The organism is Flavobacterium sp. Sd200 (assembly GCF_009826935.1).
In the GTDB taxonomy this organism is placed as follows: domain Bacteria; phylum Bacteroidota; class Bacteroidia; order Flavobacteriales; family Flavobacteriaceae; genus Flavobacterium.
Genome location: NZ_WUMN01000003.1, coordinates 288,358 through 346,028, shown reverse-complemented (window position 1 = coordinate 346,028; position 57,671 = coordinate 288,358). Strand labels below are relative to the sequence as shown.

At 43.5% G+C, this 57,671-nt stretch carries 44 protein-coding genes (1 of these 44 running past the window's edge); 24 read left to right on the top strand and 20 right to left on the bottom strand.

Annotated elements, in window-relative coordinates; all coding sequences use genetic code 11:
* The 5 genes from GR160_RS10730 to GR160_RS10710 form a co-directional block, all read left to right on the top strand.
* Window positions 1-314, top strand: the end of a protein-coding gene (locus GR160_RS10730; protein WP_160749867.1) for a protein NO VEIN domain-containing protein. The gene continues 2,857 nt to the left of window position 1, outside the view; 314 of the gene's 3,171 nt are visible here — the last part of the coding sequence; its start codon lies beyond the left edge, outside the window; the stop codon is at window positions 312-314.
* Window positions 315-462: 148 nt separating this feature from the next.
* Window positions 463-888 (top strand): SufE family protein, encoded by a 426-nt coding sequence (locus GR160_RS10725; protein ID WP_160749866.1) that lies wholly within the window; start codon window positions 463-465, stop codon window positions 886-888.
* Window positions 889-1,098: 210 nt separating this feature from the next.
* Entirely contained in the window at window positions 1,099-2,472 is a 1,374-nt protein-coding gene (gene dndC / locus GR160_RS10720) for a DNA phosphorothioation system sulfurtransferase DndC (RefSeq protein ID WP_202390764.1), read from the top strand.
* Complete coding sequence (locus GR160_RS10715) at window positions 2,459-4,555, top strand: AAA family ATPase (protein WP_160749865.1); 2,097 nt, start codon at window positions 2,459-2,461, stop codon at window positions 4,553-4,555. Before dndC ends, GR160_RS10715 begins: the two co-directional genes overlap by 14 nt.
* Window positions 4,539-4,931: a DndE family protein gene (locus GR160_RS10710; protein WP_160749864.1), complete on the top strand. Its 393-nt coding sequence runs from the start codon at window positions 4,539-4,541 to the stop codon at window positions 4,929-4,931. Before GR160_RS10715 ends, GR160_RS10710 begins: the two co-directional genes overlap by 17 nt.
* 14 nt (window positions 4,932-4,945) lie before the next feature.
* Here GR160_RS10710 and GR160_RS10705 read toward each other — a convergent pair whose 3' ends face one another.
* The 4 genes from GR160_RS10705 to GR160_RS10690 all read right to left on the bottom strand — a co-directional run bounded on the left by GR160_RS10705 (window position 4,946) and on the right by GR160_RS10690 (window position 10,305).
* Entirely contained in the window at window positions 4,946-5,152 is a 207-nt protein-coding gene (locus GR160_RS10705; protein ID WP_160749863.1) for a hypothetical protein, read from the bottom strand.
* 272 nt (window positions 5,153-5,424) lie between these two features.
* A complete protein-coding gene (locus GR160_RS10700; protein ID WP_160749862.1) occupies window positions 5,425-7,608 on the bottom strand; it encodes an AAA family ATPase in 2,184 nt (727 codons plus the stop codon).
* 211 nt (window positions 7,609-7,819) lie between these two features.
* Window positions 7,820-10,054 carry a DEAD/DEAH box helicase family protein gene (locus GR160_RS10695; protein WP_160749861.1) on the bottom strand — a complete coding sequence of 745 codons (2,235 nt, stop codon included), beginning with the start codon at window positions 10,052-10,054 and terminating at the stop codon, window positions 7,820-7,822.
* A gap of 11 nt (window positions 10,055-10,065) precedes the next feature.
* Window positions 10,066-10,305 carry a helix-turn-helix domain-containing protein gene (locus GR160_RS10690; protein WP_237421209.1) on the bottom strand — a complete coding sequence of 80 codons (240 nt, stop codon included), beginning with the start codon at window positions 10,303-10,305 and terminating at the stop codon, window positions 10,066-10,068.
* Between the two features lie 100 nt (window positions 10,306-10,405).
* Here GR160_RS10690 and GR160_RS10685 point away from each other — a divergent pair, with 100 nt between their 5' ends.
* On the top strand, window positions 10,406-11,293 hold the full coding sequence (locus GR160_RS10685) for a hypothetical protein (protein ID WP_160749860.1): 888 nt from the start codon (window positions 10,406-10,408) through the stop codon (window positions 11,291-11,293).
* A 2-nt stretch (window positions 11,294-11,295) separates the two neighbouring features.
* On the opposite strand, the gene GR160_RS10680 is transcribed toward GR160_RS10685, so the two are convergent.
* Genes GR160_RS10680 through GR160_RS10670 form a run of 3 tightly spaced genes read right to left on the bottom strand, consistent with a single transcriptional unit; the run spans window position 11,296 to window position 14,227 of the window.
* Complete coding sequence (locus GR160_RS10680; protein WP_160749859.1) at window positions 11,296-13,317, bottom strand: DNA sulfur modification protein DndB; 2,022 nt, start codon at window positions 13,315-13,317, stop codon at window positions 11,296-11,298.
* Complete coding sequence (locus tag GR160_RS10675) at window positions 13,304-13,966, bottom strand: hypothetical protein (protein ID WP_160749858.1); 663 nt, start codon at window positions 13,964-13,966, stop codon at window positions 13,304-13,306. Before GR160_RS10675 ends, GR160_RS10680 begins: the two co-directional genes overlap by 14 nt.
* A gap of 27 nt (window positions 13,967-13,993) precedes the next feature.
* Window positions 13,994-14,227, bottom strand: a complete 234-nt coding sequence (locus tag GR160_RS10670) for a transcriptional regulator (protein ID WP_160749857.1) — start codon at window positions 14,225-14,227, stop codon at window positions 13,994-13,996.
* Between the two features lie 648 nt (window positions 14,228-14,875).
* Here GR160_RS10670 and GR160_RS10665 point away from each other — a divergent pair.
* Genes GR160_RS10665 through GR160_RS10655 form a run of 3 tightly spaced genes read left to right on the top strand, consistent with a single transcriptional unit; the run spans window position 14,876 to window position 21,867 of the window.
* Entirely contained in the window at window positions 14,876-17,848 is a 2,973-nt protein-coding gene (locus tag GR160_RS10665) for a SusC/RagA family TonB-linked outer membrane protein (protein ID WP_237421208.1), read from the top strand.
* Window positions 17,849-17,858: 10 nt separating this feature from the next.
* A complete protein-coding gene (locus GR160_RS10660; RefSeq protein ID WP_160749855.1) occupies window positions 17,859-19,253 on the top strand; it encodes a RagB/SusD family nutrient uptake outer membrane protein in 1,395 nt (464 codons plus the stop codon).
* Between the two features lies 1 nt (window position 19,254).
* Window positions 19,255-21,867, top strand: a complete 2,613-nt coding sequence (locus GR160_RS10655) for a S9 family peptidase (protein ID WP_160749854.1) — start codon at window positions 19,255-19,257, stop codon at window positions 21,865-21,867.
* A 45-nt stretch (window positions 21,868-21,912) separates the two neighbouring features.
* On the opposite strand, the gene GR160_RS10650 is transcribed toward GR160_RS10655, so the two are convergent.
* From GR160_RS10650 to GR160_RS10635, 4 genes are all read right to left on the bottom strand, one after another.
* Window positions 21,913-22,200: a hypothetical protein gene (locus GR160_RS10650; RefSeq protein WP_160749853.1), complete on the bottom strand. Its 288-nt coding sequence runs from the start codon at window positions 22,198-22,200 to the stop codon at window positions 21,913-21,915.
* A 75-nt stretch (window positions 22,201-22,275) separates the two neighbouring features.
* Window positions 22,276-23,781 (bottom strand): MauE/DoxX family redox-associated membrane protein, encoded by a 1,506-nt coding sequence (locus tag GR160_RS10645; RefSeq protein WP_160749852.1) that lies wholly within the window; start codon window positions 23,779-23,781, stop codon window positions 22,276-22,278.
* Window positions 23,782-23,876: 95 nt separating this feature from the next.
* The gene (locus GR160_RS10640; RefSeq protein WP_160749851.1) at window positions 23,877-24,779 is read right to left on the bottom strand and encodes a helix-turn-helix transcriptional regulator; all 903 of its coding nucleotides are present in this window, start codon (window positions 24,777-24,779) and stop codon (window positions 23,877-23,879) included.
* 176 nt (window positions 24,780-24,955) lie between these two features.
* On the bottom strand, window positions 24,956-25,243 hold the full coding sequence (locus GR160_RS10635) for a hypothetical protein (RefSeq protein ID WP_160749850.1): 288 nt from the start codon (window positions 25,241-25,243) through the stop codon (window positions 24,956-24,958).
* Between the two features lie 502 nt (window positions 25,244-25,745).
* On the opposite strand from GR160_RS10635, the gene GR160_RS10630 reads away from it, so the two are divergent.
* From GR160_RS10630 to GR160_RS10610, 5 genes are all read left to right on the top strand, one after another.
* Window positions 25,746-26,147 carry a plasmid mobilization relaxosome protein MobC gene (locus tag GR160_RS10630; RefSeq protein ID WP_160749849.1) on the top strand — a complete coding sequence of 134 codons (402 nt, stop codon included), beginning with the start codon at window positions 25,746-25,748 and terminating at the stop codon, window positions 26,145-26,147.
* Window positions 26,132-27,394: a relaxase/mobilization nuclease domain-containing protein gene (locus tag GR160_RS10625; RefSeq protein WP_160749848.1), complete on the top strand. Its 1,263-nt coding sequence runs from the start codon at window positions 26,132-26,134 to the stop codon at window positions 27,392-27,394. The genes GR160_RS10630 and GR160_RS10625 overlap by 16 nt, the downstream gene beginning before the upstream one ends.
* 29 nt (window positions 27,395-27,423) lie before the next feature.
* Window positions 27,424-29,406: a conjugal transfer protein MobC gene (gene mobC / locus GR160_RS10620; protein ID WP_160749847.1), complete on the top strand. Its 1,983-nt coding sequence runs from the start codon at window positions 27,424-27,426 to the stop codon at window positions 29,404-29,406.
* A gap of 228 nt (window positions 29,407-29,634) precedes the next feature.
* Complete coding sequence (locus GR160_RS10615) at window positions 29,635-31,344, top strand: caspase family protein (protein WP_160749846.1); 1,710 nt, start codon at window positions 29,635-29,637, stop codon at window positions 31,342-31,344.
* Complete coding sequence (locus GR160_RS10610; RefSeq protein ID WP_160749845.1) at window positions 31,341-32,204, top strand: alpha/beta hydrolase; 864 nt, start codon at window positions 31,341-31,343, stop codon at window positions 32,202-32,204. The genes GR160_RS10615 and GR160_RS10610 overlap by 4 nt, the downstream gene beginning before the upstream one ends.
* 154 nt (window positions 32,205-32,358) lie before the next feature.
* Here GR160_RS10610 and GR160_RS10605 read toward each other — a convergent pair whose 3' ends face one another.
* Both GR160_RS10605 and GR160_RS10600 read right to left on the bottom strand, forming a co-directional pair.
* The gene (locus GR160_RS10605; protein WP_160749844.1) at window positions 32,359-32,544 is read right to left on the bottom strand and encodes a hypothetical protein; all 186 of its coding nucleotides are present in this window, start codon (window positions 32,542-32,544) and stop codon (window positions 32,359-32,361) included.
* 6 nt (window positions 32,545-32,550) lie between these two features.
* Entirely contained in the window at window positions 32,551-34,017 is a 1,467-nt protein-coding gene (locus GR160_RS10600) for a hypothetical protein (protein ID WP_237421207.1), read from the bottom strand.
* Window positions 34,018-34,564: 547 nt separating this feature from the next.
* On the opposite strand from GR160_RS10600, the gene GR160_RS10595 reads away from it, so the two are divergent.
* The 9 genes from GR160_RS10595 (at window position 34,565) to GR160_RS10555 (ending at window position 40,275) form a co-directional block, all read left to right on the top strand.
* Complete coding sequence (locus GR160_RS10595; protein WP_160749842.1) at window positions 34,565-34,750, top strand: hypothetical protein; 186 nt, start codon at window positions 34,565-34,567, stop codon at window positions 34,748-34,750.
* Window positions 34,734-35,777, top strand: coding sequence for a DUF932 domain-containing protein (locus tag GR160_RS10590; protein ID WP_160749841.1), 1,044 nt, complete (start codon window positions 34,734-34,736; stop codon window positions 35,775-35,777). The genes GR160_RS10595 and GR160_RS10590 overlap by 17 nt, the downstream gene beginning before the upstream one ends.
* A 61-nt stretch (window positions 35,778-35,838) precedes the next feature.
* A complete protein-coding gene (locus GR160_RS10585) occupies window positions 35,839-36,303 on the top strand; it encodes a hypothetical protein (protein WP_160749840.1) in 465 nt (154 codons plus the stop codon).
* A 15-nt stretch (window positions 36,304-36,318) separates the two neighbouring features.
* Complete coding sequence (locus GR160_RS10580) at window positions 36,319-36,687, top strand: hypothetical protein (RefSeq protein ID WP_160749839.1); 369 nt, start codon at window positions 36,319-36,321, stop codon at window positions 36,685-36,687.
* Window positions 36,688-36,744: 57 nt separating this feature from the next.
* On the top strand, window positions 36,745-37,362 hold the full coding sequence (locus tag GR160_RS10575; protein ID WP_160749838.1) for a PRTRC system protein E: 618 nt from the start codon (window positions 36,745-36,747) through the stop codon (window positions 37,360-37,362).
* Window positions 37,363-37,374: 12 nt separating this feature from the next.
* Entirely contained in the window at window positions 37,375-37,593 is a 219-nt protein-coding gene (locus GR160_RS10570) for a PRTRC system protein C (RefSeq protein ID WP_160749837.1), read from the top strand.
* An 18-nt stretch (window positions 37,594-37,611) separates the two neighbouring features.
* Entirely contained in the window at window positions 37,612-38,790 is a 1,179-nt protein-coding gene (locus GR160_RS10565; protein WP_160749836.1) for a hypothetical protein, read from the top strand.
* A complete protein-coding gene (locus tag GR160_RS10560; RefSeq protein ID WP_202390763.1) occupies window positions 38,777-39,484 on the top strand; it encodes a PRTRC system protein B in 708 nt (235 codons plus the stop codon). Before GR160_RS10565 ends, GR160_RS10560 begins: the two co-directional genes overlap by 14 nt.
* A complete protein-coding gene (locus GR160_RS10555) occupies window positions 39,481-40,275 on the top strand; it encodes a PRTRC system ThiF family protein (protein ID WP_160749834.1) in 795 nt (264 codons plus the stop codon). Before GR160_RS10560 ends, GR160_RS10555 begins: the two co-directional genes overlap by 4 nt.
* Window positions 40,276-40,446: 171 nt before the next feature.
* On the opposite strand, the gene GR160_RS10550 is transcribed toward GR160_RS10555, so the two are convergent.
* From GR160_RS10550 to GR160_RS10520, 7 genes are all read right to left on the bottom strand, one after another.
* Window positions 40,447-42,420: a glycoside hydrolase family 32 protein gene (locus tag GR160_RS10550; protein ID WP_160749833.1), complete on the bottom strand. Its 1,974-nt coding sequence runs from the start codon at window positions 42,418-42,420 to the stop codon at window positions 40,447-40,449.
* A 168-nt stretch (window positions 42,421-42,588) separates the two neighbouring features.
* Window positions 42,589-43,743 carry a DUF4960 domain-containing protein gene (locus GR160_RS10545; protein WP_160749832.1) on the bottom strand — a complete coding sequence of 385 codons (1,155 nt, stop codon included), beginning with the start codon at window positions 43,741-43,743 and terminating at the stop codon, window positions 42,589-42,591.
* Window positions 43,744-43,752: 9 nt separating this feature from the next.
* On the bottom strand, window positions 43,753-45,459 hold the full coding sequence (locus GR160_RS10540; RefSeq protein ID WP_160749831.1) for a DUF4960 domain-containing protein: 1,707 nt from the start codon (window positions 45,457-45,459) through the stop codon (window positions 43,753-43,755).
* A gap of 18 nt (window positions 45,460-45,477) precedes the next feature.
* Window positions 45,478-47,181: a RagB/SusD family nutrient uptake outer membrane protein gene (locus GR160_RS10535; protein WP_160749830.1), complete on the bottom strand. Its 1,704-nt coding sequence runs from the start codon at window positions 47,179-47,181 to the stop codon at window positions 45,478-45,480.
* Window positions 47,182-47,185: 4 nt separating this feature from the next.
* Window positions 47,186-50,260 (bottom strand): TonB-dependent receptor, encoded by a 3,075-nt coding sequence (locus GR160_RS10530; RefSeq protein ID WP_160749829.1) that lies wholly within the window; start codon window positions 50,258-50,260, stop codon window positions 47,186-47,188.
* A gap of 23 nt (window positions 50,261-50,283) precedes the next feature.
* Window positions 50,284-51,600: a sugar porter family MFS transporter gene (locus tag GR160_RS10525; RefSeq protein ID WP_160749828.1), complete on the bottom strand. Its 1,317-nt coding sequence runs from the start codon at window positions 51,598-51,600 to the stop codon at window positions 50,284-50,286.
* Between the two features lie 244 nt (window positions 51,601-51,844).
* Window positions 51,845-54,367, bottom strand: a complete 2,523-nt coding sequence (locus GR160_RS10520) for a GH32 C-terminal domain-containing protein (protein WP_160749827.1) — start codon at window positions 54,365-54,367, stop codon at window positions 51,845-51,847.
* 377 nt (window positions 54,368-54,744) lie between these two features.
* On the opposite strand from GR160_RS10520, the gene GR160_RS10515 reads away from it, so the two are divergent.
* Window positions 54,745-57,477, top strand: a complete 2,733-nt coding sequence (locus tag GR160_RS10515) for a substrate-binding domain-containing protein (RefSeq protein WP_160749826.1) — start codon at window positions 54,745-54,747, stop codon at window positions 57,475-57,477.
* The last annotated feature ends 194 nt before the right edge of the window (window positions 57,478-57,671 follow it).

Below are 57,671 nucleotides of genomic sequence, written 5' to 3'. Positions count from 1 at the left end.
ACAATTATGCTTTGTGCTCTGTAGATATGACAAAGTATAAAGGTGAGAAAAAATATGCAGTGGATAACATTGAAGATATTGATCATTGTATAAAATTCAACACTAGTATTGGCTACGAAGTTAGTCACCTTATAGAGGTATTAAATCAAACTAATGATTTCGATACCATCCATCTGGACGGGGATTACAAAACATTAGTCCCTATGAAATTCATTGACAATGGAATGACTATTAAAGATTTTGAGGTATTTATGATTAACTTTTTAAATACTAAATTCGAGAAATTGTCCAACGATTCTAAGATAATAAAATAGGTCTATAATGATTCCAAAATGAAAGATCGTATACTGATGGCAGGATATATAGAGTTCATGGATATTTTTATCTAAGGAGCTATCAGGCTTTTCTAAGAATATTAAGCTTATCTTCGCCTTAATATTAAATCATACGTCCTTATTACCGATGTCTATCCCCGAAAAACAACAAAAAATTATTAATGATTTTTCTCTCTTTGAGGACTGGAATGACACTTATGAACATATTATCAATGTGGGCCGCTTATTGAACAACTATCCAGATTCGCATAAGATTGAGAATAATTTGATTCGTGGCTGTCAGTCTAAAGTATGGCTGCGAGCTGAATTTGTGGATGGAAAAATATTATATAGTGCGGATAGCGATACCGCAATTATTAAGGGAATTATCGCCATTTTGCTGGAGGTATTCTCGGATAACTTACCTGAAGATATAATCGCCGCGGATACCCACTTCATTAAAGAAATTGGCTTAAAAGATTTTCTAGCACCAACAAGGGCAAATGGGCTGGTAGCAATGATAAATCAAATAAAAGAATATGCGTCAATGTATAAAGACAATAATGTGGTATAGCAATCTGCCTTTCTATTTAGAACTGCAATACAAGCGATTATATACTTTTTAACATTGGTAACCCATCAAAGAAACAATAGGACTTGTGATTACGGATAAAATTTTAAAATAAAGGTTTATCCCAAATTGTAAAAATTGTTTATAATAAGCCTAAATTTGCATGAATTATTTTTAAAAATATTTTATTTTTAAAATAGTAAATTTTCCCGAATGGCTCCTATTAGAAATAAAAAAGTTGAAGGTATCATAGCTGAAATAACAGATCAGTACATGTATGCCGATAAATCAGATAGACCCTGGATTATTGGGTTTAGTGGAGGAAAAGATTCTACAGTACTTCTCACATTAGTTTGGATTGCACTTTTAAGGATAAGGGAAACGACACCTTATCCATTTCAATTACGCAGAAGGGTCTACGTGGTGTGCAATGACACAATGGTAGAGAATCCGATAATTGCCAATTATGTTGAAGACGTACTCGCTAAGATAACAGAAGAAGCTAGAAATCAAGACTTACCTATTTTCGTTAAGAAGACAACTCCCAAGCTTGAGGAAACATTTTGGATCAATGTAATTGGAAAAGGATATCCAGTACCTAATAACTCTTTTAGGTGGTGTACAGATAAGTTAAAAATTCGCCCCACCTCAAACTTCTTGGTAGAGCAGATAGACGAGATGGGAGAGGCAATCGTATTATTGGGTACCCGCTATGATGAAAGTGCTACAAGAGAGCGTTCAATCCGAAGACACGAAGTAACTGGGAAAAGGCTTTCTAAACATCAGACTTCAATAAATACCTATACATATGCACCGATTAAGGAGATGCTGCTTGATGAAGTGTGGTACATCATTAATACGGTTGCATCACCCTGGAAGTTTGACAATTCTATTCTTTTCCAGATATACGCAGATGCAAGCTCTGACGACTATGAATGTCCTACTGTCGTCGTCGATAAAGAGCATAGCTCTTGCGGACAAAGCAGGTTCGGTTGCTGGACCTGTACAGTTGTCAAAAACGATAAATCAATGACATCTTTGGTTAATAACGGTCGAAATTGGATGCAACCTTTATTAGATTTCCGTAATCGCCTGATCGAAGGCCGTAATCTATCTGAAAACAGAAAAGATAAAAGGCGTAATGGCCAAGCAGCTGTGAGGGAAGACGGGTCCAATAATGGCACTTACGAAGAAGTGTACCGCTATGAAATATTAAAGGATCTCCTTACAGTCCAAAAGGAGATTCAAAATGAGCGTCCATTTATCACCCTTATCAACAACCAGGAATTGATTGCCATCCAGGTGATTTGGAATAGGGATGGTTTTTTTGACTTTACCGTAGGTGACCTTTATAAAAAGATATACAATAAAGATATCACTACAAATAATATAAAAACACTGGATGATACTGAACGCAGGATCGTTCGTGAGGTTTGTCAAGATGATATATCGTACTTTAACCTTATTGATAATCTGATAGCCTTACAGGAAACCAAAACGCTGATGATTTCTAAGTATGGGCTTCATAATGACGTAGAAAAAAGGATTGAATCCTTTGTAAATGAAATGATAAATGAAAATAAATAAGATACATTTTAAAAATTTCAGGATTTATAAAGGAGATAATGAAATTATCTTCTCTCCTGACGGTTCGAAAAATATCAGCATTGTAGCAGGTAAGAATGGATTTGGAAAAACTACCTTCCTGACGTCATTAATTTGGGTATTTTACGGCAAAATGATGGGCGAAGTTGAGGAAAAGTATAAAAAAGACATCAAGAGTGCAGGAGGATATGAAAAGTTTATTAAATCACTGCTAAACCGCGATGTAAAATCCCAATATGAAGCGGAAAAAAATGTTGTACCGGTGGTTGCCGTTGAAATTGAGCTTAAAGACATTCTTATTCCGTCAATTCCATGTAAATCGGTTGTACTTCGAAGATCGTACGATTTGCGTTCAGATGTTGAAGAACTACATATATTCATTGATGGGCTCGAAAATGAGCTTACAAGGGAAGTAGGTTTTGAAGTATTTATAAATGACTTTATTTTACCACGCGAAATAGCTAAATTTTTCTTCTTCGATGCTGAAAAGATTGTATCGTTAGCAGAAGCAAAAACCCGCCCTGAACTTAAAAATTTAAGCAAGGCATATTCTGAAGTTTTAGGAATCAAAAAATACGAAGACCTGAAAAGGAACTTGGAGACACTTCTAACTAAGTTAAAAAGAAATGGGGCTTCACCATTGGAGCAAAAAAAACTTGAGCTTCTTACAGAAGAGGAAAGCGATTTACAAAAACTTATTGATTTCAATCTTGAGAAACAAACAAGTTACGATAAAGAGATAGCCAACCATAAAGCGTTAAGTGACAATATCCAGGAAAAATTGATTCGTGAAGGTAATGGCATCACCCTTGAAGAGCTGCAATCAATGAAGGCAGAAAGGGATATACTGAAAAAAGAATCTGATGAAATCAAAAGCAAACTTAAAAAGCTTATGGACATAGCGCCATTGGTTGTTTCAGGAAGGAAGATAAAAGACCTCTACAATCAATTGGTTTTTGAACAAAAATTTCATACCGATACAGTAGACAAGTTTATATTAAGTGAGCAACTGTCGTCATTTTCTGTTGATCTTATTAAGAATCTAAGCAACCTGGGATTAGAGCTTTCCGACAAGGCGAAAGTTGTTGAAGCGCTGAAAACGACTATAAATAACAGGCAAAAGAGTATGGCCGGCTCAACGGAGAAAATTTTATTAGATTACACAGCAGAACAATTCCGGAATTTTGAAGCCATCTACAATAATATAAGGACAACATTTTCTAACCAGTTCAATGCTGTTGTACAGGAAGAGAAAAATAATAGGATGTATTTGTCAAAGGTTTATCATAAGATAAAACAGGCCGAAGCAAGGAAAGATAATCACCTTGCACAAAAGCTAAGAGAGGAGAAAATCGAGGCGGATGGAAAAATTGCCACCGCAACATCTGAAAAAAATAAACTAATTGAAACACTGGGTGGGCTGAAAAACAAACAAACGACAAATGCCCGATTACTCGCTGAACTGGAAAAGAAGTTCAAAATTATTAAAGTTGACCAGAAAAAGCACGAAGTAACAAAGGTATTATTGGAGAAGATAAATACTATAATTATAAATATCAAGGAAGATAAAAAATATTCCCTGCAAAAATCCCTTTTACTTGGTCTCAGAAAAATAATGCACAAAAACGACTTCATTTATAATGTCCGCGTAAATGTAATGGATGATGTAATGGATATTGATCTACTGGACAAAAGTGAAAATATTATCGACAAAGATTCTTTGTCAAAAGGCGAGCAGCAATTATATGCTACAGCGTTGCTTAAAGCACTGGTAGATGAATCAGGAATCAAATTTCCGGTGTTTATTGATAGTCCTTTACAAAAATTTGATAAGTATCATTCAAAAAATATAATTAAAGAGTTCTATCCCGCAATATCTGATCAGGTAGTATTGTTCCCGCTACTCGAAAAGGAACTATCCGAATTGGAATATGATTATTTAAAACCTAATGTAAACAAAGTATTTGTAATCGAAAATACAAGTAACGGCAGCGGTTTTAAGTCCTATGACGTAGACAAGTTATTTAACCATATTAAAGAAGAAGCCAATGTTTACGCAAATTAAGACCAGTAAGGTAAATAAAGACGTTGTTACTCAACTGACTAGAAAATTAGGACTCGGTACAGAAAATGTCGTAGCGAGGATTGCATTCAATTACTCTTTGTCGAAGGAACGTAAACTAGATCTTACTGAAATCGCTGACTCGCATGGTAAAGAATATTCAAAAGCTGTATTATTCGGCGATCATGACGATATTTACATAGGTTTAATCTGCGTACATTATGGAATTTATAAAACGGATAAAGATATATCACGATATATAAAAATGCACATAGACGATGGCCTTACCTTACTTAACGATGAGGTAAACAATCTTAATAACATGGATGGATTTGACTTTCTAGTAGAAAAGATTGAGGCGGGGCTGGCTATGCTTTAATAAAGCTAGCCTACTTATTTGTACATATCTATAAACATATAGTGCGAATTTTCAAGTTGCCCTTTCTCTAGCAAATCATGTAAATATTCTAAACCTCCATTAGCGTACTCTTCGATAAAATTGATGATTCGCGACACTGTATTAGTAATTTCAGTCTCGTCCATATCTTCTAACTCGTTCCAGTCAAAACCAATTTCTTCATTGCGTGTAAAAATTATCATCAGCAAGAAATCCGTTAGCCTGGATTCTCTCTTCCACCTTCCAATCTCTAAGCCAAAATCGGAGGTTAATTCTCGCGGAGGTAATGGCAGTCTCCTTCCTTTTTTTAGGCCCAAGAGAAATGCATAAATGTAAAGCTCATAAATAGGTCCAAATTGACTATACTCTGACTTTCTGCTTCCCTTATTCGCTAAAATTTCAATTACCGGTATCCTCGAATTGGCATATCGCGGTCGTTTGATCAGTATCTGTGCTTTAAATTCCTGACTCGTCATTACTTCAATTTAATTTTATCCGTTGTACGTTCAATTTGTTCTTTATCCTTATCAACTTTATTTACGTAAACCCTTTTTATAAAATCTTTTTTGATAATTTTCTTACCGAGTTCATTTAATTTCATTTCATCATCGTTTTCAAAAAGGTCATTAACAAGGATAATGCTTTGTGGAAAAACTTCGCCAACAGCTTCAAAAAAGCCTTCAGTAAAAGCGGATCCGAAAGCTGACAGTGGCGCATCAGCAAGGAGTGGGTAATTATATTGAGTTGTATTGGCAGAAATCACTGCCATTACAACTGAAAACTTTTTCATTCTTTGGAAACCTTCAGAGCTTCCATGAACAATATTTCCATTGCTATCTATATAGTTAAAAAGTATCGATCCAGACGGAGACTTTTCAAATTTTAAAATCCCACCGGCTAAGTCATTATATTTTATTAAGTTTTGGAAATGTTTGTTAGCATATTTTTCCAATAAGTTAACCATACTGTCAAACACTCTGTTTTTGGCATTTTCTGTCGCTATTGCAAGGTCTGCTCCAATTTGATAATTTAATAAATATCCTTCTGGTATATTTGATGGTCTCAAAGACTGAATTTCCTTATCAGTATTTAAAATGCTTGCTTTCGTCTTTTTAATGTTTTCCCGAAGCTTCTCAATTTGAAATGATGCATCAGATAGGCGTCTAATCGCGCCTTTGTAGCGATTTATTATAGTTAGTGCATCTTCTTCGTCACTACCGGCAATTAAAATATCTTTCCGATGATCCTTTAGCGATTTAAGCTCTTTCTTTAATTTCGTTAACTTGTCATTAAGAACTATTTCCTTCTCTCTGGTTTTTAGTATACTGTCACCTATTGAAGAGATTTTATTGTAGAAAGGCTGCGCATTTATCTGTAAGTCGCTAAAAAAGTTGTTGAAATTATTCTTAACATACTCAGCATCGTTTTTCGCATCTATAGGCCTATTTTTCAACGCTACAAGATGCTCATATTCTTTACTCCCTGCAATTGCTGGACGGTCGCATACATAACAATGCTCATGATCTATCATGTTTTTTAACGACACCGTATCAGGAGAATCAATTGGCAAGAACTGAAAATGTTTACTTGTACCACTGCTTAAAGTTTTAAGTGCCTTTTTTTCATAATGAACTTCTCTATACTGCTGAATCTTTGACTGAAAATCTTCGACTATGTTGTCAAAGCCAAGAGATATCCATGAAAAATTGCCGTCAAAAAACCTGTTATTGATGGTTTCCAAAAAAATGCTATACTCATCGGCAACTTCATTGGTTCTTTTACTTTTTTCTTTTATTTTATTATCAAGTTCATTACGCTTTTCTGCATTAGAAAAATTCTGTTCCAGATTGTTCTTTTCTTGCTCGGCATCATCATATAACTTTTCATATTCAGCCAGTTTAATTTCCTCACTAGTTAAAGATTGTTCCAAATCTTCCTTTACACTAATTGCTCTTTCAAGCCTTTCATTGTGCTCGGAATTAGCCTTTGTCTGTCGATTAAGATCCTTTTCTGCCTTCTCCTTGAATTCCTTTGTAAGCGCTACAAGCTCTTCGTACTTGCTTATATCTGTCAAAGTACGGACGGCTTCCTCAATGCTTGACTTCTTTCCAAAATCAATTATACTGTCAACTTCTTCACCTTGAAAAAATGAATACTGTCTTAAAGTTGGAAGTATCAGCTGCTTAATAATATTAAGCTTCTCATCCGCATCATAAACAGGAGTATATCGAGGCAAAACGTGGTCGTTTCGATTTACTTCTACATCATTTATAATAATTTGCCAGCTTTCAGCACTAGTAATATTTTGACTGAGTCTGGTAGCTTTGAATGATTTTGTTATTTGATACTTATACCTGACTGTAGAATATTCTATCTGAATACCTGTTTCCACACTGTCGCCAATAGCGGTTTCGATTTTTGCTTTATCCGAGATAATCTTAACGGCTATGTCCTTTATGCCTTTTTTTATTTTATCATCTGAGTCAAGAACTTGATCGTAGAATAACCACAAAAACGCGTTGAAAAATTTGGATTTACCAGCACCATTATCCGCGACCACCAAATTTATACCTTCCTCAAAATCATAGCGCGTCTGATAATAGTCACCGTAATAGTTGAAGAAGTTCTTAAATGATATGCTATTAATTATTGAAGCCATTACCCTATGTTGTGAATGTTCTTAATCTTTTTATATATCTGTGATTCACTTAAATTATTATCGTTCTCATTAATGATGACCGACATGACTTCTACAACCTTATTATGGTAAGGTGCATTGGCAGTAAGCTTCTCAACGTCTTTAATGTTGTACTTTCGACACAATTCTTCATCAGAAAGTATTTCTCGCAAAACTTGGTTTCTATCCATCTCTACAGTTCGTTTATAATCGTATCCAAATCTAAGTCATACTTTGCGCAAACTTGATCTAAAGCATCTTTAGAGTCATAAAAATTCATTGCCAGGCTTGCGAAATAGCCTACCCTTCGCAACTCATTATTCACCATACTGCGCTCCATATTAAATAACTCTACATTATTGTCATTGACGCGGGGAACAACTACCATATCAAATATTGTAGCATAGGTTTTATCTTTGTGCTTTCTTAATAACCGGCCTCTCCGTTGGATAAATTGACGTGGATTTCCAGTCGAACTAGCAAAAATTCCGACTTCAGCCCGTGGTACGTCAACGCCTTCATCAAGCATTTTCATAGCAAGTAACATATCAATCCGCCCTTCCGAAAAGCCGCGCAAAATATCCTTTAAATTTTGTCCATCTGCAATGTATGAATTCATTTTCATCGTCGGCATGACTTCATTCCCAGCAAGTAAAAACTTGTCGAGCATGCGTTCAGAGGCCCCATCCTCTTCATAAATAAACCCTTCCGGTACATATGTAAAAACATATTTTAATTTTTTCAGCCGTTGCAGTTCGAGCAGAATTTCTTTAAATCTATTGAGTTTGTTGCTAGCTTTATGTATTATATTTTTTCTCTTAAGTAGTAATCGTTCAACTGTGGGGTCTTTTTTAAACTCGTTCTTTTCAAAATCGAAGTAACGTAAAAGCTTTTTTGAAATTTCAATATATTCTTCGAGTTCGTCGTCATTTAGCTCTACTAGTACCGGATAATATTTATAATCGCACAAAAATCCTTCCCTCATTGCCTCTTTCATAGAAAAGTTATAAGTGTAGGGCTCTTTATCATTAAAATATGAATCTATAAAATCGGTTCCTTCCGGATCATAAACGCGCTTGGGTGTAGCTGATAAGCCTATTTTCTTTTTAATTCGTGACTTAATCATCGTTTTTTTTAAGTCATTCGCTCCCATATTATGCGCTTCGTCAGCAATAAGTAAAAAGTCTTCCTCAATTTTGGCAAAATACTTCTGAAAGCGGTGGGATGAAAAGCTTGCATAGGTCGATACGATGATTAAATCCCGTTTAATTCCACCCCCATAGTTACTAACGTAATTCGAAAAATCCTTTTCCCAATTGTTTCCTCCTCCAGCTATAATGATATTAGTAAAGTTAAATAGTAATACTTCTTCCTCCCATTGCTCCAGTAATGCTATAGAGGGCACGAGGATAATGGCACGATAGTTTCCTGACATCTGATATTCGTTTAGAAGGCAATTTAATGAGGTTTTAGTTTTGCCGGTCCCTGTTGCCATACCAAAAATTCCGGAGTGGTTATTTTTGACCCAATTGTAATACGCCTGAATCTGGTACGGCCTTGGGCTAAATGGTTTTGGAAAGGTTGGACTTGAAACAATACGCTCTATTGTCTGTTCAAATTGCTCTTTAAGCAGCTGATTTACTTTTTCTATTCGTATCCTTTCATCGTCTCTACCGCTGTTCAGGTTTTCGACTAGCCCAAGCTCTTCCTCTAATAGTTGCTGCTCACTCAGTGACTGCGAGTTTTCTTTAATGATATTTATGAGTCTTGATGGGTCCAAATAAATAAATTCACTAGACTCCTTGGCAAATATCTTCCGATAATCCAGCAGTTCGCTAGCTATATTTGCCCTTTCAGAATTTTCTCCCCATGATCTGCTGACCCTTAGGCTTTCACCATTACATACGATTCCTTTGTAAGTAAAGTTACAGCTGCCGACTATGTTGAGGACATGTCCATCCTTATCCCAGAAAAGCGCCTCCTTGTAATGTGATATTTGACCAGTCTTAGTGGTTACCGGTGTAATCGATATTCTTCCATTATCCAGTAAATACCTAAGACAATTGTAAAAATGATTTACTTGCCTTTTGCTAAAGACATCACTTAACTTCTGAAGGTCATGGATAATTTCATCTTCGATAGTTTGATAAAAATTGGGTGATGCTGCTACCTCATTGTTTATCAACTTATAATCATCATCACTAACAAAATGGTTAATTAAGAAATCTATGGAGCCACCTTGAAAGATAAATTGAGCGAAGCCATAAGCAAGTGTGGATATGGAGTTAGAACTGAAATATCCCAACTTAAATTGTATCTTTTTGGAAAGAGGAATAACCCTGCCAAAAAATTCCAATGGTATCATTTCACTTGACGTGGACACCTTTAATGTTTCAGGGAATTGAATAGAACTAAAGTTATCTTTCACTTGTAGCGGAATTAGATGTCCATGAATAGCTTGGATATCGAAATGTTAAATGCAGCAGCAATTTTTTCAACTACTACAATGGAAACATTTCGCTTACCGGCCTCTATGCCGGGAATATAAGTACGGTCTAAATCAGCTAATTCAGCAAGCTTTTCCTGTGAAATACCCTTTTCAAGACGAAGTACTTTTACCTTATTTCCAAATTTAATTTTAACATCATCCATATTGCCAAAGTGCAATATTGTAGACAATTGTACAATAGACGACTGTCGACTATGATCTCAAACTAAAAAAGAATTGTAATTTAGAGCAGGATAGTCTCTTTAGTAAATCATTTATTATATATGGGGTATGATTGATCAGAAAATTTACAACGACATAATTGAAGAAGTGAAAAATATAAATGGCAGTCTAATTGATCTTGGCATGCATTCAAAAGCCATTTCTGACTACTTACAAGATGCAAAAATCTCGTCTTGGTTCCATATTGCATGGAGTATCAAAGACATTGACTACGATGGCATAAATTACGACGCAAGCTTCTACTACTGCAGACCATCTTATGAATATGAAAGTGCAAAACAAGATCTTTTTAAATCTCTAGTTTCTGAAATCACTTTCTTTACTTATTTGTACAGCGGGCTCGAAAGTTACATTACATCCTTAAAACTTAAGAACTGTCCAATTAGAAAAGGCAAAATCAATGCTGCAACATACTTTATTAAAAGTAAATTAGATAAACAATTCTTTAGCTTTGAATACGGTAGGCTCATAAATCTGGTAAAAACAGCTTATTGCTACTCCACAGGAAGCGAGCTCCAAAAGGATACTCTGCACGATTGTATTGATCGAAATGGACTTGGTCTGTATATCCTATATAAGGTTAGAAATGACATTATGCATGGGGACTTTTTTTTTCCGGAACCTTTAGATTATGATTTAAATAGATTACCTCTGCAACCAGTTTTAATTAATATTTGTAGTAGATTAATTTTAATGACGATGCAAATGCTCATTTACGCAGCAGAAGATGTTAATTCTAAAGATTGTAAATCTTTTGCATCGAGTACATTCTTTAGCACATTAGTAGGTAAAAAATACTATTGTGCTGAAGATTGTAATAAAGGTGAATGTGAAGCAGATTGTATTTTTATTTCATGCAATAAGGCAGCATTTTTGAAACAAATACATTTCAAAAATGCCGACTATAATGCTATACAGTTAGATTTAGATCTGTAACGCTACTTTAAGCTTAAACTTTTTTTAAGACTCAAAATATGTACTTTTATATTCTTTTCAACATATTTATCTCTATCTAAATTTAATGCGCTTGTATCAGTCTTGGCTTTAATTTTATTTGTTTCCGCGGTAACTTTAATTTCCTGCCTTTTCAATTTTGTAGATGCAATTCCCTCAAACTCTTTTTCTAGTAGCTCTTGAATTCTCTTTTCCAAAATTTCAAGTTTTGAAGATGTTATTGTATCAATCTGTTCATCTTTTACATCAATACCTCCTAACAAAGGATTAGTTTTTGATTTGTATTTTAATAAGATGAGCACAATTAGAGCACTCACAAATTTTGAAGCTTCTGGCGAAGCTTTACTACCCACTATTAAACCATAGACTGCTGACTTATTATCAAAGAATGATCCACTTGGAGTATCTTTAATAAAAATGTTCATTTGTGCAATCATGTTTTGTAATTCCTCTTCCGTAGCATAATGATCATTTTCAAAAAAATTATTACTAATTAAATCTGATATTGCTTCAAAAATAGCTTTTTGGAACATCAATGTGTAGAAAATAGTATGATGCTCGACCTTATCTTTTATGCCTTTTTCAATATCCTTAAGTAACTTCAGTGACAACTTACTTGAAGAGTTAGTCAAAACTTTAGCATTATTTTCCAAGACAAACCGCTCTTCACTGCCGCCAAATAATACTTTATAAGCCTCATCTTCATTTATATTGTAATCATCTTTTTCCTGCCTTTTTTTATAATGTGCGTAAACTTCCGAAACAAGTTCAATCATTCTACTGTAGGGCAATAGAGATGTGTATAAAATTTTAAAAGATGGCAACCATTTTAGCTCAAATAATTCTTCGCACTTGCTACGCTGTAGTAGTGAAAATTCAGTTGGTTTTAGTTGTTCAACGGGAAACTCTTCAGAGGTTGGAACATTTAATTCTTGATCTAGGCCTAATCTAATCCTAAAATTCGATCCAAAATCATTAGGCTGATCCTTAAATAAATATTCACAAATATTATTAACTATACCTATAGTTGTAAATAGCGACCTGTTTTTTTCAATTTGAGTTTCTTTACCATTTAATGAGTTATATTCTAACACCGCGGTATAGATATCAGGAAGGTCGTTCTTTATTGATGAAAAAACCTTTCTTGTAAAAACCGAAGTCAAGTCCTTTTCATCTAACAGAATCGTTCTAGATTTACTAGGTTGCTTAGCAGTTTTGTTTACATCTACAAATATATTTCTCAGGACCTGCTTGACATCTGCTTTCTGCTCAATATCCCATTGGATTTTTGGAAAAAACTTTTCTAAATGTTCTATACTTTCTGGGCTAACTTTGTCAATAGAATTAGGAAAAAATAATATTGTGACTGGAACCGTTAGATTATTAAGCTTATCCTTGTCCCTAGAAATGTCCTTATAAAAGCTCTTAAGTCTATCATTACCAATCAAACCTCTAATAGCTTGAAGTGCTACCAATCGATGTTGCCCATCTACAGCCATTAAGTGAGTTTGCTCACTTTTCCATCTGATTTCCGTCGGCAGCGACAACAAACTATCTGAATCATCTAAAAACCAACGTACACAAAAGGAATCCTCGAATTCTAATTCAAATTGAGGATTCTCACCATTTATTAATCTTGTTTTTATACTTGGATAAAATCTTTTTATTGCCCTTCTTGTATCGTCCGGCTGTGTCATTGCAACCACAATTGGAGGGAAGAATTTATACCCCATGCCATCCGTTAAATAATTCGCAATATCTCTACGAATACGAAAATCATCCAAATCTCTCTGTACAAGCTCCTCAAAGTCTACCTGAGACACATCTAAAATTTCCCTAACAGGTTTTAAATTACCAATATCATTTATGTTGAATGACGTGTTTATGTAGAAAACCGGAGATTTTCTGTCTGTGTAAAAAGTTCCAAAATCTCCTGCAATCGACATTGGGAACTTTTCTGGTTTAAATGGCTTAGCAAAAGTTGTACTCATATCACTTTCTCCCAAATAAAGGATTATATAATCTATTTATTAAAAATTCTGTTTCGTTGATTAACTTTCTATCAATATCTTTCTCTACACACGCAAAAATCAAATATTCCCAGTTAAAGCCCTTATAAGCAACTCTTCCTCCAAAACTCTTCTGTGCTAAAGCTTTCAAATATCCTTCATCCTCATTATTACCTTGAAGCTCCTTGATAGTTGTGAACGCTTTGTGATGTTGTTCCCACCTTGTCCGTAATGACGACGAAATTCCAACATACAAAGGATTAACTAAGATACTAAAATTAGCAAGTAACTCCATTATTTTACGACAGTCATCAACACTTAAATTTTTCAATTTATCACCGAAGATAATTTCCTCTTCAGTATCATCAATTAAAAATTTATCAATAAATAATCTGCTCTCGCTCAAGCTTACACTATAGTTACGAAAAAATGACTTGACATTTCCAGTTATAGCATCTAGGCTTATAAGGTTATTGATTAATTCTATTTTTTTAGAAAATTCTTCAACGGTATTAAAGTTTTTAAACTTTGAAAAATCTATATACCAAGCGTATAATCCTCTTCCTTTAGGAATATTATCGCCTTTACCTAACGTTCGTTCGTGTGGAAATAATTCGAATTTTTCAATATCCAAATGTTTGGCCATAATTAATTACTAGTTGGATAATACGTGTTATAAATCAACTTCTTTGAAGAAATCTGAAAGCTTAATATTTTTAGCTTCACATATTTTAGCTAAAGTTTTGACCGGAATATTATAATCTTTGATCTTCAGAGCTGAAGCTTTTATTTTACGAACAATATTTTCTTCAATATTATGATCAACAGCGAATGACCGTTGGGATTTATAAGATTTAATCCAATGGTTATACAAAAATTTGCATATTTCACTATTTACATTATTCATGAAACAAAGAAAACTTAATCGCAAAAAAATAATGCGCACCATGGTGCGCATTAAGCTTTATTTGTTATTTTTGTCTGAATAACATAATTTTGCGAAACTTCAAAAAATTAAAAGAAGCATTCGCTTAGAGTCCCGACTTAGAAACTGGTAATTTTTGCACACGGGGTGATAAGATTGATGCTCACGTCATACATGGCGTGGGCTCACTTATTCGTGTGCGGGTATACCAGTACCTTAAGTCGATATAAGTTGAGGATTACCCACGCCTCCTTTTTAGGAGAATACTTCACTCGCTGGTTCTAAGCAATGTATTAAGTTTCGCAATCCATTTTGGTTTATTGGCCATTTATCGGCTTTAAAATAGTCCTGCGCCGGACCCCGTTTTGAATTCACAGTTGGGTTAGTACCTGGAAGGGAAAGGTGCAGGATGTTTATATTTTTTGATTGGGAACTAATACCGTATGCCTATGGGAAAGGGATAATAATATAATACACAGACTTTATTATACAGGAAAAGCCTTCTGATTCTACTTGGCGGTATCTCAGAAGGCCTTAGGCGACTAACAAAACTACTGTTTTACTAACCTTTACCAATATATGAAAATTTCCATATTGGGCAAAGGCGGGGCATCTATTTTTTTATTTTTGATGTTTTTACTTCCCGCTGATCTTACTGCCCACACTACTAATGCAATGGTTTTGGCAGCATTGCCACAACAAAACACCGAAGGTACCATATCGGATGCTACCGGCCCATTGGAAGGGGTATCCGTTTCTATTAAAGGCACTACCGTATCAACGGTGACTGCCGCCGATGGCAGCTTTTCGATAGCGGCTGCTCCAGGGGATATACTAATATTAGAATATCTGGGATATGTATCAATTGAAGTTACCGTTGCCGGTAACCAGCTCGGCACAATACAATTAAATGAGGACACTACGACCTTGCAGGAAGTGGTGGTCAATGCGGGGTACTATAATGTAAGCCAGCGGCAAAGTACCGGTAGCATATCCCGCGTTACAGCCAAAGATATAGAGAAACAGCCGGTAACAAATGTACTGGGCGCGCTGCAGGGACGCATGGCTGGTGTCGACATTGTGCAGAATACGGGCGTGGCAGGCGGCGGGTTTAACATACAAATACGGGGTCTGAACAGCCTGCGTGCCGAAGGCAATGCGCCGTTGTACATTGTGGACGGGGTGCCCTACAGCTCCCAGAGCCTGGGGAACAGCAATACTTCAACTATTATCCAGGGGACGCTAAATCCCTTAAACAGTATTAACCCGGGCGATATCGAAAGTATCGAAGTGCTCAAAGATGCAGACGCTACCGCCATTTACGGCTCTCGGGGTGCTAACGGGGTGGTACTGATTACCACCAAAAAAGGCCGTGCCGGTAAAACGCAATACAATGTGGGGATAAATACGGGATACAGCAGTGTCGCACACTTTATCAATATGATGGATACACCGCAGTACCTTGCCATGCGCAGGGGCGCGTTTGCCAATGATGCTGTTAGCGAATATCCGGGTTCCGCATACGATATTAATGACACATGGGACCAAACCCGTTACACCGACTGGCAGAAGGAGCTCCTCGGGGGCACTGCCGCCTATCAAGACCTTACAGCTGCCGCCTCCGGGGGCAGTGGGCAAACACAATTTCTAACATCGGCAGCGTATCACAACGAAACTACCGTGTTTCCCGGGGACTTCAAGTACCGCAAGGGTACTTTCAGGGCATCGGTTAACCATGCGTCAGAAGACCATAAATTTACCCTCGCCTTTACCGCCGGATATACTGCTCAGAAAAACAACCAGCCCGGTACCGACTTTACCCGTACAGCCTTGCTACTGGCACCCAATGCGCCGGCCTTGTATAATCCTGACGGGACACTGAATTGGGAAGGCAGTACGTGGACCAATCCCCTAAGCAACCTGGAGAGTAAATATATTTCAAACACCCAGGACCTGATTTCCAACCTGACACTGGGTTACGAATTGTTGAAAGGGCTGTCGCTCAAATCAAGTTTTGGCTACAGTGACACCCGCTCTAAAGAGACAAGGACACTACCCTCTACAATGTATGACCCGGCATGGGAAGCCACCAGTGAGTTTTCCACACTATACCTCAACGACACCAGGCGCAGCTCGTGGATCATTGAACCGCAGCTCAACTGGGCACAGGCGCTGGGCAGCGGCGCGCTAAAAGTCCTGGTGGGAAGTACATTCCAAAGACAGGTGGATAATCAACTCGTTCATGAAGCCGATGGCTTTACATCCAATGCCCTGATCTATAACCTCTCGGCAGCGGCGTTGCTTTTTGCACTGCGCGATACCGAAGCCCAATACAACTACAATGCGGCCTTTGCCCGTATCAACTACGACTGGAAACAAAAATATTTCCTGAACCTGACCGGCCGCAGGGATGCTTCCAGCCGCTTTGGGCCGCAAAGGCGGTTTGCAAATTTTGGTGCGGTCGGCGCGGCATGGATTTTCAGCGAAGAGGCGCCGGTAAAAGACAAAATGACGTTTTTGAGCTTTGGTAAGCTACGTGCCAGCTATGGCAGCAGCGGCAACGACCAGATTGGGGACTACCAGTACCTGGACACCTACGGGATCGGCAGCAGCAATTACTCAGGCGTTGTCGGGCTTAACCCTACAAGGCTGTACAACCCCAACTTTGGTTGGGAGAAGAATACTAAATTTGAAGCCGCCCTGGAGCTCGGTTTCTTGAAAGACCGGATTTTTACCACTCTGGGCTGGTTCCAAAACCGCTCATCCAGCCAGTTGGTAGGCATACCGCTTCCGGCCACAACAGGCTTCAGCTCCCTACAGGCCAACCTGGATGCAACCGTTGAGAACAGCGGGCTTGAGGTAACATTGCGCACTGTTAATTTTGATACGGCTTCTTTCCGCTGGGTTACCGATATAAACCTTACGGCAACAAACAACAAGCTCCTGGACTTCCCGGGCCTTGAGGCATCAACCTATGCCAGCCAGTACGTTATCGGGCAGCCCCTGAATATAGTCAGGCTGTACAAATACACTGGCATTGACCCTGACACAGGCTTATATACGGTTGAGGATGTAAACGGTGACGGGGTTATTACACCAACCGAAGACCGGCAGACCATCCGCAACCTGAATCCGCGGTTTTTCGGGGGGTTGCATAACCAGCTTACGTACCGTAACTGGCAATTTGACTTTCTTTTTCAGTTCGTAAAAAAGCAAGCTTACAGGGCCGAGACCCAACTCGGTGCACCGGGCAGCTTTTCCAACCAGCCTGCCGCTATGGCAAACAGTTGGCAATCCCCCGGCGATACTGCCCCTTATCAGTTGTTCACTGCGGGGTACAACGGGCCTGCCGCGATGGCCTACAGCAATTATATGACCAGCGACGGGGCCATCACCGATGCCTCGTTCATACGTCTAAAGAACATTTCATTATCCTACAAGGTTCCTGAAAAATGGCTCGGTGGGTTGCAATGCACCGCAACACTAAGGGGCCAAAACCTTTTGACAATAACGCCCTACAAAGGTGCCGACCCCGAATTTGCAATTATTGGGTACCTGCCACCCTTACGTACGGTGACCGGCGGGCTTCAATTCACTTTTTAAACACTCGACCATGAAAAAAAATAAGATAGGCAACTACCTCATAACCATCCTGCTTTTAGCAGTATGCCTCCTACACACAGGCTGTGAAAGTTTTACCGAAGTAGACCTTCCATCCAACCAGCTTACCGCGCCGGCGGTCTTTCAGGACCGCGCCACGGCCAATGCGGCGCTCGCGGGCGTGTACGCTAAAATCCGTGATACGGGCTTCCTGCGTGGGGGAGCCAACGGCATCGGAAGTAAAATGGGGTGTTATGCCGATGAACTCGACTCGTACGCCGATGCTACGGACAACACCAGTTTCTTTTATACCAACAGCGTGCTGCCCACCAACCCAGACATTACCGGATGGTGGGCCGATGCGTACCAGATCATCTACAGCGCGAACGCTATAATGGAAGGTACGGACGCTTCCCAGGCGCTTTCACAACAGGACAGGGACATGTTACAAGGTGAGGCGCTTTTTATAAGGGCATTGGTACATTTCTACCTTGTAAATATTTACGGGCCAATCCCTTACATAACCACAACAGACTACAGGCAAAACAGTCAGGCCGGGCGTGTAGCGAAAAGCCAGTTATATAGCTACATCATAGCCGACCTTACAGAATCCATCGAAAAACTGCCCGGGCAATACAACAACCCCGAAAGGATACGCGCCAGTAAAGCGGTAGCCAGGGCATTGCTCGCAAGGGTTTATCTTTTTAACCACAACTGGGCTGAGGCTGCCCAAACAGCTGAAGCGGTTATTAATGACCCTGTAGGCTTTATGCTTCCTGATGACCTTGACACAACTTTTTTGAAAGAAAGCGGCAGTACCATCTGGCAGCTGTCTGCTGCCGGACAGGGCCAGAATACGGAAGACGGTGCCCATTACATTTTTACAACGACCCCACCGCCAACAGTGGCACTAAGCGAAGCGCTGATGGTGGCCTTTGAAGCGGGCGACCTCAGGAAAGAACATTGGACAGGCGCACTCAGCGATGGTGGGACAACCTATTATTACGCCAATAAATACAAGCATAGGGGGCTTACAGACGCTTCCATGGAATACCAGGTGGTATTACGCCTGGCCGAACAATACCTGATCCGCGCCGAGGCGAACCTGATGCTCGGTAACCTTTCACAAGCAAAGCAGGATATTGACCTTGTACGGCAAAAAGCAGGTCTTGCCCCCACGCCAGCGCAATCACAGCAGCAGCTTCTTGCGGCAATCCTGCAGGAGCGCAGGGTAGAATTTTTTACAGAAGGCGGTTTCAGGTTCCTTGACCTCAGCCGTTTAGGTTTACTGGATGCAACCTTAAGCACCGTTAAACCGGGCTGGGACACCACTGATGCACTATTGCCGCTACCACAAACCGAATTACTATTAAACGCGCATTTAGCGCCGCAGAATCCCGGATATTAAAATGAAAACCAAGTTTGTAGCAGGCCCCTTGCCGCACATTATCCTTGCCTGCTGCCTGCTGCTGGGCACAGCGTCGGGCTTTGGGCAGGGCAAAGAACATCTTACAGAGAAGGAGTATTCACTTTGGGGGACTACCCAGCTCTACGCGGCCTCCGGCGATGCCCGCTGGGTCGCCTACACTACGCGGTACGAAAATGGGATGGACACCCTTACACTACAGCATACCCTGAGCGCAAAGCAATACCGCTACCCGGGAGGGTCCTCGGTGCTTTTTGGGAAAGGCGGGTTCGCCCTGGTAGGCGATGCGGCGGCAACACTACACCTGAGGTATCTGGACAGCGGCAAGCAGGTAGCCTATAAGAACGTAACCTCGTATGGCCTCAGTGCTGATGCCTCCAGCCTTTTTATGCTACAGGAGGACACCTTATCGGTCGTTGGGTTAAAGACTAACATAAGGCGCGTAATCCCCGCTGTCAGCGCCTACAGCTATAATGCGGCGGCGGATGCCCTAGCATACACGCTACGAACCCCGGATCGAAGTCAGGTCGTAGTACTGCATCTTTCACCCAGTACACGCATGGAAGCCACCACTGTGGCCGAAAGTGGTACGCACGCATACAGCAACCTGGTGTGGTCCAAGGGTGGCGGGGAAATAGCTTTTGAGCAACATCCCTTTACTCCTTCCTCCGTGGAGGCCAAAGGCCGGATTGGTTTTTATCACTTAAAAAGCAAGGCACTTTTTGAGTTTAACCCGGCAAGGCAGGAAGGTTTTCCCCAGAGGGACATAATATCCTGTACCTTTCTGAAACCCTTATCAATTTCCGATGATGGCTCCAAGGTGTTTTTTGGGATAGCAGCCGGTGCCCTTGAAGCCGGTAACCCAACCGTTGAAATATGGAATACAGGAGACAAATTTCTCTATCCCGCCAAGGAAGAAATACAAAATTGGGACGCGGTGGCAAAAGTAGCAGTATGGTGGCCTCATTCCGGCCGGTTTTACACCCCGGTACACAACCATCCTACGGGTATGCTGACCGGTGACCAACGGGTATTGTTGAGCTTTGACCCCGGGCAATATGAACCCCAAAACAATTTCAGGGCACCGGTGGATATTACCCTTACGTACCTGGAAACAGGAGAAAAGAAAACAATCCTGGAGCAATGGGCTTATAGCCCTCCGTATTTGCAGGTTTCACCTGCGGGAGGGTTTATACTGTATTGGAAAGAAAACAATTGGTGGGTATACGATCTCAATAATGAAAGGCACCACAACCTTACCGGCGGGTTACCCGCTTTCTTCTACAACCCGGATTTTCAGCACCCCTCGCCGGAGCCTCCTTTCGGTTTTGCGGGCTGGAGCAGCGATGATGCAGCCGTTTTTCTATATGACCGTCACAACATTTGGAAAATAGCTACCGATGGCAGCAATCCCCTACGTATCACAAACAGCAATGGGGCTACTACGTTCAGGTTGGTTTTGGAGCCTGCCGGCAAGGGTAACCTCGATGGTTATGCGCCTGTGGTTATAGATACACGCGCTCCTTTGGCAATTAAAGAATATGCGGCGGCCTACACGTGTTTGCATACGTGGCAGCAAGGCAGGGGGTTGGTCAAAATTGCTACGGAAGCCGGGGAAATCACAAGTGTGATACCCGACAGCACTTATAAAAATTGGTTGTATGTTTTTCAGAACTATCAGGTAGCCCCGACAGTGCGGTTAAAGAATGCCAAACAACCCATCAAAACGATTTATAAGAGCAACCCACAACAGGAGCGTTTCCAATGGGGACGTGCGGAATTAATAGAGTACAAAGATCCTCAGGAAAATGAACTCAAAGCTATCCTTTATTATCCAGCAGATTATGACCCAAATCGGCGCTATCCGATGATTGTCCATATTTATGAAACACAATCCAGGGATTTATTTGCCTACATAAATCCTTCGTTGTACAACCATACCGGTTTCAATATAACAAACCTTTTGGTACAGGGATATTTTGTGTTGCTTCCCGACATTACCTACCAGATAGGCAGGCCCGGGCAGAGTGCCCAGGAATGCACACTGGCAGCGCTGAGAAGAACCCTTGAAATAGTGCCGGTTGATCCTGGGCGGATCGGGCTTATCGGGCACTCGTGGGGAGGTTATGAAACGGACTACATTATCTCCAAAACACCAATGTTTAAGGCAGCTGTAGCCGGCGCCGCGATTACCGATTTTACCTCTGATTATTTCAGCGTAGTCTGGAACCTTTTTATGCCAAGTTACTACAAGGCCGAAGTCGACCAGCACCGTCTCGGAAAGGCGTATTTTGAAGATCCGCAAATGTATCAGCTGAATTCACCACTGTCCCATGCGGACCAAATTACCACGCCGTTATTATCGTGGGCAGGTAAACAGGACAAACAGGTGGATATCGGGCAGACCATCGAATTGCACATGGCCCTGCGACGGCTGGGAAAGAAAAACATTATGCTTTTGTATCCGGGCGAGCGGCATGTACTCATGCAAAGGGAACATCAGGCGGACCTTACACGTCGCACTGAATCCTGGTTCGGGCATTATCTTAAGGGGGAAGCCGAACCCTTATGGTGCAAAGTAGATGTGATTAAATAAGTACAATGCAGTTCCCTGGCAGGAACTGCATTGTTTTTTAATCCCTTACGGGATTTTGTGCAGCTCAACGGTACAGCGGCCGGCAGCCGTCTTGCCCCAAAGCTGTTGCCCAAAATTAGGGCCGCTTGCGGTAACAGTACATATAGGGCCGTCGTCGACCATGCAGCGCGTACTGTTGTTGCACACAGTGCCAAGATCATTGCCTTTTACAAACCCATCTGCGTAGGTGATAAAGGCTGTAGGGCTTTCTGAAGTATGTTGTGTTGCATACGCCCCGATGGTCGCGATAGCCATAGCCGCAATCGGTACCAGATTTTTGATAGAAAATTTCATAAGGATAACAATTTAAATTACGGCCTACTCTTTCAACAGGTTTTCAGCCTTCCCCTGATACTGCGCAGTATATTTTTAACGTGTGGTAGCTGGCTGGCTGTGTGGCGTACCAATCCCGGCCGGCAGTGTATACTTCACGGCATGGGTACCGATAAATCCAAATAAAAAACCTTGGTAAACGTGAAAATTGGTAAGCTTCTTACCACCGATATCATAAACATAAAAGCTTTGCAGATAGGCGCCGCTATAAAGGTCGTAAACATCTATAATACTGGCCTGCCGCCACATTTCTTCAGGCTCAAACTTGCCCATCACACCCGAGTTAACGTATAAGCGGTAGCCATCTACCGCGCACGACTTGTTTACCACCATGGGCGGTGCTGCAAACTTTCTTTCATTGCGGCTCTTTACATAGGCAAGCTTTAAGGTTGCAATGTTAAAGGTATCAATCGTGCTGAACCGCTTTTTCAGTTTCAGGTCCGGCCCGGTAACTATAATCCCGTTGCGGTAGCGGTACACATATGCGAAATTACCCGAGCGGGGGTCAAAGCTGAAGGTACCGTCCACATCAAAATTTCCGTCTGCCTGCTTGTGTAGTAAACCCGGTAATAACCGCTCTTCAGGGGGCGTACCCATTGATACGCTGCCTAAGCAGCCCGAACCATCTTTCTCGTTGAGTGTCTTGGTCACAAGGGTTAAGGAATCCATAAATTCAAAAGAGGAAAAAGGGCGGTTACCCTGCCAATACAACCCGGCAGAACGCCCCTGTAGATCTCCCCGGAATACTGCCGGGATGATACCGTCGGCCACATACAGTGTTCCATTCAGAACCTTGATCCGTACAGATTGGAACGGCAGGTCATAACGGTCCAGTCTTATTTTAAAACGCTCTTTAGCAGACAGGCCTGTATCCAGTATGGTCAGCAAAAGCGGGTTGGTCGTATTACCCAGGTAGAGGTTGGCGCTATCGGATCCCGCCCAATAATAGGAGTTATAACCCAGGTCGGTATCTGCAATTTTACGCGCATCATACGGAAACCGGCGGGTAAAATTATTATGGTAGCTGGTAAGCTGCTCCGAAGCGCTATGCAAGCCCCACATGACCACCACAGCGGCGCAGCTGATTACCGTAATACCGCCAATGGCCTTCACCTTGCTTGCCTGCGGTCTGGCATTCAGTATCCCAAGTATTGCCAGGGCAATAAAAATGAGGTTGAAGGCCAGGTGCTGGTTCCAGCTCAGGTGCTCCAGGATTCCCCCACACGAACAAGGGACAAATGAGCCATAATGCAGGATGATATAAATGTAGGCAGAAAAAAGTGCCATCAGGCCCAGCGAAAGATATAGCCCAACCAAACGCAGCCTGGGGAGCGATAATGAAACGGCAAGGGCCAATTCCGCAACCGGTACCCCAACCGAGGTCCATCCGGCAAAGTGCGCCAAAAGCGGGGACTGGCCGAGCTGTACCCTAAAGTTTTCGAAATCCAGTAATTTGGCGGCTGACGCGTAAGCGAAAAGGAGTATGTAAAGAAGGCAAACTGTTTTTAGGGTAGCTTCCCGTAAGGCTGGTAAACGGCTCATTGAATGTTAGTTTTGATTGTAGTGAAATTTGCAATTAATTCACGCTATCGGTTTGACATTCAGGAATAAAAAAAGGTCGATCAGGAATTATACCCTTATGATGTTTCCCTTGCTTTGGCAGGGCTCATCCCATAGCGTTTACGAAACGCTTTAGCAAAACCGGAGTAATCGTCAAACCCACACTGATTTGCGATTTCGGGCAACGGTGTAGTGGTCTGTTTTAATAGTGAAAAAGCCCGCTCAAGGCGGACCTGGGAATAGTGCTGGTAGATGCTGGTACCAAAACACGTTTTAAATTCTTTTTTGAGTTCGTATTCGTTGGTACCGAAGCGCCTGGCAAATTCGCGCGTTGTAGGCAGTACACCTTCCCTGTGTGCCAAAATATAATCGTACACCTGTTGTACGGCCATTAGGCTTTTTCGTGCGTGTTTGTCCTTATCCATGCTGCTGGTTGGCACAACAGGCTTCAGGCTGAAGAGGCTGACGATAAAATCGTAGTCACTGTACAGCAGCCTGTCAATAAAACATGTTGCAGTGAGGAGCCTGCCATCGCGTGCCTCAAAGGTCAGTGTAAGTAATTGCGGGTAGATGTTTTCACCCTGCTGCAGCGCGGTAACTGCTGTAAAAAAATCCTTCCGTGAAGAAGGCACAATATACCTGCTGAAATCAGTGCGGTACATAAAGACCCCGGAGTACCCAAAATACCCCGCCGTTGTGCTCCCTGTTCCCCGGACTATAAAATCAGCATCCAACAATACCAGCCCATACTGGATAAGGCCATATCTTTTACGGGGGTGTACAAAGGCCTTATGCAGCAACAGTGTCCGCAATTCTTCAGAAAGTAATTGCGAGAGATCCCGGATACCAAGGGAGCTATTTGGCGTAGCGGTTGCTTCAGGCGCATGTAGATCAGGGACAACAGCATTCCACTGGCCCAGTACCAAATCCAAAAGGAATCGTAATAAAAGTTCATTTTCATCCGGCCTTTCCGTTTCCATACCGTTTCCTTTAAGTCACAGCCCTGCAGTAAGGGCAGCGCGGCAGCAAAGTGTTTGATAAATGATACTACGCCGCCGGTGCGCCCCAACCCCAAGCTGCATGGGATTATACAATCCGCAAGGGTATAGATAAGGTGATTACTATAGCAGGTGATTACGGAGAAAAATCAGGATGATCAGGATTTATTGTTCTCCTGATGGACGGTAATAAATTTAGCATTAAATTCTACCAGTGAGGATTTTTCTAAAAACGCATTCCCAAGTTCCCTCAGTTCAGTGAACAGCTTGCCGCTCTCCAGGTGCCGTAGCAGCTCTGAAGCCTTTGAAAGATCAGGCAGGTTTAAAATGTGGTTCAGCACCAGCAGTTGTTTTCTCGGGATCTTCATGTCTATCCGTACCGCATCATCCATTCCCGGGGCACTCAAAAGCGTGTCGTACACTCGGGCTACTTCATTTGTTGTCATAACGATCATTTTTAAGTTAATAGCTTCCCTACAAAGTTACAAAGCCTCACGGAAACGATCCTCATCGAAATTCAGCGGGGATTGCAAATGCGCTAGGCACCGCTGTAAATTTGTAATAAGCTTCGGCAGCCGTATGGATAAGCAGTGTTTTTATACGCGTGATGGGTTTGTAGTGTCGCGCAACATTTTTGTAAGGCAAAATCATGTGGTACTCTTGTAATTGGAGATGGCGATATCCCGCTTATTGGCTGCTGTTTGCCTTACTGCCTGCGAAACCTTTTAAGCGGCCGCCAACCCTGACAGCTTCCGGTAAGGTAGAACATACGATATAAGACTGTTGCTATTACGCTTGCAGATATGCCGGGTTGAGGGATTGCAGTCTTTTTCGCAATCGGCCAGATGTACGTTTGTGATACAAACGGATCTGGCTGCCCTTACTCGAAACTCGTGGGCAGGGACTGCTGAAGGAGCCTGGTGAGCCTGTTGTACAAATGAAAATGATATGATGATGGAACCAAAAGACAACGCCCAGCGCAGCCACTGGCTGCACCTGCGCCTGCGTGCTGAGGAGCATGAAAAACTGATGCGCAAATTTAAGGCAACGACTTGCCGTAAGGTAAGTGAATATGTAAGAAACTGCCTGTTCGAAAAACCCATTACCATGCTGCACCGCAATGCCTCACTAGACCAGGGGCTGCAGGAACTCAGCCTGCTGCGCGAGGAACTGCGCGCCATAGGCCAAAACCTCAACCAGGTTACCTACCGCGTCAATGCTAATCCAGCCGTTACACAGGATAAAGGATGGCAGAGCGCATTCCTCTCGGCACGCAGTAGCCTGGTAATACAGATGGAAGCGCTATCCGGTGCAATAACTAAACTCTCCACACTATGGTTGCAGTCATAAAAGCCTCGCACGCACTCTCCCGTATCCTGCGCTACAACGAAGAGAAAATAAGCAGTGGTGCTGCCCGCTTTCTTGGGGAAGGCAATTGTCCCTTTGAGGGGGCTTCGGCAGGGCTTATGCCAAAGCTTAACTACCTTGAAGGCATGGCAACGCTGAATGCGCGCATCCGGCATCCGGGGGTTCATATTTCACTGAACTTCCCGCCTGAGGAACAAAGCCTTTCCGATAGCCGCCTCTTGGAGATAGCACGCACATATATGCAAGAGGTGGGTTTTGCCACGCAACCCTGGCTGGCATACCGCCACATGGATGCAGGCCATCCGCACCTCCACATTGTATCGCTGAAGGTACGTCCCGATGGCAGCCGCATCGACATGCACAACATCGGTCGCAACCAATCGGAGACGGCACGTAAAGCCATAGAAAAATCATTCGGGCTGATCCCGGCTGAAAAGCATGCCCGTACGCTTGCATATAAGCCCGAGCCGCTACAGGCCGGCAGGTTACAGTACGGAAAGGCACCAACCAAAAAGGCAATCGCTAATGTATTGCAATTTGTACTCGAAAAGTACCGCTTTTGTTCACTGCCTGAACTTAACGCGTTATTGGGGCTTTACAACATAAAGGCAGACCGGGGAAAAGTAACCTCACGCACCTTTCTTGCAGGAGGGCTTTTGTACCGCGCCCTCGATGCTGTGGGAAACCCTTTAGGTGTTCCCATCAAGGCCAGTGATTTTCACTTTAAGCCCTCCCTTGCCCGGCTGGAAGTGTTGTTTACCGCTAACAAACCGTACCAGGATAAGTCGCGCCCGCACCTACGCACCGTAATCGACAGTACCATTTTAAAAAGCACGCCCGGCTCAGTGCAAAAGCTCCAGGAACTTTTAAAGGCGAAAGGGGTTGACATGGTACTGCGCCAAAATGCCGGGGGGCAGCTATACGGGCTGACCTTCATTGACCATACCACCCACTGCGTCATCAATGGCAGCAGCCTCGGTAAGCCCTACAGTGCTAAAGGGCTTTCAGAACGCATTTCAGGACACCAGCGGGAAGATGCCCACGGGCATCAACCCTCGGTGCGGGAACGCCCGCAGCATCCCGGTGCCCGGGACGCAGCCGACACTGTCCACAAACCCGCCACAAATGAAAACCTCATCAATGAATTACTGAGCCCCACTGCAGCATCTGAGTATACGGCGGCGGGTTTTAATGCAAAGCGCAAAAAGAAAAGAAAAGGCCGCGGGTAAGCAGCCGGATATAATTTAAAAATGATAGTATGGGAACAGGAGAAAACGAGCAGGCACTGCGTAAGATCGCAGACCTCTCAAGGCTGATAAGTATTGTGTTTTTAGTAGTGCATTTTTACTACAGCTTTTATGCTTTGTTTCATACCTATGGGCTGCACAGCGGCATAACGGACCGGATACTGGCCCAGATCAGCCATACCGGGCTCTTCGACAGCTTTGTAACAGCCAAAGTAGCCTGCCTAATATTCCTTGTCATTTCCCTTTTGGGTGTAAAGGGAAGAAAGGATGAAAAAATGGGGTACGCCCGGCCACTAAAATATATGCTCACAGGCCTCACATTGTTTTTTGGGAGTGTGTTACTGGAATACATACAGAATTCCGCTTTTGTATATGCGATCAGCTACGTGCTCGTGACCGTGGCAGGTTATTTATTCACCCTTACCGCAGGGGTATGGCTTGGCCGCATTATTAAGGATAAACTGGACAACAGCGATATCTTTAACCGCGAGAACGAAACCTTTCCACAGGAGGAACGGCTGTTAGAGAACGAGTACTCTGTGAACCTGCCGGCAGAATACCAGCTGCGAAAGAAAAAAAGGCGCTCATGGATCAACATCATAAACCCCTTCCGTGGCCTTATGGTGCTGGGCACACCGGGCGCAGGTAAAAGTTATTTTGTAATACGCCACGTGATTACCCAGCACCTGGCAAAAGGGTTCAGTATGTTCGTGTATGACTTTAAGTTTGATGACCTCTCCCGCATCGCCTATAATGCATGGCTGAAGCACCGCCATCTCTACGCGAAAGAATGCCGCTTTTATCTTATTAACTTCGATGACCTGACGCGTTCCCACCGTTGCAACCCTTTGGAGCCTTCATCTATGACCGATATTACGGATGCTGCTGAATCGGCACGCACCATCCTTATGGGGCTAAACCGAGAGTGGATTAAAAAACAAGGCGACTTTTTCGTTGAATCGCCAATCAATTTTGTAACGGCCATCATCTGGTTTTTAAAGAAATATCGTGGCGGGGAATTCTGCACCCTGCCACACGTTATTGAACTCATGCAGGCAGACTACAACGACCTGTTCACCTTGCTGCGCAGCGAGAAAGAAATAGAAGTCTTAATTAACCCCTTTGTCAATGCCTACCTTAATGACGTTATGGAGCAGCTGGAGGGGCAGATCGCTTCGGCAAAAGTAGCCATGGCGCGCCTGTCTTCACCACAGCTGTACTATGTACTCTCAGGTAACGATTTCACACTGGATATCAACAATCCCGAAGCTCCCAAAGTAGTCTGTATGGGTAACAACCCGCAAAAGATACAGATCTATGGAGCGGTACTTTCCCTTTATGTGACACGCCTTGTAAAGCAAGTCAATAAAAAGGGACAGCTCAAAAGCAGCCTGGTGTTTGACGAATTCCCGACGCTTTACCTCAACAATATGGACAGCCTTATTGCCACCGCCCGCTCCAACAAGGTAGCAACCTGTTTGGGCATCCAGGACTTCAGCCAGCTGCGTAAGGATTATGGCCGCGAACAGGCGGACGTTATCGTCAATATTGTGGGTAATATCATATCAGGACAGGTCACCGGGGATTCGGCCAAACAGCTCTCCGAACGCTTTGGAAAAATTATGCAAAGGCGCCAGAGCCTTTCTATTAACAGCAATGACACCTCAGTAAGCCATTCCCGCCAGCTCGACTCAGCGATTCCACAATCGCGTATCGCAACCATGAGCTCCGGTGAGTTTGTAGGGATTGTAGCCGATGAGCCGGATTGCCCAATCGAATTGAAAGCCTTCCATGCCAACATCCAAAACGACCATGCCGCCCTTAAAAAAGAGGTGGATGAATACAAGGAAATCGAACCTGTGAGGAAGCTGCTGCCCGGGCAGGTACAGCAGAATTACCTTCAGATAAAACAGGATATTAAAGATATCATAGACAGTGAGATGCAAAGGTTAATGGATGACCCGTCGCTGACCTGGATGATTATTAGAAAATAAACAGTGCTGCCCACTGTGTGATACTTAGCATTCATCACTACAAAGTGGGCATTTATTCCAATCATCGACCATTTATTAGAGTTTCAGACCAGGCCAACGGTAAAGGTGGATCAACAAATCGTAATCAAACAATTACATTACACGTCAATAAAAAAATAGCCAATAGTGGGTATTTTTAATATGTTAAAATTATTGTAATTTAATCGCTAATTTTTTTTTGATATAAATATGAGCAGATGTGCAGTAATTATAGGTGTAAACAAAACTGGCGGACTGCCCGCACTTGAAGATGCTGTTTCTAATGCCAGGGATTTTGAGGCCTGGGCTATATCACAAGGTTTTGAAACGACTTTGCTGACTGATGATACAGGGAAAGTAACCATCGATATGGCATATAATGCCGTCACGCAATATGTGGAAAGTCTGAGCGCAGAACTACTTATTATATACTTTTCCGGGCATGGAATCATAAAAGGGCCTACAGACGAATTTTGGCTATTGAGCGATGCGCCTCAAAGATCCGATGCCGCAATCAACCTGCAAACCTCCCGGCTATACTCGCGCTGCAGCGGGATTCCGCATGTTGTTTTTATTTCCGATGCGTGCCGCTCAAAGCCAACAAACTTTGAGCAGCTATCCCTGCGTGGCTCTGTACTATTTTCTCCAATTGAAGGACAACAAACAATTCCAAAAGTAGATATGTTTTATGCTACGGCACCGGGAGACACAGCTTTGGAAGTGGAAATAACTGAAGACAATATTAAAAGCCGCCGAAGCCTATATACCAAACTGTTGCTTGAAGGCTTACATGGGAAGGTACCAGCTATCATCCGTAGCAACGGGCGAAATGACATCATCATGTCCTATGAACTGTCAGAATATTTAGTAGATACGCTTCCCAAGGCGTTGCGGGATGCCAACGTTTTACGCAACCAGGTTCCCGATTCCGAAATTACTTCCCGTGAGCCGATGCACCTGTCACGCTTCCCTAAAAAACGCTCCCCCGTAAAGAAACCCCTCAAGGGGACCCGCACACAATATATGAAACTTGAAACGTTAGAACAGCGGATAGATTCTTTGGATCGCAAAGTACAACGCGAAACCATTAGTTTTTCCAAGGAATCAATAGCGGAGCAGCAAGAGTATATCGACCTTTTTCAGGAAGCCGCAAGGCCACTGTTTTCAGATGTAGAAACCGGATTCGTTATAATCGGGGCACAACCTGTTTTTGATCACTTAAATCATTGGAGGGGCATTACTGTTAGCGAACAGCAGGAAAACACCTTAATAGAAATTCAGCAAAAGTTATGGTATGGCAGAACTTTTCCGCTGCAAACAAAAGACGGCACGGTCTATCCCCTTGCCGTCATGCCTAACTATATAGGTAGGGTTATATTTAAAGATGGTATCCTGGCATCCGTGAATTATACACCAAGCCAGACATCCGATAGATTTTTGAGATACACAGAGCTTCATTATGAAATTGAACGGCGCAGGGCCTTAATAGCACTAAACTCCAAAAATGGCGCGTTCAGGATTAATCATGAGACCAGGTATCTTATGGAAACAGCGAGCTATTACCGTATGCTTAAGGAGTTCGACCCTACTTTAGGAGTATACGCAGCGTATGCCTATATGCAGGCCGGGGCATTTAACGATGTTAAATCAGTGTTTGATTTTATGGCTCGGGAGCCGGAGCCTGTCCTTTTTGATGTAGCGCTTCTTAACGACATTGGGCGGTTTGACCTCAGCTTGGAATCCGTTGAGTTGGCTGCGCCTTTTTGCCCTGTTTTAACTCAGGGATGGTCGTTCCTTGCCCTTAGCGATAAAGGATATACACCTGCGATACAGGAATTAACACGCTATCTTATTCCGGGCCTCTGGACCTCTTTTAAGCCTGGCGCACTTGAAATAATCAACAAATACAATATGATATGAACCTAGTACTAATACACGGACGCGACCAACAGGGACAGGATAAAGATGTACTTGTAAAAACCTGGATTGACGCGCTTAATAAGGGGCTTGACAAGAATGGTTTTACACTGCCTGAAAGCACCAATATCATCTTCCCATTTTATGGAGACCTCTTAGACGATCTTGTCCAGGAAATAGAAAAACCACAAACTGCCGCCAATGCTAAAGGTACCATTGATGACAGTCAATTGGAGTTTGAATTTGAACTGTACTCGGAGGTGGCAGGACAGGCGGGTATTACCGACCAGCAAATCTCCCAATACGTAGATGGGCCAAAAGAGAAGGGCCCGTTAAACTGGGAGTGGGTTCAGGGCATATTACGGGCATTAGACCAGCACACACCCTTGGGCGATGTTTCAGTCGAAAGGTTTACCCGGGACGTATACACATACCTGTATTACAACGCTGTCAGGGCAAAAATAAATGACTTTATTATCGGCGAACTTCAACCAGGCCCTACAGTGCTTGTGGGACATTCATTGGGTTCAGTTGTGGGGTATAATGTTTTACGTGAGGCAGATGTTGAAATTGTAGACTACATTACTATAGGTTCACCCCTTGGGTTAAAATCAATCAAGAAAAAGCTGGCGACCCCTCTGCAATTTCCGGATGTAATTGAAGGTAAGTGGTACAATGCTTATGATGACAGGGATTATGTTGCGCTAAAACCACTGGACAAACACAACTTTAATATTGATCCCCCAATCATTAATAGTAACCATGTCAAGAACAGCACTAAAAACCGCCACGGCATCACCGGATACCTGGACGATAAGCAGGTTGCAAATAAAATCTATGAAGCATTAACCAGGAACATATAGCTCACCTTATTGCTGCAAAAAAAAGTATTATAATATGGAAACATCGCTTCGCTACTTTGATGCCTACAGTAGGCTTGTATTGAACTTACTATGATTTTCAAGAGGTAATATTACAAAAAAGCCCGGTACTGCCGGGCTTTTTTGTAATATCTGATTAAAAATTCAATACAAGTTTTGATGCTTCTTTTTGTGAAATGGCCTGCCTTTTCTCATGCTCCCTTACCGCACCCTTCATGGCCGTTTTAATGCGGCTTGAGCTTTGAGAAATATCAACATTGCTAATAACAGTATACTTACCATCATTAACAGTACTAAATGAAATTTTAACTCTCTTACTCATAACGGTTTATTTTAAGTTGCTATAATACGTATATTTTTCTAAAGCACCCTGCAAATCTACAAAATTATTTTCATCCCTTCTAATACATCTGTCGGGATAGCCCGCGAACAGCAGCGCGTCGATGCCTGCTTTATTCGCTTCCGTGGCATCTAGAATTATTAACCCGATAGGCTCATCGCCTTCTTTTGCTGACGATTCCGAAGAATAGATTTCACCACACCATATAAATTTAGGCATTTTGGAGGATACAATAATAAATTTTAACCCGGTATTAATTTCTTTAATTGCGCTCACATGTCTTTTAAACGAGCGGCTGGAGGCAAGAAAATATCGGAAAATGAACCCGTCTTCAAAATCAAAACCTACATCTTCATCTTTGATGAGCTCCAGAAATAGTTTCCTTGCCAGTTCCGCTTCAAGATATATTTTAGGGTACAAGGGCACTATAACAGAATCTACTTTCATATCGTCAAATCCTTGGCTACCTGGGTAGTGTTCGCCGGGATTATCAATATCGATAACGCGGTACGGTGCCAGGTTATCATCCTGCACCACATACCGTTTTGGAAAATTGGTATGTTCTAAAAACTCCTTATCCCTCCCATGCGAATGAAAAGTGGTCTTTTTTACCGTATTAATATCAAATGTGTGATCATACTCTTTACCAATACCGATAATAACATGCCCGATGGTATCGGACTCAAGCCCAATCAATACCGGGATGCCTGATTCTATATAACAATCTATTAGATTATAAATTCCCGAACTATAAGGGTTTTGGTTATAGATCCTGGTACCGAAGCCGAACTCCTTCAGGGCAAAAGAAATCTGGTCCATCGAAAGCCCCATAGAGGGCAACTGCCTCTGGAATATAAGATTTTTTAAGGCACTATGAATCTGGGAAGGAAGCACTGGCTTATAATCGGGATATCGGCTTGAAAAATATTCCATCAACCCCCATATCGTAGTCTCAGCGCACAATATCGTTTCCTCATCCTGTGCACTGTGCGGAAAACCTTCGGTTTGAAGTTTTGCACCGAAGACAAAGCTTTCCCCTTTGCAGAGGCACGCTTTAAAGTCTGATTCAAGCATCGCTTTCGGATTAATTAGGGATCGTCCAAAAAGGGAATTTAACGTTGGACGTATGGTAAAATAACCCAGATACTTTTTATTGAGCGTACCATGCTGCGCGGGGTCTAAAAATTCATTTCCCGTGACTGTTGGCTCAAATAACGACACCCGAATGCTGTCCCTTTGATAGTCAGCGTGCTTTGAGGAATAATAGCTGTAATAGCTGTCACGGTATACTTTATCGACATAAGGATATTCTATAAGGCAATATAAGTCTTCACGGAATGCCTCAAGATATTCCTTTACAGAATTTTCAATGTCATTACTAACAGGCTCATCATCTTCCAGATTGAGAAAAAATGTACTGATGGCCTCTAAAATAGCTTTGTCTGCCTCCTCCATTGGAGAGAGTTCAAACTCAATAGTTGTAATACTTTTCATTTAATAAAGACCCGCTACATTATTTAAAATTTAATTATTAGCTCTAAGTGTACCTGTAGTGCTGAAACCGCCAGACCTTTAGAGAACAATCCCGCTAACCACTTGTTAAGCGCCATAAATCTACAAATAATTCATCGCTTTTACAGCTAATCGTTAGGACTTTACCGAAATTCTCGACTGCATAATTTTAATTACTCTTTCCACCGATTCAGCAAAAACAAGCTACTGATAATGTCCTCTCTCATTCATGGAAGGCCAATGTTGAACAAACTTACTATTCTGAATCATTTCCATTGGGAAATGGACTAAAAAGGGCAGCTAAGTTAGCATGGAAATCGAAAAGGCGGGCGCATAATGGCTGCGCCACCCCCACAAGGGGGGACTTATAGCCCGCCTTTTCGATTTCCCTGCTGGCCACTTGCTTTCTTTTTAGCCCATTTCCGATGGAAATTTTAATGTGGGCTTTATGAAGGAATCTTAAATGATTACAAACCTTAATAAAGTAGTGATGGAAAAAACAGGAAACAGGACGGTAGCAGAAGGGCTGCAAAACGATGGGGCAAGTACAGCACCCGAAAAAGAAATCGAGGTAGTTGCAGCGGACATCCTACAGGGCAGTACAGCTGCCAAAACAAAACCTGCACATTTAAAATTGTCTAATACTAAATCAGAAAATCATGGCACACAATCTTAATTTCAACGAAAGGACAGGCAACTACTCGTTCTTTAGCGTACAGGAAAAAGCATGGCACGGACTGGGGCAAATCGTTACTGATTACCCGACAAGCGCAGAAGCCATCCAATTTGCAGGGCTTGACTATGAAATAGCCAAAGAGCCAAACACCCACATTTTTCCGAGCGGTAAAACCATGCAGTCAAAAAGCAGCTTCTTTACCTACCGCACCGATAGCGATACCGTTTTGGGTGCAAGCGTGGGCAAGGATTACCACCTGATACAAAACCGTGATGCATTTTCATTCTTTGATGCCATTGTAGGCGGTGGCGATGGCATCCTTTACGAGACAGCAGGGGCTTTGGGCGATGGGGAACGCATATTCATTACGGCAAAACTACCCGGCTATATCAGGGTCGGCAATGGTGACGATGTTACCGAAAAGTATATTTTCCTTACTACCTCGCACGACGGTTTAGGCAGTATTACCGCAGCATTTACACCCATCCGCATCGTATGCCAAAACACATTAAATGCAGCCTTGAAAGGGATGGCTAACGTGGTACGCATCAAGCATACTACAGGTGCAAAACAACGTTTGGAAGATGCCCACAAAGTAATGGGCTTAGCCGATGCGCTTAGCAACAAATTAGAGGGCATCTTTAACAATTGGGCAACGGTAAAAGTGAGCGATAAAGAAGTACGCAAACTCATCGAACTGGCGCTTTGCCCCAACAAAGAGACGTTCGACCTTCTGAAAAAAGGGGCGCAAGACGAACTATCTACCGTATTTAAAAATACGGTGGAAGATGCTTTCGCCTATGCAATGGTAAGCGACACCCAACGCATGGACACTACAAAAGGGACATTGTTCGGGGCATACAATGCCGTTACGGGCTACTACCAAAATGTTAGGAAATACAAGGACGGGGAAGACAAATTGAAATCCCTTGTCATGGGCGGCACGGCGCAGGGCAAAGCGCAAAGGGCTTTTGACCTGTGCAGCGAGTTCGAGCAAAATGGCGCAGGTATTTTCTTGCAGAATTAAAGTTACAGGCGGCATGCATTCCGCTTGCCACCTGTACTTAAAACCTTAAAAATCTGAAACTATGGGAAGGTACATGACAGTAGTTTTAAAGGGGGACAATAAGAATGACCTTTTTATCAGCCTGCTTAATGAGCAATTGAGCAACGAGTACGGTGCGAATACTTGGGACAAATTCAATCCGTGGGATTATCTGCAATGGGAAGCAGATTATATTAACGAGCATCCCGATGGGAAAAAACAGTTGCCGCACTTTTTGCGACCGATTACAAAGGAACAACTGAGCAATAACTTTTTTTGGCTCAGGCACGGGGAATTTTCCTTTAAGCTTTCAGGAGGCGCTGCAAGCGCAGCAGAAGCCCGCGATGCAGTTGCCATCTGCAAATGGATAGAAGCTACAAAAGGAAAATATATTGATAAAAAGGCTTCGGACAATTACGACCGTGCTACGGTGGCGGAATACCTCAACCACCTCTATTTTGAAGAAGGCTACGATTTAATAAAACTATGGCAGCTGCCCACAGAATAACACGCAAATACCACTATGAAAGCATTGGATAAAATGGACAACGTAGACAGGGGAAAACTCTTTGCAGGTTGGTTTCCTGAGGAGATACAGGGCTTTTTGGAAGCCGTAAAAGGGGCGTACGACTATATAGTGGCGCACGAAGCAGAAATCAGGGAAACAGGCGAAGGCGTAGTATTCAATGCGGACTTTTGGTTTAAGGTCGCAGGGAATGTAGCCGCTGCCATTGAGAAGCACGGCAAACGGCTTGCAAAGAACCAAAACCTTTTTGCTGACCAATTGTTTGACGGATACAATGCCCTGTTCACAGTGGACTGCCTGCGTAAATACCAGTACCTCACAAACAACCCGAAGTTTGCGCAGGCAGTACAGCTGCTTTTTGACTGAAAAGGTACAGGTAACTCCTGTACAGGCTTGTAAGAGATACGAACTAATATAATTACAATGGAAACAACAGATTTTTTTACCCATATCGCTGCAATAAATTTTACAGGCGAATTGCAGATGGTCTTAAAAAAGGATGGGGAAATACTGACTGTATCCCTGCTCCTTAACAACGAGCAATGCGGGGACAAGGCAAAAACGCTCATCCCACCGCTTATTTTAAAAGGGACTGCTTCCGAACTGGATAGTGGCTTCTTTCAACAAATCACTGCGCCCATTGCCGAAACCTCGGGGCTGCTTGTCAATATGGCGGCACACCTCAAAGGACTTGAAGCCGCAAAAGCGCAGTCCGCTATGGAAAAAGGCAAAGCCGATAAAGAGCGCAAAGAAGCGGAATTAAAGGACAAAAAATATACGGATGCCCTGCAACAGGCGGCCGATTTAGAAAAAGCAAGAAAGTTCAGGGAAGCTTGGGCAAAAGTCCCTGACCCCTTAAAATATCCTGAAAAAGCGGAAGAGATACGCAAACGCCGTAAAGAACTCTCTGATAAATTTTCAGCCCCCGACCTCTTCGGTACGGCTATGGCTCAGGAGCAGCAAATACCTGCCCCCGATGAAACGCAGGAAGAATATCATGAAGAGGAATATGAGGAAGAAGAATACGAGAATGAAAACTAAAATGAATGAGCCATGTTAACAGCGACTAAATTAGAAAGGGTATTCCTGCTGACCGATAAGGGGCAGGAAGTGACCCTGACTGACCCCGACCCAAATTGGAGTACCGAAACAGTACTGAATTTTTACGCAAATACCTATCCCATACTGACTACTGCAACCATAGGCGCACCTAAGATTGGCGATGATGCCCTGTTGTACCGCTTTGAAAGTGTTATGGGTACGAAAGGATAAAATGATAAATCATAACGTATGAAAAATGGAACAGCACGTAATATCAGGCAGCATACAGCTGCCCGAAGAAGAAAGGCAGCAACTCCTGCACCGCAGCGTGACAAACTTCATGCAGGCAATGGCACGGACGAAGGATGCAGCGCAGCTGCAAAAAGACAGCAGGCAGTCCGTGCCGCTTGGAATGCTGCCAATGGTTTTTTAAAATGCAGCTTCCTCCCGAAAGTATCAGGGGGCAATACAGGGAGCGGGACAGCAGCAGGACAGGATTTTGACAATTCCCTTGCCCTGCTGTGCCGCCATTACGGATTGCTGCCACCTGATTTCAAATCCTTGGGGTTTCCCTATGGTGCTGCCCTTGCGCTGCACGACCTGCAAAACCAGTTCAGGTACAGGGAGGAAAAGGTGTGTGTGGAACTTGTACAGGTAGCTTCAGGGCGCATTGCCCTTGCAACCTCAGAACGTTTTGATACCAATTATAACCTGTATTATATCCCTGTGCTACCCCTATACCTACTCGGGCGCAAGCGCAGGCGCAAATCCGCATACAACCTGCTTTTATGCGCCTTCGCCTACCTGTACCATGTGGCAGATATGCCGTATTACAGGCAGGAAGGTAGTTACCTTTACGACCAGTACGCCTACATCGGACAGTGGGTTGAAGAAGTAGCCTACGACTGCTGGGAAGATTACGCATCTAACCGTCATGAAATTCAGGCAGCTGCACTCATAGGGGATATTATGGAACGCAGGATTGCCAATACCTGCCATTTGGAACACTTCGCAAAACGCCTTGAACAGTTTTGCGTTAGGGACAGTTTTGATAGTGGATGCCACGAAATAGCGACAGCATTCTTTTCACTTTGGAAGGACTATCCCTCGCACAACCTGAAAACCCACATACCCTGCGAAACTACAGAGGGCGATTATGAAGATGATTACTATTATGATGAAGGGAAAATAGGCATGTTCCAGTACATTTCCTTTTCGGCAGGGACAGCAGGCGGCCTGTATGAGACACTGCTCGAAAACGTCAATAATGAATTCAACGAATACTCCGATATAGAAGAGCCTACGGTAACACGGGTCTTTGACGGGTTGAGCGATACAGGCGATAACCTCGATTATGAAGTACGCCTTTTTGCAGCTATTGACCGCCTGTGCTACCTTTTAAATGAAATTGAGTATGGAAACAATTGATACTGGAGTACTTTACCACCCCACAGCAGCAGTGGTGTTTTACCAGTCGCAGGGCAGCGATAGCGAACCGTACGTGGAATATTTCGATATGGACAGCAACGGCTGCCCCATAAATGCACACCCCCTAACCGAGCAGGAAGCCAAGCGGCTTGCCGAGGCACTCGATATTGAGCAACAGGCAGGCAAAGCCTTTCTAAAGCCCAAAGGGATAATCCCCCCAAACCTCTTGCACTTCAACCCTTCTGAACAGGGCAATGCCGTGTGGTATACCAAGGCAGGGAAACGCAAACTTTATTTTACCGAAAGCCTTGGGCTAAAAAGCGGTGTAGCACATGTACCACCAATGTTATGGGTGGCAGACAGGCGGACGCTATCCGTCTATGCCTTACATGCAAACAGGAAGCCTACCGCCGAAAGCCTGCTGTGCCATGCGCCCTTTTTTAATGTGTATCAGGACGGTAGTGTATGTATGGGTACTGTGCCGGTGCGCATCAGGGAGTCGGCTTCCCTTGAGGAATTCATGAGCAGTTGGGAACATTATTTTTTCAACAGCTATTTCAGCCACCTTGCAGGCTTTAATCCTGTAAAAGAAAATGTAGTACTGCTGTGGAAAGGGCTTTTGGAACAGGGCGGAAAATTCCCAACAGATATGCTACAGCCTACAAACACTACACTTAAAAAACTATTACGATGAAAACCGAAAAGATAAAAGTACATTTTAGCCACAGGGACGTATTGCACCCAACCAACCCGATACCTGTTAACCTCATCGGTGCAGGTGGGACAGGCTCTCAAATGCTGACTGCCCTTGCACGGATGAACCACTCACTCAACGCCCTTGGCCATGCAGGGCTACTTGTTACCCTTTGGGATGATGATACCGTTAGCCCCGCCAATTTAGGCAGACAGCTTTTTGCTGAATGCGAAGTCGGGCTGTATAAATCGGTAGCACTCATTAACCGCTGCAACCGCTTTTTCGGTACGGACTGGAAAGCAACACACTGTAAATTTGGATATAAGCCAAGTAGCCTGCCCACGCAATCTACTATTTATATCAGCTGTGTCGATACCGCTGCCGCCCGTTTTGAAATAGCAGAAACTTTAAAGGGGCTGCAAACGGAAAGACATTACAGAAATGTACCTCGCTATTGGATGGATTTTGGAAACAGTAGAACAACAGGACAGGTTATACTGGCTACTTTAGGAAAGGTACAACAGCCTGTATCAGAAGAGTTCGTAACTATAGATACCCTGCCGTTTATAACCGATGAATTTGGGGAACTGCTCCGACACTCAGAAAGTGAAGACAACACCCCAAGCTGCTCCCTTGCCGAGGCACTCGACAAACAGGACTTGTTTATTAATTCGACCCTTGCACAAATGGGCAGTTCACTGCTTTGGAACCTATTCAGGCACGGCATGACCGCCTACCGTGGCTTCTTCCTTAATTTAGAAAATTTCAGAACAACACCGATTGGTGTTTAAAAAGCCGCCGCACGGCACTTCCCCCTCTGGGGGAAAAGCCGTGCGGCGCTTAAAACAGGAAGTCCCCAGCAATGGCTCGCGCCATCGCAGGGGACGTTTTTTTTGCGATTGCAGGCAATCGGCACTGCTAACCCGCAAACCTGCTGCAATACCGCAGTATATATTTATGCTTTATTTCCAAACCGAACGAAGCTCCCACAGGTCAAGTGAAGACAACACTGCCGATCCTCCCTCGCTGAAAAACTCAATGCCCGTTCCCTCAGCGTCCGGGAAGATGAGCGCTGATAAGGTGGTCGCACCGCCATTAGCAAAAATTTCCACAGAACAGGCATCAACAAATATCTGTAAGCTGATTTGTTTACCTTTGGCAACAAGTGGCGCCCTGTACACGCCCGGAAATGAAGTACTAAAACCGGTCGCTCCTGATTGCGTACGGTCAAAAACAAGTTCATTGGTTTTGGCATCAAAATATACCACGGCTTTCTGGCTTTTGCCTACACAGAGGTTGAAACCTGCTTTTGCGCTGCCACCGGGCTCAATGGTTGCCTGAAGTTCGTAGTTGTTGCGCGAGGGAGAAGGAAGGGGAACCGCTTTTCCCGGTGCCGCTTTTACACCTTTTGCCTGCTTGTGTTTTTCACGTAAGGCTGTAAGTTCCTGTACGGGTTGCTGCAAAAGTGTATAGCGGCCATCTTTATAATCCAAAGCCAACGAGCGCGGTAACGACTGGATGCCTTTAAAAGGCGTGGTTGGCACTTCATGGGCATACAGCCAGTTGCTCATCCAGGCAATCCATACACGCCGGTCATCCCCAGGCTTCATGTTGCTCCAGGAACGCACGGCATAAAAATCAGGCCCGTAGTCAATCCAAGGCGCTACTTCCAGCTGGTTTTCTGCCAGGCTGCCGCCCAGCATAAAATGGTCAGCCAGTATATGGCCAAAATCACCTGCAAAATTATCGACAATCTCGATTCTCGCTTTTTTATCCTTAAATTCATTTACATCCCAACCGGTCCAGGTTAACGTTTCCGTGTTTTTACCGGTAGAAGACCGTACCGTTTTACCATTAATGATGAGGTTGATGCTTTCTTTGCCGGGACGGTTGCCACCGCCGATAAGGAAATTCAGAAAGGCATCGCTGATGGTAAATTCGGGGGAGAGTGCCCTGCCCGTGCCGGCATCGCGATTGTGGAACGTGTTAATAATGCTGTTGCCTTCCTTGTTCAAGATGGCGCCCTGGTTTTCCAAGTGGCCCTGCGCTGGCGAAGAAGCAAAAGCATCGCCGTCAATTTCCCAGCCGCTTAAACCATTTTCAAAATCAAAGACCACAATACCCGACGGCATATATTTTTTATAGGCTACCTGTTTTTCATACGCTGGGTCTATCGTAAAGGAGGTGCCATCAAAATCCCCCACAAAATACTGGCCGTTTACGGGTTGCACACCCACCTGCATCACCCACTTGATGTGTCGCGGGTCACCGTTGACCGCAAGGGGGAACAGGTCGGGACATTCCCAAACACCGCCCCTGGCACCATAAGGGCCGAAATCACTGAGGAATGTCCATTCTTTTAAATCCGTTGAACCGTAAAGGCGCACCTTTGTCGCTTCTGCCAGCGCAACGGCCATAATCCATTTTTTTGTCGGTTCGTGCCAGAATACCTGCGGATCCCGGAACTCGGTATTGTTAATATCAATTACCGGGTTTTTGTCGTATGCCGTGAATGTGTTGCCACCGTCGAGGCTATAGGCCACCGACTGGAACTGCATAATGTCCGAATGCCGGAGTTCTGAATAAATCGCCACAATAGGCGGATTGCTTTTCGTGCCGAACCCGGACGTATTGTTGTAGTCTACAACGGCCGAGCCTGACATCATGCCGATACCTTCCTGTTTTTGAAATTTTGGCATGCCAAACTCCCAATGGACAAAATCCTTAGTTTTTCCAGTGCCGTAGTTGAGGTAGTACCAATCCTTGTAATAGATCATGCCGGTAGGGTCATTAATCCAGCCCTTTGGTAGTGAAAAGTGGTACTGCGGCCTGTATTTTTCTGTAAATGTGCCTTTCACTTCCTGAGCCCAACAATGGTAGCCTAAAAAAAGCACTACGCCCCACGTTAGATTATATCGTAATTTATATGTTGCCATAATACTAAAATTTATAATGAATAAAAAAGCCAGGGCGCAACGGGCACCCTGGCTAAACTTAACCCAAACTAACTCATCAGGAATGCTTTCGCTACTTCCCGATCTTTCCGTGCCATAACCCAAAATGGCCAGGAAAATTTTAACCCGCTAAGTCAAATCGTTCTATTGTTATCGTGTACGTAAATAATCTATTGAATTCCTGTAAATGCCACGGATTACACCTGCATAGGTATTGACCCTGCCATCGTTCATATTCCACTCCATACCACCGGCCCCGATAGCAATAATGGTTCCCGTGTATACCGAGGTTGGTTTGAACTCGATGATGCCCGGGCAGCATTCATCCGTTACGCCACTCCATACCGCAAGTACTTTACCGCCGTACAGGTTTTCAAATTCAGCAAATTGCCCAACTTGGTGACCCGGCCCTAATAACGGTGCAAGGTCCCAAAGGTTGTTGTGGTTTTCTTTGAACCCCGGGTTAATGATTGGGAAGTAACCGCTGGGATCCGTCGGGATAGTCTCAGTAAAATTGTAAATAGGATGGCTACGCTGGTCGTTCTGGAAATTTACCCCACCATCGATCTGCCAGGTATCCGGGTTAACCGAACCTACCCCGTTATCACGGATGGTCAGCAGCCCGCTTTGGTCACGCCCAATCACAGAGGCAAGGGTCGTTCCCATGCCGCCAAGGAGCATTTTGCCGCCTTCAGCCACAAATTGGGTCAGTACATTGCGCTTTGCTATAATATCTTCAGGAAGTGCAGAAGACCCTACATTATCATAGAAGAAGAACAACACATTTACCGAATGCAGTGCCTCAATCGTAAGGTCCGAATAAGGAATATAGATAAAATCACTGCCGTAAGTTTCCTGTGTCCACAATGCCGCTGCTTTTATGTCATCTTCTTCAATGCCATCAATAGTGGCGGCATTGCCAATAAACGCCACCTGATTCGGTAACACACGGGCATTAATAATATAGTGGCGTGTATTGTTGCCCACTTTTGCCGTTACCTCTAAAGGTGAGGTAAGGTCAACAGTACTGCCCGAGGCAGGAAAAATTTCTACGCCTTCCGGAGCTGTAAAAACCAGTTCCACTGCCTGGGGATTGGTTCCCGAGGGTAGTACGAAATTGATAATGCCCGACAGATCGTCAATGGTGGCGGCTGTTTCACCCACTTTTGCCGACTGTATTATATTTAACGTCGTCGGCAGGTCTTCATCGAAATTGCTTCGCTCTTCACACGATACGAGCAGCCCTGTTATCATCAGCAGGATAAATACTCCCGCGCTGTGTAATTTTCTAATGTTCATTTTCATATCGTAGTATTAATCCAATAAATAGTTAATTGCATTACGGGTAAGCTGTTTCACGTTGTTATCGAATTGGTTATTTCCGCCATCGTTAATTTCCCATTCGTACGACGCAGCGCCAACCGATATAATTTTTCCCTGCCAAACTCCAAATGGATGCCACTCTGCTGCAACTACAACGCACATATCCGGTATGAACTGCCAATCCGCCAATATAGTACAGTGGGTCAAGGCCTCGAACTCGGCACCCCTTGGCGTGCTGCAATGCGGAAGTGTAAGGTCAGGGATGCCGCCAAGGTCCCATACCGCATTATGGTCTTCTTTGTAACCATCGTCAAGCAGAGGAATGAAGGTCCAGCTGAAGGTTTCACCGGCAGTGTTTCTAACATTGGTCGGTGTAATATTTGTAAAGAGCGGATGCCCCGTAACATTCGTAGGTTTTCCTACGCTATTGTTCAGACCCCAGTATTCATTGTTCGTAGTACCGGCTCCTGTACCTATTGTTGTAGGGTTGTACGGTATCCGGCCCATATTATCAATATAGGTGTTTGCAAGGCCTGCTATAAACATATTTCCTCCTGCCTTTACAAAGTCACCCAGTATATTTACTTGTGAACCAGTAAGTGCACCGCCAGGCATGTCGCTGGAATCCGTATTGTCGTAGTAAAAGAATATAACCTTTACATCGGCAAGGGCCAACGGTGAAAGATCATCAACAGTTATGTATTTAAAATCTGCCCCATATTCTGTTTCTGCCCAAAGTGCAGCAGCTTTTGTATCGGGTTCGCTGATGCTGCTGATTGTTGCTGCGTGGGCGATAAAGGCTACCTTGTCCTGTTGTACAGACTGGACCGTAACATGGTATACTTTCGTTAGTCCTTCAGAATTGGTCACAGTATAGGTAACCGGCCCGCTGCTGAAATTTTGGGCACTACCCGAAGAGGGGCTCACGGTTTGTCCAGCGGGTAAGGTAATATCCGGCGCAAGGCTCGATAAGTTAGCTCCTGGAGGGAGTACCAAAACAATATCACCAGTGGCATTGTCAATGATACCTGAAGTGCCGTTAATGCTAAAGCTTGTAATTAAAGGAGCAGCTGTCTGTGTTACGTGCACTGTAAATTGCTTTGCTGTATAACCATCATTAGAGGTTACCGTATAAACAAAAGGGTTACTAAAATTTTGCGCGACACCTGATGCAATATCCACCGTTGTACCTTCTGCAATTACAAAAGCAGGGGTAAGATTGGTAATGTCACCGTCCTGGCTACCAATGGAAACGTTAATAGTGCCTGCGGTATAATCGATGATACCCGCGTTGTCGCCAATGGAGAACGAAAGTATCTTGGGATCACCAAAAGCCGCAACAGTGGCTACATAGTTCCTTTTCGCACCATTGGTAGAGCGTACTTCAAAGGTTACCGGGCCTGCTGAAAAATCGATTGCGGAACCCGAGTTTGGTGTTACGGATGCAGTTTCGGGCAACCGTATCTCCGGTGTAAGGCTTGAAAGGCTGGTTCCCGCCGGTAAGGTCATGGTTATGGTGCCTGTAGTGTGGTTGATATCGGCGTATTTATCGCCGATTTTAAAGGATTGGATAATAGCCTGGGAGTAATCCGGCACTGCATCCGAAAAATTGTCATCATCAGAACAGGCCGTAAATATACCGATGCTCGTGGCCAATAGCAGGCACAGGAGGCTGATTTTTGTTTTTAATACTTTCATGGTGTTTGATTTTTTATGTTAATAACCCTGCCTTTGCTGGTAAAGGCCTGAACTTGCATCAATTTCAATTTGAGGTATCGGGAGGAACTGCTCATAAGGGGCAAGTGCCGCACCTTGCAGGTAGGAACGCCTGGTCTGTTCTACCGAGATATATTCCGTTGTCTGTTCTACGGCAATACCCCAACGTACCAGGTCGTAAAAAGTATGCCCTTCATTACCCAATTCGAGCCTGCGCTCCATACGTAATGCTTTACGCGCCACATCCTGTGTAAGCGTTGTTGGATAAGGATTTATAAGGTAGTTCGCAGCATTTTGAGACGGATTGTTAAAGTCCTTCACATAAGGCGAATTTTTGGCCCTGTTCCTTATTTCATTAATAAGGCCAATCCCCGTTGCCACGTCACCGATTTCTATAGACGCCTCGGCTTTCCACAATAGCACATCACTGTATTTAATGATAGGGAAATCCAGGTTACCTAACGCCCACGGGAAGCCTTGGGGATTGGAAGCAGAACCCGGTGAGTTCGGATAGATCATATTTTTCTTTTGGACAAAATAACCATACGTCGCCGGATCCCTGCTCCAGTTTGCCTGTTGTGGCATTGCCGTCCAGTTTTTCCAGGTAATTCCTGGCCTTCCAATGGCGTGGTCAAGTCTTGGGTCAACAAGGTCGGTGGCCGTAACATTGGAAGCATTGAAATTATCCAAAAGCGGCAACCCGTTAGCCCCAACCTTAAAGGCATTTACAATGTATTGTGAGGGCTTGTGGAAATCATCACCGTTCAGGTACGGGTGCGCGGGGTCATCACCAGGGCTGTCAGGCGAATTTAGCACATCGCCAAGATTCACGTTACCATAGGTTGTACCGTCATTAATTGAAAATTGTATGGCAAAGACGTTTTCACTGTTGCCGTAGCCGGGATCGGAATAAAGGCGTTCAATATTACTAACCAATGCGTACTGGCCAGAGTTAATCACATAATCGGCCGATACAATAGCCTCTGCCCATTTACTTTGGAAGATTTTCGCCTTGCACAGGTACGCATGTGCAACGACCTTGTTTGCCCTTCCCAAATCTGCTTGTGTGTTGGGCAGCCTGTTGATGGCATCAGTAAGGTCACCTTCTATTTTTGACCAGATAAATTCCGTGTCAAAAGTATTCGGGATACTGTTAAAATCAGCAGCAGGGGTATTTTCATCATACCACACGATAGAACCAAAATTCTTCATGGCCTCAAAATAAAAATGGGCACGCAGTACTTTTAGCTCGCCTATACGTATGTTCTTATTGGGAAACTCCGATTCGGTTTTCTGGCTGATGGTCCTTAAGGCCGTGTCGACCCTTTTAAGGCCAAAATATAGGGCCCTCCAAAGGTTATAGGCGTTTTCACTCGAAGGGAAAAGGTTATGGGTTTCCAGCTGGTGCATGCCACCCCCGGGGTTATCCCCGGTGCCACCGCCACCTTTATAACCGTCACCGCTACGTATATCACTGAAAGCCCAGTTGGAAGGGGCGTGGTCAAAAGGACGGTCATCACGTCCTTGGCCTGTATTAAAACGGTAGTCTAATGCACCATACGCCGCGACAACAAGCTGCTCGGGGTCAATGTTGCTCTCAGAAAGCACATTGTATTCGCTTACCTTAAGGTCTGCATCGTCTGTACAGCCCTGAAATGATAGCCCCAGCGCGATGCCTGTAATTATAGTTATATACTTTTTCATCGTATTAGAAAGTTGCGTTTATACCAAATGTTACTGATTTTGTATGCGGGATGCCGTAACCGGCTACGCCAATGCCCCCAGCTCCTAAGCCCGAAACTTCATAGTCAAAACCGGTGAAAGATGTGATTGAGAATAGGTTTTGGGCCATTAAATACAGGCGCAGCTTTGACAGGCCTATAGCTTTGGTAGGCTCAGCGCCCAGTGTGTAGCCCAATGAAATATTCTTAAGGCGTACATACGATCCATCTTCAACATAATAGCTTGAAGGCTGTAGTTCGTTATTACTATTTAGGGTAGAGAGCGCCGGGATGTTAGAATTAGCATTTGAAGGCGACCATGCATCCAGGGTGTTGGTACCGTAATTGTAGCCGAAGTAAGCGAAGTCGCCAAGGTAGCGCTGGGTATTGTATACGTCATTGCCCTGTTTTCCGTCAAAGTACAGTGACAGGTCAAAACCCTTGTACGCCCCATGCAAATTAATACCGTAGATAAAGTCCGGGTGAGGGTTACCAATGATTGTCCGGTCTTCAGAATTAATCACCCCGTCACCATTAATATCCCTGTAACGGATTCTACCAAGTCCTTTGCCAGGTTGATCGGCATGCACCGCAACCTCTTCCGGTGTCCTGAAGATACCGTCGGCTTTAAGCCCATAAAAAGATGCTATAGGCGCACCGGCGCGGGTTATGGAAACTCCATTCAATAAGAAGTTGGACTCCGTATCCAGGCTTTCTACATTATTTTTGTAGGTTGAAAAATTTAAGTCAATCCCGTAAGTAAAATCCCCCTTATTGGCACTCTGGTAGCTCAGCACAGCCTCAAAACCTTTATTGGTTACAGAACCGGCATTGATTGTTGGCGGCTGAGACTCTCCCGAAATAGACAAGGCGATTGGGTTAAGGATCAGGTCATCGGTATCTTTGATGAAATAATCGGCGGACAGGGTTAACGTGTTGCCAAAAAAGCCCAGGTCAAAGCCTGCATTGTACTGTGCGGTTTTTTCCCACTTGATATCAGGATTGGCCTGCCTTGTCTGAAGGACACCTCCAATCGAACCAAATCCGTCGCCGTCAAGGTCGTAGTCAGAATATTCTACAACGTTACCCACCGTGTTATTAATGAAGCTTGAAAGGTATAGGTAATTACCAATCTGGTCGTTACCGTTAACCCCCCATGAGGCGCGCAGCTTTAAATTAGATATTACCTTGCTTTCGCGCAGGAACTGTTCATTATTGGCAGTCCATGCAACTGACGCTGCAGGAAAATAAGCATATTTATTCGATGGGCCAAAACGCGAAGAACCATCGCGCCTGATACTTCCTGAAATGATGTAGCGGTCGTCAAAAATATATTTTGCTGACGCAAATTGCGATAGCTTATAGGCTTCGGCTTTACCCACTACCGTTTGGAATTCAGCGTCATCGCGTACAACGTACGCTGGCCCGGTAATATCCACACCACGTACTAAGTCAGAATGGAAATTATCCTTCCTTCTTGTGTTTTCCACACCAACCAGGGCTGTAATCCTGTGCCTGCCAAAATTTACCTCGTAATTCAGGCGGTTGGTAAAGATAGTAGCCAGATAGTCATTATCGGTTGCTTCGGTAGTAATATTCTGAAAGGTTGAAGGAATTGCGCCGTTGACAGAAAAGGCTTCTGACGCAGTATTAAATTTAAACGTCCCATAATCAAAATTTAGTGTGGTATTGAAGGTTAGCCCTTTCACTATGGCGAGGTCAGCATAGACATTACCTAAAATACGTTGGTTCTCCTGTTTATTATTCCGGTTACCCCACAGGTTAGCCAAGGGGTTGGGTTTATCCTGGAGGCCGCCCGCAAGTGGCGCTGCGTAATCACCCAAGTTGGTATACACCGGTATCAGTGGATTTTGCAGTACAGCATTTTCAAATTCATTCGCTTTTACCTCATTGAATTTTGAATACAAAAAGTTTTCGCCAATGGTAAGCCTGTTTTTAAATGTCTTGAATGAAGCATTCACACGGGCGTTAAGCCTGTCATAGCTGGTGTAACGCTGTATACCATTATCCTCTACATAGTTTACCGCAGAATACAAACTTAGGCGGTCGGTTCCTAAACGGTAGCTCAGACCGGTGTCGTGCGAGAATGAGTTGTTGGTAATCACATCCACCCAGTCGGTATTGGACGCCGTTTGTACGCCGTTAGGGTCAAGGTACTGCGGGATGGTAAACCCGGAACCATTATTAATTAAAACGGGATGGGTAGGTACGCTGATACCCGCACCCAGCTGCGCCTGGTAATTTACATCGACCCATTGCTGCGCATTCAGTACATTAATGTTGTCCCGTAGCATGTTCGAGGTAAGCTCAGACTTGAAGTTAAATTCAGAGATCCCTTTTTTGCCCTTTTTCGTGGTAACCACGATAACCCCGTTAGCTGCCGAAGTTCCGTAAATGGCTGCCGAAGCACCATCTTTAAGTACTTGTATCGATTCAATCTCCTCCGGATTCAAGGCTGACGGATTCGTAGTCTGAACGCCGTCTATAACCCATAGAGGTGCCGAGCCGCTGTTTACTGTGGTAAGCCCCCTGATGGTAATCTGGGAATCGTTACCCCCTGGCGTACCGCCAGAATTTACCTGGATACCCGGAACCCTTCCCTGCAATGCGGTAAGGATGTTAGGGGTAGATTCCTGCGCCATCTCACTTACGTTTACCACCGTGATAGCACCGGAAATGTCCGCTTTTCGCTCTTTGCTGTACCCCGTTACAACAACGTCTTCCAGCTGTGTGGCAGTATCTTTAAGGGTTATCTCATATACCTTTTGGGTTGTAACGGTAAAAATGGAATCTTCAAAACCGATAAAGGTAACCGTGATTTTGTCACCAACCGATGCAGGCAATTGGAATTTCCCGTCAATGTCTGTAACGGCGCTCTTATTGTTGCGGCTGTTAACCAGTGAAGCGCCCGGCATACCCATGCCGGTATTGTCTTTCACCGTACCGCTGATGGTGCTGTCCTGTGCTGCACAGACCAGGCTAAACAGCAGCATACCCAGCAGCCATATGCAGCTTTTGAATTTAATGTAGTATTTACTCATTTGTTGAAATTTGGTTATGTTTATTATTTTTTTCTCAGGCTCTCATTAATGTTCTCAAGGGAGATACCTTTGGTCTCCGGCATCATGAAGATCACAAATAGCAATTGGAAGACCATCATGACGGCAAAAAAGATAAATAAGTTTCCGGCTCCTATAGTTGTGATCAGAGAAGGTACCAGTGAAGGAATTACCGCCGCAAGGACCCAATGCACAGAACTGCCAAAAGCCTGTCCCGAGGCCCTGAGGTGGTTGGGGAATATTTCAGCGATAAACACCCAGATCACAGCGCCCTGTCCGATAGCGTGCGCCGCAATAAAAATGAAAAGGAAAGCAGGTACAGCCAATCCGGACCATTGGTATGTAAATGCCATTGCTACCAGTGACAAGGAAACGATGTAACCTATTGAACCGATAAACATCAATTTTTTCCTACCCAGCTTATCAATCAGTACCACGCCAATAAGTGTGAATACGAGATTGACCGCGCCAATGCCCATACTGCTTAAAAGGGAGGTTTCGGCGCCCAGTCCCGCCTCCTCGAAAATCCTTGGAGCATAGTACAAAAAGGCATTGATACCTGAAAGCTGGTTGAAAATTGCGATAAGGAATGCCAGCATCAGCGGGAAGCGGTATTGCTTGTGAAATATTGATTCGGTAGCGGAAGCGTTTTTATCATCCTGCTGCAGATCACTAATCAGCACCTCAATATTCTCACCACTGTGAAGGGTCGTGAAGATGGTTTTGGCTTCCTGTTCCCTTCCTTTTGATACCAGCCAGCGTGGGCTTTCAGGAATGCGGGTTACCAGCACTAAATAAAGTAATGACGGTACAACTTGTACACCCAACATCCAGCGCCACGCATTCTCCCCAATGTCACTAAGAAGATAATTTGAAAGAAATGCAAGCAGGATACCCAATACAATATTAAACTGGTAGAATGCTACATAGCGACCACGGTCTTTTGCAGGTGCAATTTCAGATATATAAGATGGGGCAGCAATAGTTGATGCGCCGATGCCCAAGCCTCCTAAAAATCGGAAGAAGGCAAAAATATAGGGGTCGTTGGCCAAAGATGAACCTATCGCGGATATTCCAAACAATACTCCAATGATGATCAGTGTTTTTTTCCTGCCTAAACTGTTGACCGGTATACCCCCAAATATGGCACCCAAAACGGTTCCCCATAATGCCATGGCCATCACCACAGAACCATGGAAAAAGTCGCTGGAATGCCAAAGCGTTTGAAGCGCTTTATCGGCACCCGAGATTACGACCGTATCGAACCCAAATAAAAACCCCGCAAGAGAGGCAACAATAGAATAAAAAAAGATTTTCTGCATGATGGTATTGATTAATAGCTCAAATTACCCCTTAATTATTTGTTAATAAATTTAAGTTTGGAACTATTTGCTTCGATTTTGAAACATTTTATTAAATAACTGATTTTTAAATACTTGAATTTAATTAAAACGTTGTAGTATAAAATTTAATTTAAATTTTGATACATATATGAAATATTGTTACAACGTTATAGCCAACTGCTTGGTCAGCCCCAAAGTGGCTGTTAGTCAAAAGTGCGCAACTTTACTTTTTAATTACCTTGATGCTAAACATTTCTGAATTTATATATCCAACTATAAGGTAAAGCCCAGGCAGCGGATCAACCCCACCCTCGGCAGTTCCATCCCATGTTATGATATTGTGGGCAGGGTTCAGAAACCCTTCAATTTTTTTTATTGGGACACCTGTATTGGAGACAACATAAGCATTTACAAAAGCGCCACCTGCAAGGTCTTCAAAACGCAGGTTAAATTCATGTTCTGAAGGGTTAGGAAAAACGTTAATGTCTATCGTTTTTTTTTCATTGGCCATTCGTGATGCTGATACAACGCCTGTACCTTCCACATTATAAATGGTCACGCTCGATGCACCCGCAGTACCGCCTTGCGCGTACAAGTCAATCCCATTACTCCCCTCCGAAGGGAAAACTCTTGTGGCAAAAGCAAGTTCTTCATTTACAAAGACCTCAATTACCGAAGCATCTACGAAAATACGCCAGTTGATTGTATCACCGGGAGGAAGGGCATAGGCAGATGCTTGGTTACTTTTAGGAACGCCACTCAGAAGGGATGAATTGCTGCGGTCAACTACAAAGCTGCTGGTATTATAATCGTAATAAATCAACGTCTTTTCACCTGTAGCTGCACCATTGTGCAGCGAAAAGCCAACTTTGGTTGCCGATCCTTTTTGTAGCGATGCCACGATCTCATACTGGGAACCGGTTGCACCATTGAAAGCATTTGGAGCAGCAGTACCAAAGCTAAGGTTGCTGAAACTCTGCGATGCACCCCGAAGGCTTAGTAAATTAGGGTGCGGAACCTGGACAATTTTGTCGTTTACCAATGTCCATACACGCGGAAGGCTAAAGGTATGTGCCCAGCCCTGTTCTTTTTGTTTGGCGGTTGATACCCCATCCGCAATAATGCCAATAGCAGTAAGGTTTCCATCTGCATCTGTATGTATCGCAGGCGATAGTAGTGAGTTGATAACATCCAGGCGCTGTGGTGTAACGTTATCCCTCACAAACTGCGAACCGTTGAACGTCCCTGTCCAGTAGAGCGCATTTGCATTTGGCAATTTATTGACCAGGAGTATGGACTTAGAGCCGAAATTATAGTATACCGGCATTTCCCAGAAATCACCGCTACCATCACTGCCAGGTGTGCCTTCGAGCATTGTCCCTTGCTGGGACCATTGTGTAAAATCCTCTGATGTTGATTTATATAAGAAAAGACCACCACGGGATACCCCATTACGCAAACCGGTACCTACCATCATATACCAGTCGTTGCCATTCTGAAAAACAAAAGGATCCCTAAAATCAGCGTTTGCCATTGTGGTCGGTGCCTGGGAAATGATCGCATTAGTGTTTTTTGTCCATGTATCATAAGGTGCGTCTCCTGTTGCAAGGCCAATTGCGGCTTTCGTTTTGTTAACTCCTGTATAGAAGATATAAGGAATGCCATTCCTTTCTACAGCATGCCCGGACCAAACACCAACTTCGTCAAAACCTGGTGTAGGCCATAAAACCTGGGTTTTCTCCTCCCAGCTCACAAGGTCATCACTTACAAAATGTCCCCAGTTAAGGTGTCCCCAGTACGGCCCGTTAAAATTCCGCTGGCTGAAAATATGGTATTTACCGTCAAGATAGATAAGCCCATGGGGTTCGTTGGTCCAGGCAGCAGTTGGCATGGCATGGTATTTTGGCCTGTGGAAGTCACTCGCAAAACGCTGCTCGATAGGAATTTTCAGGTCGGGTGTACTTGGGCTCGCCGCAGCGTACTGCGCCTGCAGCTCTGTAGTTGTAAGCGTCCTGGCCCACACAACAACAGCATCAATGGCGCCCGTAAGCCCATTGGTATCGAAAGTTGCATCCGTTTTTACTTTTGACTCCTTACCGATAAAGACCGGGCTGGCAGGGCTGTATTGAAGGTCACCGGGAACAAATGAAATGGTCTCGACCTCCACACCATTAAGGTACAGCTTAGCAGTACCCTGTAGAGCGTCCACATTCAGTGCTATAAAATTCCACTCCTTTAAAGTGACATATTCATCCGAAAGTATTTGAAGGATAGCCGCCCCAACCTTGAACTGCCCGATGATCCTTCCGTGGTGGTTGATACCTAAAGCAATACCGGTGCTATTCGTAGGATTTATATTTGAAAAAATTGAGGCGTTGGTATTTTCAGTTATAGGGTCGGCGTCTTTTCTATGCAGCGGGAATGCTGAAGGGGCAATCCAGCCGGAAATACAAATACCCTTGGCAGGATAGCTCGCAGCCGGTGCGCCGGTAGCCCAGCCATAATAACCGTTAACCCGCAAGGCCTGGCCTTCCACGCCGGCAATACGCTCTGCACTTCCCAGAGAAGGATCAATCGAAAGGGCTGTGCCCGTCTTGGATTCTTTAACCGATTGCCCGCTTTCTTCGTTAAAGTCAAACATGAGTACAACATTAGGGTCGCTGGCAACCGGGGGCTTCGCTGCATCTTTGGAAGAACTACAGCCCAAGGTGGCAGCACCCAGTAAGAGTAAGTATACGTTTTTCATTGTCTTAAATTTTTTATAAAAGTATCGAAGCACATTAGATTATATCTTTACTCCTGATACATCGTTGTAGAAAATTATAACGCAAACTTAAACGTTGTAGTTCAAAGCGATAGCCTGACCAAATACGCGCATATTTTACAATTTTAATGGTTTAAAACACCCACCTTTAAAAATGTAACATGCCATTTTTACACTTTTTATACATTAAATATACCATTTGGCGAATCGCTTAACAAATGACTGTTCAAACGATTGCGACAAATTGTACACACTTTTCACATAAAGGATACAAATTATTATATTAAAATTAATTTTGAACAATTATTGCACATCAGGCGGTAGAAATTAATTTAAATTGCGTATTATAAAATCTTAATATGCGCAGTTTCATTTTATGGCTAATTATTACGGGGGTCCTGGCCACGCTTATCTCGTGTGGCAAAGAACGCGAAGGGGATGATACGATTTCCATAGCCGTATCACAGGCTATGTCTACCGATGATTGGAGGCAGCAAATGAACCGTTCTATGAAAGTTGAAGCCTCCCTGAGGCCTGAAGTACATTTGGAAATTATCGATGCGAAAAACAGCGTCGAAAAACAGGTGCAGGATATTGAAAGTTTCATTGCGAAAAAAGTCGATGTGATTATCGTATCACCAATACAGTCAAAACCCCTTACTGCCGTGGTCGAGAAATCAATCCGGGCTGGCATACCGGTATTAGTGGTAGACCGTAAAATTGAAGGAGAAAACTATACGGCATACCTCGGCGCGGATAATGTCGAAATTGGGAGGACAGCAGCAAAATACATCGTGTCAAATCTTAGGGGATCAGGAAACCTTATTGAGATTACGGGTGCCACCGGCTCTTCACCTGCTTATGAGAGGAGCCTCGGTTTTAATCAGGTTGTCCGCGCAAACAGCCATGTACACATCCTTCATACCATTGCAGGAAATTGGGAAAAGGAATCCGTAAAAGAACCGTTAACCAAGCTGTTAAGGGCTAACCCCAATATTGAATATATTTTTGCACATAATGACCGCATGGCCTTGAGCGCCTGGGAAACGGCGAAAACCCTTGGGCTGGAAGATAAAATTAAATTTATAGGTGTTGACGGACTCAATACCCCTAACGGAGGCATCGAGTTGGTTAAAGACGGAATGCTACAGGCAACAATCCTTTACCCTTCAGGCGGAAACGAGGCCATCAGGCTTGCCCAAAGAATTCACAATAAAGAGGCAATATCAAAAAATAATATACTAAACACTATCCTTATTGATCACTTTAATGCAGAGATCATAGAGAATCAGATGGATAAGGTAGATGAGCAACAGTCCGTCATTGAATCACAGCAGGGAGCCATAAAGGTACAAGAACAGGAATATGCATCCCAGGGCAACCTTTTGCGCCTGCTCTCATTATTCCTTGTAATTATTTTCAGTCTCGCGTTATACAGTGTGTATTCTACGGTATCCATCTCAAGAAAGAAGCGCCAGCTGGAAACGATAAACCATACCGTAGTTTCTCAAAAAGAAGAAATAGAACAGATGGCCGAAATAGCGCGACTGAGCAATGATGCAAAGCTAAATTTCTTTACCGGCCTTTCACATGAATTCAAAACTCCGATTACACTGATTATCAGTTATGTGGAATCACTCATTGACGAGGATAAAATCAAGGGTACTAAACTGGCACACGAACTAAAGCTCATTCATAATAACAGTAACCGTTTACTCCGTTTGATCAACCAGTTACTGGATTTCAGGAAGATTGAGGAACACAAGTTTTCAATCCGGGCAACCGAAACAGACCTATGCCAATTCTCGCGTGATATGATGGGGAATTTCACGGGGGAAGCCAAAAGGCGTAATATTGATTTTACCCTTGATTGTCCTTCCGGTAAATTGGATGCCTTTATAGACCGGAACCTTATGGACAAAGTCTATTTCAACCTATTATCCAACGCTTTCAAATTTACACCGGACCATGGTACCATTGCTATTAGTATATACGAGGAAAGCGACAACGTGGCATTGCGATTTAAAGATTCCGGTATCGGGATACCGCAGGAAGAGATAGCATCGGTATTCACTGCCTTTTTTAAGGCATCAAATAACCAAAAGAACAGTTCTGGTATTGGACTGCACCTTTCAAAAGAATTTATAGAGCTCCACAAGGGAACCATAGAAGTTATTGCCGGAGCCGGCGCCGAATTCATCATTAAACTGCCTAAAGGACATCACCATTTTAATGAAAATGAGGTAGGCCTACAATCTGAAGACGACTATAAAGTAGCCGGTTATATACTGGATAGTCAGACGTATGATATCGCTGAAAAGCTTCCTGCAGCAAATAATGAAAACTATTCGCTCTTAATCATTGAAGACAATACTGACCTCCTGAATTTTTTAAAAAATAAGTTATCTACCGAGTATACTGTCACTACTTCAGATGGCAGTGATGCTTTGGAAAAAGCCCTTGAAACGGTACCGGACATAATAATCTGTGATGTAAACCTCGCCGGTAAGGACGGCTTTGAGATAAGTAAGCAGCTGAAAAAAGACTTACGGACCTCCCACATCCCAATTATTATCCTTACAGCATTGGGCAATGAGGAATCGATGATAAAAGGCCTGCAGTCAGGTATAGACCAATACCTGACCAAACCTTTCAGCCTGCCTATAGTAAAACAGTCCTTGAGCAACCTCCTCTACAACAGGGAAAAATTACGTTATTACTATACCAACAATATTTACAAAGTAGAGCCTGAAACCAAGTTTGGTTTTCCCGAACAGGAATTCATTACCAAAATGAACGGTATTATATTCAACAATATGGATAATTCTGATTTCTCTGTGGAGGAGCTGGCTGAAAACTTAAAAGTATCCCGCGTACAGCTGTACAGAAAGGTAAAGGCAATACTTGGCATGAGTATAAGCGACCACATCAACAACATCCGTCTGGAGCGGGCAGCAGAACTCCTGAAAACAAATGATTTTACCATTTCTGAAATTGCTTACACGGTAGGCTTCTCCAGTCCTAATTATTTTTCAACAGCCTTTAAACATAAGTTTGGATATTCTCCTAAGGAATATAAGTCCAAGCTGTAAAAAACGTTTGAGAAGGATATTTGAATGGTAACGAAATCGTATTTTTTGGTTATAAGACGCTACAGTTTATGCATACACAGCGAACTATATCGTTTTAATCAACTGCCTGACAGTTGATTAAAACGATTAAAATAATTTCAAAACTTTTTTCGGCTTAGTAACATTACTTAAAGCCCCCGTTTAAATTATCCGAT

Coding starts and splice junctions, on each gene's coding strand:
- GR160_RS10725 (WP_160749866.1), top strand. CDS start 463: ATGTCTATCCCCGAAAAACAACAAAAAATTATTAATGATTTTTCTCTC.
- dndC (WP_202390764.1), top strand. CDS start 1,099: ATGGCTCCTATTAGAAATAAAAAAGTTGAAGGTATCATAGCTGAAATA.
- GR160_RS10715 (WP_160749865.1), top strand. CDS start 2,459: ATGAAAATAAATAAGATACATTTTAAAAATTTCAGGATTTATAAAGGA.
- GR160_RS10710 (WP_160749864.1), top strand. CDS start 4,539: ATGTTTACGCAAATTAAGACCAGTAAGGTAAATAAAGACGTTGTTACT.
- GR160_RS10705 (WP_160749863.1), bottom strand. CDS start 5,152: ATGATAATTTTTACACGCAATGAAGAAATTGGTTTTGACTGGAACGAG.
- GR160_RS10700 (WP_160749862.1), bottom strand. CDS start 7,608: ATGGCTTCAATAATTAATAGCATATCATTTAAGAACTTCTTCAACTAT.
- GR160_RS10685 (WP_160749860.1), top strand. CDS start 10,406: ATGATTGATCAGAAAATTTACAACGACATAATTGAAGAAGTGAAAAAT.
- GR160_RS10675 (WP_160749858.1), bottom strand. CDS start 13,966: ATGGCCAAACATTTGGATATTGAAAAATTCGAATTATTTCCACACGAA.
- GR160_RS10670 (WP_160749857.1), bottom strand. CDS start 14,227: ATGAATAATGTAAATAGTGAAATATGCAAATTTTTGTATAACCATTGG.
- GR160_RS10665 (WP_237421208.1), top strand. CDS start 14,876: ATGTTTTTACTTCCCGCTGATCTTACTGCCCACACTACTAATGCAATG.
- GR160_RS10660 (WP_160749855.1), top strand. CDS start 17,859: ATGAAAAAAAATAAGATAGGCAACTACCTCATAACCATCCTGCTTTTA.
- GR160_RS10655 (WP_160749854.1), top strand. CDS start 19,255: ATGAAAACCAAGTTTGTAGCAGGCCCCTTGCCGCACATTATCCTTGCC.
- GR160_RS10650 (WP_160749853.1), bottom strand. CDS start 22,200: ATGAAATTTTCTATCAAAAATCTGGTACCGATTGCGGCTATGGCTATC.
- GR160_RS10645 (WP_160749852.1), bottom strand. CDS start 23,781: ATGAGCCGTTTACCAGCCTTACGGGAAGCTACCCTAAAAACAGTTTGC.
- GR160_RS10640 (WP_160749851.1), bottom strand. CDS start 24,779: ATGGAAACGGAAAGGCCGGATGAAAATGAACTTTTATTACGATTCCTT.
- GR160_RS10635 (WP_160749850.1), bottom strand. CDS start 25,243: ATGACAACAAATGAAGTAGCCCGAGTGTACGACACGCTTTTGAGTGCC.
- GR160_RS10630 (WP_160749849.1), top strand. CDS start 25,746: ATGATGATGGAACCAAAAGACAACGCCCAGCGCAGCCACTGGCTGCAC.
- GR160_RS10625 (WP_160749848.1), top strand. CDS start 26,132: ATGGTTGCAGTCATAAAAGCCTCGCACGCACTCTCCCGTATCCTGCGC.
- mobC (WP_160749847.1), top strand. CDS start 27,424: ATGGGAACAGGAGAAAACGAGCAGGCACTGCGTAAGATCGCAGACCTC.
- GR160_RS10615 (WP_160749846.1), top strand. CDS start 29,635: ATGAGCAGATGTGCAGTAATTATAGGTGTAAACAAAACTGGCGGACTG.
- GR160_RS10610 (WP_160749845.1), top strand. CDS start 31,341: ATGAACCTAGTACTAATACACGGACGCGACCAACAGGGACAGGATAAA.
- GR160_RS10605 (WP_160749844.1), bottom strand. CDS start 32,544: ATGAGTAAGAGAGTTAAAATTTCATTTAGTACTGTTAATGATGGTAAG.
- GR160_RS10600 (WP_237421207.1), bottom strand. CDS start 34,017: ATGGAGGAGGCAGACAAAGCTATTTTAGAGGCCATCAGTACATTTTTT.
- GR160_RS10595 (WP_160749842.1), top strand. CDS start 34,565: ATGGAAAAAACAGGAAACAGGACGGTAGCAGAAGGGCTGCAAAACGAT.
- GR160_RS10590 (WP_160749841.1), top strand. CDS start 34,734: ATGGCACACAATCTTAATTTCAACGAAAGGACAGGCAACTACTCGTTC.
- GR160_RS10585 (WP_160749840.1), top strand. CDS start 35,839: ATGGGAAGGTACATGACAGTAGTTTTAAAGGGGGACAATAAGAATGAC.
- GR160_RS10580 (WP_160749839.1), top strand. CDS start 36,319: ATGAAAGCATTGGATAAAATGGACAACGTAGACAGGGGAAAACTCTTT.
- GR160_RS10575 (WP_160749838.1), top strand. CDS start 36,745: ATGGAAACAACAGATTTTTTTACCCATATCGCTGCAATAAATTTTACA.
- GR160_RS10570 (WP_160749837.1), top strand. CDS start 37,375: ATGTTAACAGCGACTAAATTAGAAAGGGTATTCCTGCTGACCGATAAG.
- GR160_RS10565 (WP_160749836.1), top strand. CDS start 37,612: ATGAAAAATGGAACAGCACGTAATATCAGGCAGCATACAGCTGCCCGA.
- GR160_RS10560 (WP_202390763.1), top strand. CDS start 38,777: ATGGAAACAATTGATACTGGAGTACTTTACCACCCCACAGCAGCAGTG.
- GR160_RS10555 (WP_160749834.1), top strand. CDS start 39,481: ATGAAAACCGAAAAGATAAAAGTACATTTTAGCCACAGGGACGTATTG.
- GR160_RS10550 (WP_160749833.1), bottom strand. CDS start 42,420: ATGGCAACATATAAATTACGATATAATCTAACGTGGGGCGTAGTGCTT.
- GR160_RS10545 (WP_160749832.1), bottom strand. CDS start 43,743: ATGAAAATGAACATTAGAAAATTACACAGCGCGGGAGTATTTATCCTG.
- GR160_RS10540 (WP_160749831.1), bottom strand. CDS start 45,459: ATGAAAGTATTAAAAACAAAAATCAGCCTCCTGTGCCTGCTATTGGCC.
- GR160_RS10535 (WP_160749830.1), bottom strand. CDS start 47,181: ATGAAAAAGTATATAACTATAATTACAGGCATCGCGCTGGGGCTATCA.
- GR160_RS10530 (WP_160749829.1), bottom strand. CDS start 50,260: ATGAGTAAATACTACATTAAATTCAAAAGCTGCATATGGCTGCTGGGT.
- GR160_RS10525 (WP_160749828.1), bottom strand. CDS start 51,600: ATGCAGAAAATCTTTTTTTATTCTATTGTTGCCTCTCTTGCGGGGTTT.
- GR160_RS10520 (WP_160749827.1), bottom strand. CDS start 54,367: ATGAAAAACGTATACTTACTCTTACTGGGTGCTGCCACCTTGGGCTGT.
- GR160_RS10515 (WP_160749826.1), top strand. CDS start 54,745: ATGCGCAGTTTCATTTTATGGCTAATTATTACGGGGGTCCTGGCCACG.